Below are 57,005 nucleotides of genomic sequence, written 5' to 3'. Positions count from 1 at the left end.
AAAAGAAAGCAGTGAATACTGCTGTTGCGACTTCGGCAGTTGCCGGTATTGTTGGTGCAAAGTCGGCCGAGGCATCTCCGCCGGCGCCTGTGCAGAAAGTTGCAACGCAATGGAAAGATGAGGTCACCTTTGTGCTCGAACCGGGTCAAGGTGTCGAATACAAGTTACGTATGAAGGAGGCTGCCAAGGCAAATTTTGAATGGACTGCCAAAGGTGGCGTAGTGAATTACGATACCCACGGCGATGCTTCAGGTAAAAGCATCAGTTACGAGAAGGGGCGCGCTGTGGGTGCCGATACAGGCGAATTGAAAGCCGCGTTTACAGGCAACCATGGTTGGTTCTGGCGCAACCGTGGCCAAAGTGATGTGACGATGACATTGAGAGTCTCTGGCGATTACGAAAAATTGTCTCGCCAGTAATCAAACTGCATTGCTGATAATACACCGCGCCATGCAAGTGCTTGGCGCGGTCTTTTTCATCGTGAACTATTAACGCCAATGTTGATTCAGATTATCGCAGGCACTTTTCTAGCTGGCGTAGTTAGTGTGTGGCTTGCCTGGATGCTGTGCAGGAGCTTTTTTACTCGACATCCACAGCACATGCTTAGCTTAGCTGCAGGAGCTTTGCTCGCCACCGCATTTATCAACTTATTGCCTGAAGCATTCGATAGTGATTACTCTGCCAAATCTCTGTTCCTGATTTTTTTCTTGGGGCTGCTAACTGTCATCGTCTTGGACAATGCAGAAGTTTTGCATCGCGCTCATGTTCTCGGTCTGCCTAGCGGTCATCAACGCACACCTCATGAGCACATTTCAAGTGCTCCAACGGGACGCTGGGCGGTGCTTTTTGGAGGCGGCGTACACGCATTTGCCGATGGAATTCTGATTGCATCGGCATTTTTAGCCAATGAAAAATTGGGTTGGGGCGCGGCGTTTGCCGTACTACTGCACGAAGTGCCGCACCATTTGAGTGATTTAGCTGTGGTCGGCAATGGAGGCAGCAAACCAAGAAAAGCTGTACTTAAGGTCACTTTGGCAGGCTCGTTCACTATGGCAGGAGGGTTGGCAGGCTACCTCATTGTGGGTCAACTTGCAGGTTGGCTTCCTATGCTTCTTGTGCTTGCGGCCAGTAGTTTTGCCTATGTGGCGCTGTCAGACATCATTCCGCAGCTCAATAGACCCAAGGGATTGAGGCAAACCATCGTCCAATTGTCTTGCCTGCTATTTGGCTCTTTGCTAGTGTCGGCTGCTGTCATGGTTGCTGGTGGTCACGGCCATTGAGTGGACAGCTTATGGGATCGTCAACTAGAGCAAAAATGAACGTCAACGAGGTCAGTTTAGGCATTGGATCCGCAAGAAAGCTAGCCATTGGTTAATCGCCGGTTTGTAGGTCTATGCTCTAGCTATTGGAATTTCATTGAGCTTGGTGGTGTAACGCGGCGTGCGAAGCTCTTGACGCATACGCCAACCGCTCGCATCTTGCTCAGGTACTCCAGTGCAGGCTACGTGCACAGTGCCTTTGCCGAAGCGCTTGTTGACCTTGTCGATGGCTTCCATCAGCTTGCTTTGATCGCGGGCAGGTCCCTCGAAAAGCAGGTCGCCTTGTTGAACGGTTGTAGGGCACAGATCCTGCAGCATCACCCCGGCCTTGGAGAGCTGGTAGCCGGGCTCATAAATCATGCGCAAGCCGCGCACCGCTGCGTTCACGAGGGCCTTGGTGTCGGAGGACGGGGGCTGGAGCTGCATCACGGCCATGTTGTAGAACTTGGGGCCAGGCCTAAATGGCGAGGTGTGCGCGAAAACATGCAGGGCGCCAGCCCGCAATCCTCCTGCTCGCAGTTTCTCGGCGGCCCTGGTTGCAAATTCGCTCACGGCTTCAATCAGTGGTGGCAGGGTGGTGATGGCGTGGCCGAAGCTGCGAGTGCATGCAATCTGCTTTTTTGCGGCAGGGGTCGTTTCTAAGCTCATGCAGCTGAGGCCTTGCAGCTCGCGCACTGTGCGCTCCAGCACTACGCTCCAGCCCTCTCGCGCAGCATGGGCAGGCAGCTTGGCCAAGTCCAGCGCAGTCAGCACGCCTTGCTCGGCCAGCTGGACCGAGATGCGGCGGCCCACCCCCCAGATCTCGCCGGCAGGCGTACGGCCGAGGATGTCGGTGCGCTGGTGATCGGATAGCTCCGCCCAGTTGCAGACCCGCTGCAGCTCTGCAGGGTAGCTGCCCGGCTTGCGTTCCGAGTCCTTGGCGACATGGTTGCAGAGCTTGGCCAGGGTCTTGGTGGGGGCCAGGCCCACGCAGGTGGGAATCCCCGTCCATTTCAGGATGCGTGCGCGAATGGCAAAGGCGCGACGCGTCAGATCCCGAATGCCGTCCAGGTCCCCGATGAATGATTCATCGATGCTGTAGATCTCCTGAGTGGGCCCCAGGCCGGCAGCCAACGACATCATGCGGTCGCTCATGTCGCCGTACAGTTCAAAATTTGGAGAGAGGCAGACGAGCCCCTTGTGCTCGACCAGATCGCGCAATTGAAAAAACGGCTGTCCCATCTTCACGCCCAAGGCCTTGGCCTCGTCAGAACGTGAGATAGCACAGCCGTCGTTATTGCTCAGGACAACAACAGGAATGCCCTGCAAGGAAGGCCGGAACGCTCGCTCGCAGCTGACGTAGAAGTTGTTGCCATCGATGAGCGCAAACATACATCCTCATGCAAAGCGCTTGATGCAGGACTTGACCACACCCCAGATTTCCAGCTCTTGGTTCTCTTTTGGAACGATGTCGGGGTATGTGGGATTGCCGGCCCTGAGCTTGAATACGCCACCTGCGTTGTGCAGAACCTTAACGGTGAAGTCGTTGTCGATTACGGCCACCACGATGCTGCCGTGGCGGGCGCGTAGCGCCCGGTCCACAACAATCATGTCGCCGTCATCGATGCCGTATTCGCGCATGGATGGACCGGCTACGCGAAGCAAGAATGTGGCCTGCGGGTGTTCGACCAGCAGCTCAGCTATGTCCAGCCGTTTGCCTGAAAAGTCCTCGGCCGGAGAGGGGAAGCCTGCACGCACGCTGCAATCTGCCAGAGGCAAAGCAACTGGCGAGGCAGTGAGTTGGACGGGCATGCCGCTCAAGAGTCGATGACTGTACATGCATACAGTATAGCGATTGATGGAGATCAATCACTAAGAATCCACTTCGATACCGATTGCTTTCCACTTGTAGGGTGAGTGACTGATCGCGTTCGTGCGTTGACATGAGCGTCTTGAGGGAGCAACGTGGATTGATCGCTGCCGGCCAAACAAGTTGCTCAATCGCGCATCGATCTCTACAGAGCCAAGCAGCATAGTGAGCAATAAAAAAGTGGCCTCGAAGGCCACTTTTTTGCTGTCGCGAAGTCATTAGATTTCAAACAGCGATCGATCCTTGTCCTTGATCCATGTTGGAGGCTTACCTCGGCCAGTCCACGTTTGGCCTGTGTTGGGGTCACGATACTTTGGCGCAACCGAAGATCCAGCGTTTGTGCGCTTTTGCTTCCCTGAAGAAAAGATGTCGTTTTCGGTAAGCCCAAACGCCTCAATGAGCTTTCGGATTTCCTGCACTGCCCCAGCGAGTTCTGCTTTTCTAGCAGCAGCAATCTGCTGCTCAAGTGCCGCACGCTGTGCAAGTAAATCCTTGTAGGAGTTGGTGGGAGTGGTCATGTTGGTTTCGACACGTGGTCATTGGTGTGGATGCTGATGGTGATCCACTTCAACCTTATTCTGATCTAGATGAGGCGTCTTGTGAATGTAAAGCTACGCGAAGTTGCTATTGCTGACCAGTCATTTTGGTGAGTTGCTCAGACGGACCAACGCCGAGGCCGCAGAAACGGTTGGAGGCCATGCCTTGTGACATCACCCATGACCTTTTGTCTTGATTTATACATGCACTGTTTGCTCCGGCTTATGCGGACACATTGTCTTGACACAGCGGTCGAATAAGTGCTTTCTCAAAGGGAGAAGTACCGTGGATTTCGCTGGCTCGGCGTGTTGCCAGTGCCTCGAGAGCAGTATCTAGATTTTCTGGATCACCCAAAATTGGCATAAGGCGCTCGCCGAGCTGAATCGGAACACCATACTCCTCAAGAGCAGTAACAACTGGGTTCATAAACATTGCTTCGAGTTGCCCGCAGAAGAATGTGTAATCTCCAGGGGGGTAAGCGTGTCTTGAAAGAGCCTCAGCCTGAATTCGATTTACGGCATTCATCAAACGTGGAGCTCTGAAGTTCACCCACTGCCGGGTGAACTCTAAAAAAGTCTCGAGAGCTTCATCTGCGTCATCCCCTGACTTTCCTTTGACGGCTTCTCGAATCTGTGCGGTATAGCTCGGCTGAATGCGGTATTGGTTGATTAGGTATGTGAGTTGGGATGCTGATTTCACACCTGCACCACCGCGCACATTGAAGTGACGCCAGGCAAGGTCGAAAACTATCTTCAAGTTGTCGTAGCTCGGCATTCCGCGCCAAGACAACACTGCTGCTAGGTCATCAATATTTTCTTCTATTTCACGTGCCAGACTAATTTGACCCCAGGGTTCAAGCCCTGCGTTCTCCTTGATGGTTTCTAGCGTCACATAATCCTGTTCCCAAATTTGCCGCATTCGCTTTACTGCTAGGTCAGAAAGGTCCTTCTCATCTAGCTGGATTAGTAGCGAATCCGGGGCATTGTCATTTTGGGTGAAAACTGGGATATCGACGAACGCTAATTCCGGCTGAGGTGGGTCATTGAATAAATAAACCTGTCCAACAAAATGTTGCCACATTCTGCCGGAGCGACCGCGAATATTGTTGAAGGTGAAAAAATCGTACTTTTTATTGTTAATTTTGTTGTCAGCGACCACCACATTCCGTGCTGCAGTATTGACACCTTCAATTAGTGTCGATGTGCAAACTAGATATTCCAAATGGCCACGATTGAACAATCGCACAAGCATCTGTGCTACTGATCGAGGAAGCCTGCCGTGATGTGTGCCAACCCCTTTCTTCAGTGACTGGACTAAACCCCATTGAGGACTAAAATTATTGCTGAGCCAATTAATTGCGTGCTTCAGCAGGTCACTTGGCTCGAATTCTCTCGGTGCTTCAGCGATGACTTTGGAAAAATCTCTTGCCCCCTTGACAGATCCACTAAACACCAAGGTTGGTCCGGATAATTGAGGTATCAAATTTTTAAGTCGGGTACTTGGATCGCCACCAGAAGGTACCTCATGAGTATCAGATGCAACTGTGCTGAATTCTGTGCGAATGAAGGTACAACTGTAGTTCGCGCCGAATCCATCTGGCAATTCATTGATATTAGGCCCGAGCATGTAAAACTGTTTTGCCTGCTTTGCTAACCGATAGAAAGCTTGATTAAGTAATACGGCTCGTTCGTCAACCTTGCTGTCGTCAATTTGTAGCTTGTAAAACTCATCGATGACGAAGAAGTCAATGTTTTTTATGTGTGGGTTCTCGACTACACGCTCCTGCGTATGTACGAAGATATTTCTCTCGGTTGGCTCTTGGCTGAGGTGAGTTATCACCTTAAATTGGTCGCGAAACCTCATTAATCGTCGACGAGTCTCATCCACCAGGGCCAACGTAGGGACTACTACGACGATGTTATTGTAGCGGCCGCTAGCGATCATCGCATCGATAATGAGGCTCTTTCCAAAGCTGGTGGGCGCGCTTAAGACAACGTTACGTCCTGCAAGTAGTAGTCGATATACCTCAGCTTGTTTGGTCGTGAACACAATGTCCTTAGGCATTGCATCCGGCCTATGAGTTTCAGTTGCTATAAGTGTCGCAATGCCAGACTCAGCATCATCCAAGTATGGGAAAAGCCCAACTTCCCGTAGTAATGCCTGGACGATAGATGCGTAAGGCGCGAACAGAGCTTCATGTTCGAGAACACGGATGAGCAACTCGCGAGCTAGTTGCAGTTGTTCATCGTCAGGTGCCAGAGACGTGAATGTTGACAACTGTGCAAGGAAGGTGAATGCATCAAACGATTTATCGTTGTCAATTTCGTTCAGCGCTGTGCGTAACTCTCTATAGCTCATAGGTCTCTAGCCGCCTGTAGTCGCTTATTCATAAGTTTCAGAAGGTCGAGCTTGCTAGCCATAGGAAATAAGAAAAGCTCGATGCGAACCTTTTTCACGCTGTTCTTCGTCACGAACTTTTTGTGGTGAGCTTGAAGCTCCGCTTCGAGAGCGGCTTTGTATGCCATGGATGCTTCGGTATAGCCTTTCGTTGTGGCGCTGTCGTAGGTCAACAGCACAGGCACGACGATGGAGCTCACGATGTCATCGAGGGAGCGGTTACGATGCAACAGGCTTGCCAATGCATTTGTGGACGACCATTCTGGATCCAGCTTGCCAGTGATGAGCACGAACTCTTTACGCAAGTAGTCATCGTTGAAATGAGCTTCTAGTTCTGGAACGACATCGGCAATCGCTTTGGAAATGCTCTGGTAGAACTTGACCTCACCAATCCAAAGCTCGAGGCCCGTAGGAGTGTTGAGTACGTGCACGGCGTCAAATCCCTTGACCGTGGCGTTGACTGCATCTTTGAAAAAGATCTTGCTGATTGCCGGCTCGGTTCCAATAACCTCACGCATAAGAGCATGAAGTAAGAGTTCGCCAAACTCTCCCCGTTTTTCGTACTTATCTGTGTCGTAAACAACCTGTGCCGCCTTGCGGATTTGGGCAACTGAGTTTGTGTCGTTGATTGACTTACGCTCGGTATACGAGAGAGAAAATTCGGGTAACCACTCCATCAGGTACCGTGACAGCTGATCTACACGCCACTTCCCAGACTCGAATCCCGCACAGATGCCGTGAAGCCGGGGGAGTAGTGGAAGTTGGTGACAGTGGACGCTGAAGAATTGAACCATTTTTCCGCATGCCAGCTCTGCTGGAACGTATAAGTGATGATAAGTGAAAACTATAGAGCTGCGATTCTTATCGTGCAGGATGCACTTGGTTACAGGATATCTTAACCGAGCAAGCTACTGAACTCACTTCAAGTCGGTCACCCATGCAACTCAGCTGGAATTGTGCTGTTGTTGACAATGCGAATTCGGAGCGCGTGAATGCAATCGTTGAATGCGAAGACCCAACATTTCTCGTGATTGTGGAAATCGAATTTCGAAGTAGATGAAGATTCCAAACACTGTCGATTTAAGGGGCGGGACTCAACTGGTAAACCATTACCACTGGTACTAGAGGCGGTCATTGCGCTTCATTGACAAGTTGAAACCGCAGTCGAAGCAGTATTTTTCTTCGCAACTGGTGAAGCTTTGCACAGCTGTTGGGCTGCTATCGTAAGGTTGGTAAGAGCGGACTTCTACTAGCGAGTGGTTCCACTGGTCGGCGAGGCGCTCAGGTGTTTTTAGGTTCCATTAGACGTGAAGCCCAATGCTGTGCGGGAAGGTAGTTATATGAGTAGTAGTTACCTCCGTAGATACCTTGGCCATTTGGAGATCATAGAGTTGTTACCTATGCTTCTTGCCCGTATCTCCTCTAGCTGGAGAGGTAGTAACAGTTACCATGTCGTCAGAGAAACTGCGGTATACGCCTGCTGAGCACGGGCCTGACGCAGGCGCAGGCCGAGCTGCACAAAAGCACCATCGTGCAGCGGCTGACCCGCGTCATCTTGCAGAACGGGCGCGATGTACCCGTGCGCAGCGCAGGCTTCAAGGCGCTGTTTGATGAGGGGCCCCAGGCCTTTATTGAACAGTTGCCTGACGTGGGTCTATGGCAAGGCGTGAACCGCGACCGCCTGCAGGCCGAACTGGCCGAGTGCGTGGGCCTGCAAGACTTTGCGGGCCAGAGTCGCTACGCGCCTGAAGCCCTGTTGCAGGCGCGCGAGCTGCTGCGCCCGCCGTCTGCTGCCGACCTGGGAAGCGGTAACCACTTTCTGGAGTTCTGCGTGGTCGATGAAGTCTACGATCGTCATGCCGCCTATGCCGCAGGGCTCAAGAAGGGCGATGTCACGGTGATGATCCACACAGGCTCGCGCGATGTCGGCTTTTATGTCGGCCGCCGCTGGATGGAACTGGCTAGGCAGCAATGGCCGCAGGGCATCAAGCACCCTCAGCACGGTCTGTATGGTCTGAGCGGCGCGCTGGCGCAGGATTATCTGCAAGCGATGGGCGTGGCTGCGCGCTACGCGTGGTTCAACCGCATGGCGCTGGCGGAGCTGGTGCGCAAAGAGCTGGCAGGCATTGCCGCACCCGATGCATCGCGCCTGATTGTGGATGTGCCCCACAACGTGGTGATGACCGAGGGCGAGTTCAATGTGCACCGCAAGGGCTCCACTCCCGCGCATGACGGCCAGTGGGCGCTGATTCCGGGATCGATGGGTGATTACTCCTTTCTCGTCAAGGGTTTGGGCCATGAAGACTGGCTGCGGTCCTGCAGCCACGGAGCGGGCCGCCAGGTGCGCAGACAGGACACGCGGCGCATGAAACAGCCGCTGGTCGAATCCGTCTGGCAGTGCATTACCTTGCGTGAAGAGCGACTGATCGAAGAAGCGCCCAGCGCCTACAAACCCGTAGGGCCGGTGCTGCAGGCGCAGCAAGAGGCGGGGCTGATTCGTGCGAGTGTGCGGTTGAAGCCCTGGTTGACTTTCAAGGCTTGAGGTTGAAATTGCTGCCAGCGCCTGATGGCCAAGTGCTGGCAGCAAGGCTGTTTGACTATTGGAGCATTCAAGGAAGAGGGAGCGCAATCGGTACGTGGAAGACAATAAGATCAATGCTTCAAACCCGTCACGCCATAGACATGGCTGTCTTGATTTGCCGCAATTTCACATCTTGCAGCTGCATGGCTTGTGCTTGTATCGCATGCACAGCTCTGGTCGCACCCTGTAATGCCCGGTGCGCCAGCTTATAGTGCCTGCAACGTATTCGTTCATGAACCAGAGCCAGCGACCGTGTGAGATGCCGCAGGCACCTTTCGATCAATACTCGCTGCTGCAGGTCGCTCATACCTGTGGCCACATGAGCCAACCATGAACATGACCACCAGCTTTACTCTCGTTCCCGCCGACTTCGTTCGCCTGCAGAAAATGGTTTCGCGGCGCTGGCATCAGAAGGCAGGGATGCTTTCCTGGCCGTTCCTCTTGCAGGTTGTGATGTGGCTCTGCATTGGCCTCGCTGGTGCAGCCTATGCGCAACTGATGCGTGAGTTTCCTGAGATCTCCCACCCACTGGGAGTGGTTGCCTGCCTTCTGGTCGTCGCTTTGATCGCCGTCGTGACGATGCCATACCTGTCACAGGCATCCATGCGCAAGCTCATGCTCCTGCCGGATGGTGCGTTTTTGTCGCCACAAACGGTCACGCTCTCGTCGGACGCCATCAGGGTAGCCTCGGTCCGCGGTGACACGATATTGCCGTGGTCAGGAGTGCTGGCGCTTGCCGAAGATGACGTGAACTGCTATCTGTTTATCGACGCTATGCAGGCTCTGGTACTGCCCAGGGCAGCCATTGCCCCCATGGCTGCAGAGTTTGAGCAGTTCACGCGCCATCTCAGGGCCTCTGCGATTTAAGTCTTTGTTCTTGCGGATGCTTGCGCAGTCATGACGGCAACCCGAGGCCTCGGGGCCAGGCTTGCGTGCGTCCAATACCATCTTGCCCTTGTAACGGCCTGCCGCTAATTTCCTGGTGTCTGTTTCTGCTCTTGAAGCGTCAAGGCCTCGCGTCGCTGGATTTCATCCACCAGTGCCCTGAACTGGCGTTTCAACAACTGGCGCAGCACTGGCTTTCCAACCAGCGGCGGGATGGCGAAAGCCGGGACCAGGCGAGCGCTGTAAGCCAAGCGTACCCGGCCGTCGGCTTGGGCTTCCAGGGTATAGCTGCCGTCCATCTGCTTGAGATTGCCGCCTATCGCATGCGCGGCGATGCGCTGCTGCGGCCATTCGGTCACAGCCAGTCTGACCTCGATTGCCTGGCGAAAAAACAGAAACCCCAGATTGCCTTTTTGCTCCAGCAGCACCTGATTGCCATCGCGTTGCAGCACACGCGAACTTTGCATATCCGGCACAAAGTCGGCCAGATGGTCGTAGTCGGAAATCACGCTCCAGGCCGTAGCCAGCCTGACCTGCATGACGGCCGAGGCGTTCACCGTCATGGCCTCATTGTGCTCGGCAGTTTCTATGCGCAACTCTTGTGCGGAAACCTGCCAGCCGCTGCAGAGCAGGGTCAGAGCTGCGCCGCAGGCAGCAACAGGCGCTGTTCTCATGACCGGGATACCTGCTTCAAAGGTGGAGCGGTGCGGACTTCGAAGTTCAACTCGAGCCTGTCGCGGACCTGGATTGCACCGCCAAGGATGGACAAAGGCGTGATGCCAAAGCTCGATTGATCGATGCTCAGCGAGCCGCTGATATGGAATTCGCCTGGCGTCCTGCTGATTCGGGCCGGTACGCTCAGGCTGCGTGTGACGCCGTGAAGAGTGAGTTCCAGGGCCAACAATACATCGCCGTCCGCTTCGGGGGAGGCATGTGCCTGGATCAGTGCAAACGGATGGAACGAGGTTTGCAGCAGCTTGTTCAGCATATTGGCACGGGTCGCTTCAATATCGGCAGCGCTGGGCTGGGTGTCCAGAGCCGCCTTGGCGCGCAGAGCGGGTTCGTCGACCGATAGCCTATCCAGCGCCACATAGAGATCGGCCCGACCAAGCTGGGGGGCCACATAGCCTTGCAGTTCATGGCTGGCAATCACATGATCGTGCCCCAGTCTGGCCAGAGCGCCAGCGCGTCGAACGGTGATTGAGACCAGGGAATGCGAGGAATCAATCTGAAGCACCGACTGGCCCCGTGCAGCAGCATCGGCATAGAAGGCCGCAGGAAAGCCCGCAGGCCTTGCCGTCGGGCCGGGAGGCAGCTCTGGCTCGATGCTTGGTTGCGAGCAGCCCGTGATCAGAGTCAGCAGGACTGCAATCAGCTGTTGGCGCAATGTCATGGCAACTCGCGCAGCTGGACGCGAAATCTCACGGTCACGGCGTCTCCCACGGCATTGCTGCTCTTCCACTCTCCTGTGCCGATATTAAATATTGAGCGATGGGTGACGAATTCGCCTTCCATGCGGCGCTCCTCGGGCTTCCAGCTGAATGGCAGCACAAGCGGCTGCCTGAGGCCTTTCAGCAGCAGGGTGCCGCGTGCCAGGTAACCGGCTGCGCCGGGGGCGTCGAGAATCTCCCTGGCATCAAAGACTGCCTCGGGATAACGCACAAAGTCAAACCAGTCCTTGCCGGCAATGGCCTGGTTGATATCCGGGTTGGCCATGTCGGCGCTGCTGATGCGAATGCTGACATTCAGCCTGTTGCTGTCTGGCTTTTGAGGGTCGAATTCAAAGCGAACCCGGAATTCTTTGAACACGCCGGTGATCGGCGTTTGCTCAAAAGTGGCGGTGAATTCCAGTCTGTTGTCGCCACCGGGCTTGAGCTCCCACGAGGTGGCATGAGCCGCTGTGGCGCAGAGCGTGGCGAGCAGGGTGGCGAGGCAGCAAACGGCTTTCTGCATCTGGATGACCTCCGGCAAACAGCGTTTTGCCGGGTTGGCCGCTGCTCTGCGAGGGATGATGCGTCATTCCCATGCAAGTTGCATCGATTGCAGGCAGCGAGTTACTGCTTGTTGCTTCAGGCTTTTTTCTCGCGTGGCACCCGGCCCATCAGATAGAACTCGGGATTGGGCTGCATGCCCGCGAAGCTGGCCATCCGGTTGGACAGTCCGAAGAAGGCGGTAATGGCCGCAATGTCCCAGATATCCTCGTCATCAAAACCGTGAGGGTACAAGGCTTCGTAGTCGGCATCGTCAATTTCGGCGCTGTGCAGACAGACCTTCATGGCAAAGTCCAGCATGGCCCGCTCCCGCGGGCTGATGTCGGCCTTGCGGTAATTGACCGCCACCTGGTCGGCAATCAGCGGCTTTTTCTCATAGATGCGCAAGATGGCGCCATGAGCCACCACGCAATACAGGCACTGATTGGCAGCGCTGGTGGCGGTGACGATCATTTCGCGCTCGCCCTTGCTGAGACTGCCGTCCTCCTGGAGCATCAGCGCATCGTGGTAGGCAAAGAAGGCGCGCCACTCGGCCGGCCGACGAGCAAAGGCCAGAAAAACATTGGGAATAAAGCCCGACTTTTGCAGTACCTCGGCGATGCGTTGCTTGATGTCTTCAGGCAGGCTGTTCAGATCGGGAAAGGGGTAGCGGCTTTTCATGGTGCTTGTCTCCTTTGGAGTTTTGCTGATATGTATCAACCATGACAAGCATGGCACGGGTGGGCGCTCCAAAGCTGTCGTTTGTGTTGCAGATGCTGCTATTGCGGCCACTGGGCTTGTCGGGCTTTTCATATCGGATGCTGGCATTCATCAGATTCGACGTAGCCGGTGTGCCGGTGGCGATCAGCAGCAGGCCCAGGACGAGCAGCACGCAGCCCAGACTGCGATCTACCCAGGGACGTATGGCTTGAACCTTGGGCTGCAGCACTGGAGCCGAGAAAAAACAGGCTACCAGCGCAAACCACAGCACGTGGGCCATGGCGACGAAAAAGCCATAGGCCAACTGGGTCGGCATGGGCACGGCAGGACCGACGATTTGCATGAACAGGCTGAGGATGAAGAGCGCTGTCTTGGGGTTGAGTGCATTGGTCAGAAAGCCCAGTACAAAAAGCGAGCGGCCCGGCGCATGGCCTTTGCGTGCATTGCGCTGGCCTGGTCCGGCACTGGACCGGGACTCTGGCCGATCGCCATTTGCACGGCTGGCGCCGCGCCAGAGAGAAATTCCGAGCCATACCAGATAGGCTGCGCCCGCATATTTGAGCAGATTGAAAAGCCAGGGCAGGCGTTGCAGGACCATGCCCAGTCCCAGCAGGGTGTAGGCCACATGGATCAGAACGCCACAGCCGATGCCCAGCGCCACCCAGAGACCCGCACGGCGCGATTCCATCAGGCTGGTACGGGTGACCATGGCGAAGTCGGCGCCGGGGCTGATGACGGCGAGAGAGGTAACGAGAATCACGGTAGGCCAGGCGTTCATGCAGTGTATTGGTTGAGTTCAAATATCTGTTTGTGAGATGGTTCCGTTGCACGAGAATGGCAAGCAGTGCTCTATAGGTATGAACTCTAGGGCGGTCAAGGTTTTTTGAATAACGATGATTTCTCAAGAAAATAGTGATTCAAACTCACATATTTCTGCTGGCAGTCCACAACGGATGCCTTCGCTGGTCGCTTTGCGCTGTTTTGAAGCGGCAGCGCGGCTGGAGAGCTTTAGCCGCGCTGCCGATGAGCTGCACCTGACCCATGGAGCCATCAGCCGCGCGGTGCGCTCGGTGGAGGAAGAGTTGGGGGCGCAGCTGTTTGAGCGCCGCAATCGCCGTGTCTTTCTCAATGCAGCGGGGAGGCTGTTGTTCGACGGGGTGCATGCCGGTCTTGGCCAGATGGCACGTGCGGCCGAAGCGGTGCGGCAGCGGGTGGCAGGCAGGCCGCTGCTGCTGTCCTGCGAGCCCACGCTGCTGATGCGCTGGCTGATTCCGCGTTGGGGTGACTTCCAGGCGCGCTACCCGCAGCACACCGTGCATCTGGTTGCGGGCGGCGGTGCCGTGGAATGGGGGCGCGGCATCGATCTGGCCATTCGGCGCAACGACTTTGACTGGGGAGCCCATGTCCAAATCCGGCCCTTGTGCGCAGAGCGCATGGGGCCGGTCTGCCATCCGGACAGTCTGGCGCAGTTCTTTGCGTTGCAGTCCGATGGCGGCCTTGCGCTTCGTGGCGATGCCACGCTCTTGCACAGCAAGACGCGTCCCAAGGCCTGGGGGGATTGGTGGAAAACGCGGCCAGATCAGCCTCCCACCCAGATCCGGCAGGCGCAAGCAGGAGGTGATCTGGTGCTTGAGCATTTCTACCTGAGCTTGCAGGCCGCAGCAGCGGGTCTGGGTGTAGCCATGGGACCGCAACTGCTGGTGGAGGACGATATTGCCGCCGGCCGGTTGGTGGCGCCGCTGGGCTTTGTACCCGATGGCTCGCAATACTGCCTGCTGGCCGTCCAGAGTTGGGGGGCGGGCTCGGTGCAGCAGCTTCTGGTCGACTGGATTCAGCAGCAGATGCAAGGCTGAACGCAGACGGATACCCCACGCGGTTCAGCGGAGGCCGAGCGTCTCTTGTTTTGCAACACAGTTGCCAGCAATCTTTTCCCCATTGAACAGCTTGCGTGCAAACAGGCGCGAGTTGGGGAAGGAGCTGTTGACGGTCTGCGAATGGTCCATGCCCGGGTAGGTGTGGGCTTCAACCACTGTGCCGGCTTCGCAGCTCTGCTCGGCCAGGTCCTGCTGAAATTTGGTCGGTGCGTCCCTGTCCGCGCCTCCTATGCCAAAGAACACGGGCGTGGCGATCTTCAGTGTGGGAAACTGGCCTTTGCTGAAAGGTTGAGCGTAGTAGCTCATGAAGTCTGACTTGAAGGTGTTGCTCCAGCTTAGCTGCTCTTTTTTCACCACATCGAACATTTGCTGCACACAGGTGGTTTCGGCGGCTTTCATGGCGCCAAGGCCTTTTTCGCTCAGTACCTGTTCGGCTGGCAAGCGGGGCTTGGACTGGTTGGCTACCGCCGCGATGTAAAGAATGTAGGCAATGGACGGGTCCGTGCTCTTCTGCTCGGCAGGGCTTGAGCGATAGGCGATCTTGCCGTCCTTGCTGGGTCTGCCGGAGTGGGGCGTGCCGGTGGCGATCGTACCCAGAATCTTCAACTCTGGGGCATAGTCTGGGGCAAAGCCAGCAGTTGCAAATGCGGCAGCCGCTCCTTGGGACTGGCCCACGATGACTATCTTGTTGCCGAGTGGGAGCTCTTTGGTGTTGAGCGTCGCGCGCAGGGAGTCCAGCGTGGCATAGGCCGCAGCTCGGCTGTGCAGATAGGCATGAGGGCCGGGCGTTCCCAGACCCTGGTAGTCGGTTGCGACAATGGCATAGCCCTCCTTGAGCCAGTTGTTGAGATATTGCGCATCGCGCTCCGAGCGTGGGTTGCGGGAGGGGGCGCAGCTGTCGCCGATGCCTACGGTGCCGTGCGCCCAGGCTATTACCGGCCAGCCACCGGCAGGCGGAAGCCCCCTGGGCAGAAAGATGGCTCCCGAGGTCGTGAGCTGAACCGCCTGGTCGTTGCCTGCCGCCGTTCCGTCGGTTGATGAGTACCAGATGGCATAGGCCTTGTCGGCATTTGCCAGGCTGAAGGCTGGGGCTAGTGGCTCAATGGCCAGCATTTGTCCCGCAGAGCCTGTCGTCATGTTGGAAGAAGCCTGGGTCTGCGCGAAGCCAGTCGGCCAGTTGGACAGAGTCAGCGTGCTCAGAGTGGCGATGGCTGCTGCGCGTCGCAGTCCTGTGGGTACGAGGGGCATAGTAGTCTCCATTGGTTGTGCGGCGGCCTCCAAGGGAGTGCCTGGACCAGTTTGCAGCTGGACTCTCGCCGGTTGAATCGTCCGAATGGAGTGGGTGTAAACACAGTGGCAGTCTGCTTATTGGCTGACAATGCGGTCTGTTGAAAAGCAATGGAACGCGATGAGCAACGACGCACATACCACCGACTGGACCGCCTGGAGCCGTGAGGCCGTTGAAATGATGCAGGCCCGCAATGCAGCATGGCCCCTGGAATTTGGCTTGCAGGGCAGCCCCAGCTACCGCTGGGATCTGGACCGCGCCCTGCTGGCGCTGGAAACTCCGCTGCATGAAGTGATCGCTACGGTCTGCCTTGTGGGAACCAGCAGCGAGCGGGAGGGCAGCTTTGTCTGGAGCTGGGCCAACGAAGCCATTCCCAAGCAGCATGGCGAAGCGCTGGAAGTCGTGCATGAGTTCGGCCGACAGAATCAGCTGGCATTGCTGACCACGGCCCGGATTCCCGGCGGCCGTCCCGAGGCCATGGAGTGCATGTGCATTGCCGCTCGCCTGCAGCGCGCCGTAGGTACCTTCATCGACCAGCAGGGCGATGTAACCCTGTATTTCACTTTGCTGCACCTGCAGGTGGCGGTTGAGCAGCAGCAGCCGGCCAATTGAAAGCTGCTACAGGATTGTTGACAGAATGCGGGCGGGGCCGCCTATAGACTGACGCCCTCAAAAATCTGAAAAGGTCACCCCATGAAAACGATGTTTGCTTTGGCAGCAGCCATGTTTGTGCTGAGCGGCTGTGCTGTCTATGACAGCCGTGGCGGATACTACGACGATGGCTACAAAAAGCCTCACCCCCACGGCTGCCCACCGGGCCAGGCCAAGAAGGGCAATTGCTGAAATTGCCAGCTCGGAAACCCGCCAAAGGCGGGTTTTTCTTTGTGATCTACAGCTCGTCCGGCTTGAGCCACCCAATGCGGCCCTGACCGTTTTCATTGAGAGCACTGACAAATTCGGCAGCGTCGGGCTCAGGCATCTGTAGCTTGAAGCTCACCAGACTGCCGTGATCGACTTCCAGCAATACAGCGCCTGCAGCGTCGGCCATGCGCCGCACCAGGCCCTCCAGCGGATAGGGAGCCGTGCATTGCAGGATCTGCATGCGCTGAATGGCGACTTTTTCGGCCTGCAGCAGTGCCTGTGCCACGGCGTCGGTATAGGCGCGTACCAAACCGCCGGCACCGAGCTTGACGCCGCCAAAATAGCGCACCACGGTGGCCAGCACACCCTCCAGGTCCTGATGGCGCAGCACATCCAGCATGGGACGGCCGGCCGTGCCACTGGGCTCGCCATCGTCCACGGCCGCAGATTGCCCACCCGCCAGCAAGGCCCAGCAGACATGGGCGGCGCCCGGGTGTTCGCGCCAGAGTGCGTCCACCACGGCCTGAGCGCTGGCCCTGTCCGTCATCGGCTGCACGCAGCCGATGAAGCGGCTTTTCTTGATGATCAGTTCACTGGAGACGGGAGCACGAATAGTCTGAGGCATAGCCGCGGCAGCATAACCGCAAAGTCAGGGCCGGGCAGCCTGGGCCGGGGGCAGCAGTTGTGACCCATCCATGACATGACGACGTGGCTTGTGGGGATTGCTCGACAGTGTCCTTAAGCCAATTCCTACAGTTTTGGCAAGCCTCGAGCCTTAAGCTTTGAGCAAAGGAGGCCGTCATGAACAATCCGCATCCACAGTCCCTGAGCGAACATACTTTTGGCCGTGAGCATTTCACGCCGCCTCCGCTGGCCCAGGAACTGGCAGAGCCCCAGGCTCTGCAGGCTGCGGCTCCCGAAGACGAATGGGAGCTGCTGCAGCGCATACGCAATGTGGGCGAGTGGTAGGGCGCCAGGGGACTGACCGCAATTTCTGCTTCAAGCCAAACCGGCCAGACCGGCCGCTCCTGAAAGGGACAGCCGGTTTTTCCTGCCCGCAGCCGCGCTGCAGCGGCGAGAATCGCAGCCCATGACTGCTAGCTCTGCGCCGTTTCCCGATTCTTCGCACTGGATGCTGTTGCCGGCTGCCGCGCAGGCAGCGCAGCTGCCCGTGGCTCTGGCCGATGTGACGGCCATGATGGAAAGAGTGGGGCGTAGCAGCAGCGACGCCGTGGCCGAGCAGATCCTGCAACTGCTGGGACGCCATGTGCCGCTGGCGCAGTGCACGATCTTCTCCTTCCAGGGCATGGCCAGGCCGCGTGTGGTGGGCATGGGCGACAGGGCGCGCACGGGGGCGCTGCCCATGATCTCCCAGGATTACAGCGAGCGCTTCTATCCGCTCGACGGTTCGCAGCGCGTGATGCAGGCCGAGTTGGCGCGCCTTGCCAGGGACCCGCATGCCAGGCCGCGCGTCTGGCTGCATCGCCAGGGGCCGCACGATGTGCAGCACCTCGAGTACCGCCATGTCTGCTATGAACTGCCGCGCATCGCCGAGCGGCTGTCGCTGCTGATGCTGCAGGAAAACGCGCGCTGGCTTTCCGTGAACCTGTATCGAGGCGAGGAGCATGGCTGCTTCGACGCTGCAGCCATTGCCCGGATCGAGGCCTTTGCACCCCTGGTCATGCAGGCCATGCGTCTGCATTACGCGGGGCAGACGCTGCAGGATGACCTGGTCGGGCTGGTGCTGGCGCGTCTGGCGCGGCGCTTTGAGCAACTGACGCCGCGCGATCTCGATGTGGTGCGGGCACTGGCCCAGGGCCTGGATGCCGATGCGCTGGCGCAGCGTCTGGGCATTACCGTCAGCAGCGCGCGCACCTATGTCAAACGTGTCTGCGCCAAGCTGGGCGTGCAGGGGCAGCGCGAGCTGTTTGCGCTGCTGATGGAGCCCGCTGAAGCTGTCGATGGTCAACTTTGATAGCTGCTTGTGACTGATCTGTAAAGGCTGGAGGCTGATTCGACTTGAATATCGGTTGCTGCTTGGTATTGTCTCCATCTGGTGACATCGGTCACTAGCTGCTTTTCTACACTGCACCTCAAGCCAGACCGCAAGGGGATGAAAGCGCACCGGTTTGACCACGACAGCGCCCCCAGGAGACAAGAATATGCATCAGCCATTTGCCGAGCCACGCCGCTCTATCTATTACCAGTACCAGGTGCATCAGCCCTGGCTTGCCTCTCGGCATCCGGGCGAGCAAAACCACCCCATCGTCATCGTCGGTACCGGCCCGGTGGGCCTGACCATGGCGCTGGAAATTGCCCGCCACGGCCAGCGCTGCGTGGTGCTGGAGTCCGAGCTGCAGGTGTCCGAAGGCAGCCGTGCCATCGTGTTCACGCGCCGCTCCATGGAAATCCTGCAGCAGGTGGGCGTGGCCCAGCGCGTGACGGAGACCGGACTGCCCTGGTGCTACGGCAACAGCATCTACCGCGGCCAGCGCGTGTTTCGCATGGAGAACGCACGTGCCGACGACGACCGCTTCTTTCCCATGATCAATCTGCAGCAGCAGTACCTGGAGGAATACCTGGTCGATGCAGTGCAGGCCAACCCGCTGATCGAGCTGCGCTGGGGCAACCGCGTGAACAAGGTCGAGCAGAAGGGCGAGCAGGTTTTGGTGGAAGTGGATACCCCAGAAGGCAGCTACGAGATGCGGGCCGACTGGCTGGTGGCCTGCGACGGCGCGCGCTCCGGGATTCGCACGGCCATGAATCTGCTGATGGAAGGCGCCTCCTACGAAGGCCGCTTCGTGATTGCCGATATCCGCATCGACCTGCCTCTGCCCACCGAGCGTCTCGCATTCTTCGATCCCACATGGAACCCGGGCAACACCATCCTCATGCACCGCGAGCCGCACGGCATCTGGCGTGTGGACTACCAGCTGCCTGCCGGCGAAGATCCCGAGGATGCGCTCAGGCCCGAGTCGCTGAAGGCGCGCATCGATGCGCAGCTGGAGATGATCGGCTTTGGCGGCACGCCCTGGGAGATGGACTGGAGTTCCGTCTACTCGGCCCGCGCGCTGACCCTGCCCGACTATGTGCATGGCCGTGTGATCTTTGCGGGCGATGCAGCCCATATGCTGCCCATCTTCGGCGTGCGCGGCGCCAACACCGGTTTTCAGGATGCCCAGGGCCTAGGCTGGCGTCTGGCACTCGTCGCCAAGGGGGCGGCCAGCGCCGCGCTGCTGCAAAGCTACAGCAGCGAGCGCGTGGGCGCGGCCCGCGAGATTGTGGAGGAGGCCGGCAAGAGCACGCGTTTCATGGCACCGCCCAGCAGAGGCTTCAGGCTGCTGCGCGATGCCGTGCTGTCCCTGTCGCTGAGCCAACCCTTTGTCGGCCCGCTCTACCACTGGCGCACCTCGCGCCCGCATGAGTACGGCAACTCGCCGCTCAATAGCATGGGCGACGACAATCTGCTGTTCAAGGCCGGCCCAGCCCATGGCGCGCCGCCCCTCAACGTGCGCTTTGCGCCGGACAGCTATCTGCTCGACCATCTGGGCGGCGGCTTCGATCTGCTGTATTTCACGAGCGACAAGGCGATTCCTGCCGAACTGCAAGCGGTCGTGGCCGTTATCAGAGCCCGCGGCATCGGCGTGCGCCTGATTGCCGTCAGCAGCCAGGCCGCAAGCGCGATACAGGGTGCCGATCTGGTGCTCGACGACAGCGAAGGCCGCTGCCGCGCCCGCTATGGCGTGATGGCCGATGGCGCCGCCTATCTGCTGCGCCCCGATCAACATGTCTGTGCGCGCTGGATGGCGCTGGACGCCAATCGCCTGCAAGCGGCATTCAAGGCGGCCCTGCCTGTCTGAGGAGAGATTCAAATGAACCCAACCACTCTTGATATCGCTGGTCTGGAAACCGTGTACGACCAGCTGGCTGTCGCCATCGATGCCGTGGGCGCGGACAAGTCCGAGCTGCTGCTGGTCAAGCTGGTGCTGCTGGCCGCCAATCAGCTCGGTGATGCCCGCCTGTTTGGCGAAATGATTGCGGCTGCCCAGCAAGATCTGTAGGCAAAAGGCTTGTCCGTGACAGTCAGCCCGCCCCGCCCAGGCTCGTTCCTGGCGGGTTTTCAGCGTACTGACTCTCGGATTTCATAGCGAATAATCATTGCCTATCAATAGTTTGAGATGAATTCTCCACAAGTCGATATGGCTTGATATCCGACAAGGCCGTGCCACGGAATCGAGGCAGACTGGAGCCATTGCCACTGTAGGAGGATTGGTCCATGAGATTGCGTCCCAGCACCTTGCTGCTATCTGCAGCCCTGAGCCTGAGTGGATTGAGTGCGGCTCCGGCCCTGGCCAAGTCGGCTGCCGAATGGCTGGCCTTGACAGGCGCCGTGCAGATCGGCTTGAACCAGGCCGTCGAAAAAGCCCAGGCCGTTGCTCCCGGAAAAGCGATCGATGTCGAGCTGGAAGAGGGTAAAAAAGGCGCTGTGCCTTATTACTCGGTCACCCTGATCTCACCCGTGAATGAGGAAATCAAGCTGCGCGTGAATGCCAGCACGGGCGATGCCGCAGTGGAGGAGAACAAGGGCCGGGCCGAGGGCAAGCATGCCAAGCGCCTGGCCGATGCCCGGATCACGTTGGTCCAGGCCGTCGATGCCGCTATTGCCGCCTTGCCTGGCAAGCCGCTGGAGGCCCAGCTGGATTCGGACTGGGGCAAGACCAGCTACAAGGTCAAGATGCTGCGCGCCGATCAGACGGTCATGAAGCTCAGGCTTGATCCTGCCACCGGCGCTGTGACGAGGCAGGAAAAGGACTGAGTCGGCGCGTTATCTGGATTTTGGTGCTATGAAGAAGTGAGTGTCTGGCGCTTGTATTTCAATGATTTAAGGTGTGTTATGCATCGAATTTCAATGAATTAAAGCGCTGGATGCTATGAAGTTCAGAGTTCAACCCTGTTTCTGCAAGACCTTGCTCGTGCAAGGCTGAGGGCGGAAAAGTACACTGACGGGTTGTTTCTCCGAATAGGCCATGAGGCCATATAAAGCCCATCCACATGAACGCCCCGGTTGATGTTTCCTTTTTCCACCGCGATGCCAAGCCGCTGACCAGCTACAAGCCGTACTGGGCCAAGCGCTTCGGCCCGGCACCGTTCCTGCCCATGAGCCGTGCGGAGATGGATCAGCTCGGCTGGGACAGCTGCGACATCATTCTGGTCACGGGCGATGCCTATGTGGATCACCCCAGCTTCGGCATGGCGGTCATCGGCCGCGTGCTGGAGGCGCAGGGCTTTCGCGTGGGCATCATCGCCCAGCCCGACTGGACCAGCGCCGAGGCCTTCAAGGCCCTGGGCAAGCCCAATCTGTTCTGGGGCGTGACGGCTGGCAACATGGACTCGATGATCAACCGTTACACGGCTGATCGCAAGATTCGCAGCGACGATGCCTATACCCCCGGCGATGTGGCCGGCAAGCGCCCCGATCGCGCGGCCATCGTCTACTGCCAGCGCTGCCGCGAGGCCTACAAGGATGTGCCCATCGTGCTGGGCGGCATCGAGGGCTCGCTGCGTCGCATTGCCCACTACGACTACTGGAGCGACAAGGTGCGCCGCTCCATCGTGGTGGACAGCAAGTGCGACATCCTGCTCTACGGCAATGCAGAACGTGCCCTGGTCGAAGTGGCACACCGCATCGCGGCACGCGAGCCGGTGGAGCAGATCACCGATGTGCGTGGCACTTCGTTCTTCCGCCGAGCTTCGGAGCAGGGCTGGTTCGAGGTCGATTCCACCACGGTGGACGAGCCCGGCGAAGTCGAGCCCCATATCAACCCCTATATGACGACCAGCGAGCAGGCCGAGGCCCAGGGCCAGAGCTGCTCCAAGGAAGAGGCCGCGAAATCGGAAGCGGACGGCACCAGTGACGGCGCATCGGTAGCCAAGGTCCAGCCTATCCAGTTCGTGCCCAATCTCTCGCTGCGCAGCAAGTCCAAGCTGCCTGCGCGCGAGCGCACCGTGTTGCGCTTGCCCAGCTACGAAGAGGTCAAGAGCGATCCGATTCTGTACGCCCACGCCAATCGCGTTCTGCATCTGGAGACCAACCCCGGCAACGCCCGTGCGCTGGTCCAGGCCCATGGCGAGGGGACCACGGCCCGCGATGTGTGGATGAACCCGCCGCCCATTCCTCTCACAACGGCCGAAATGGACTGGGTTTTCGGTCTGCCGTACGCGCGCAGCCCGCATCCCGCCTATGCCGACGAAAGCGGCAGCCATGAGGGCGCCACCAAGATTCCGGCCTGGGAGATGATTCGCACCTCGGTGAACATCATGCGCGGCTGCTTCGGCGGCTGTACTTTCTGCTCCATCACCGAGCACGAAGGCCGCATCATCCAGAGCCGTTCCGAAGACTCCATCATCCAGGAGCTCGAAGAGATCCGCGACAAGGTCAAGGGCTTTACCGGCACCATCTCCGACTTGGGCGGGCCCACGGCCAATATGTACCGCCTGGGCTGCAAGAGCCCGCAGATCGAGGCTGCCTGCCGCAAGCCCAGCTGCGTCTTCCCCGGCATCTGCCAGAACCTGCACACCGATCACGGTCCGCTGATCAAGATCTACCGCCGCGCGCGCAAGCTGCCCGGCATCAAGAAGATTCTGATCGGCTCGGGTCTGCGCTACGACCTGGCCGTGAAGTCGCCCGAGTACGTCAAGGAACTGGTCCAGCACCATGTGGGCGGCTACCTCAAGATCGCCCCCGAGCACACCGAGCAAGGTCCGCTGACCAAGATGATGAAGCCAGGCATCGGCAGCTATGACAAGTTCAAGCAGCTGTTCGAGAAGTTCAGCGAAGAGGCCGGCAAGAAACAGTTTTTGATTCCCTACTTCATCGCCGCCCACCCCGGCACCAGCGATGAGGACATGATGAATCTGGCCATCTGGCTCAAGAAGAACGGCTTCCGTGCCGATCAGGTGCAGACCTTCTACCCGAGCCCCATGGCCACGGCCACCGCCATGTACCACAGCGGTCGCAATACGCTGACCAAGGTGCGCCGCCAGATGCGCGACGAGGCCGAGGAGCGCGTGGACATCGTGCGCGGTGAAAAGCGCCGCCGTCTGCACAAGGCTTTCCTGCGCTATCACGACCCGAACAACTGGCCGCTGCTGCGCGAGGCGCTCAAGACCATGGGGCGCGCCGATCTGATTGGCAACGGCAAGCAGCACCTGATCCCGACCTTCCAGCCCCTGGTTGACGGGAGCTATCAGAGTGCGCGAAAGAAGAACAGCACCTCGTCCAAGAGCGGTGGAGGCATCGGCTACACCACCAACAAGGAGGGCAAGGCTGTGGCCGTGCGACGCCGTAGCGAAGAGGCGAGCCTGGAGCCCAAGGGCGATGTGCGCTTCCGCAGCAGCCAGCCTCAACCGGGCAAGCTGCTGACCCAGCATACCGGCCTGCCGCCGCGCGCGGGTGTGACTGGCAAGGCCAAGTCCGGTTTCAAAACTGCGGCGAGGCCCGCCAAGCCGGCAGGCCAGGGTTCGCGCAAGCCGCGCTGATGGTTGCAGCCTGACTGCCGCCGACAAAAAACGACGCTTAAGGCGTCGTTTTTTGTATTGGCGTGCGCTGCTGTCAGCCCATGGCCAGAGCCCCGCACCACTGCGGCAATTGGTTTTCCTGCGTGGGGGTAAAGTATTCGGCGGTCATGGGTTTGGGGCGGGCGATGGCGTAGCCCTGCACATAATCCACGCCCATGGTCATGAGTTCTTCGGCGATCTCGCGGCTCTCGACGAACTCGGCAATGGTCTTTTTGCCCAGTGTCTGGCCGATGCGATTGATCATCTCCACCATGGCGTGGTCTCCCTTGTCCTTGAGCATGTCACGTACAAAGCCGCCGTCGATCTTGAGGTAGTCGACGGGCAACTGCTTCAGATAGGTCAGCGACGACATGCCGACACCGAAGTCGTCCAGGGCAAAACGGCAACCCAGGGCGCGCAGCGACTGAATCAGCCGTGTGGCGTTGCTGAGGTTGCCAATGGCGCTGGTTTCGGTGATTTCGAAGCATAGCTTTTGCGGTGCAATTCCGTGCTGCTGCAACTGCTCCTTCACAAATTCCAGCAGGCCGTCGTCGTCCAGGCTGGGACCGGAGAGATTGATGGCGCAGGTTTCCACCAGCTTGGCGTGTCCGGGCTGCTGCGCCAGTGTCTGCAGGGCCCTAGTGATCACCCAGCGGTCAAGCGATGGCATCAGGCCGTAGCGCTCGGCGGCGGGTATGTAATGGCCGGGGGCCAGGATCTGGCCGTTTTCATCGCGCAGGCGCAGCAGGACTTCGAAGTGCATGCCGCTGTGCCGGCTGTGCTTGCGGGCCTGCAGCGGTGCAATGCTCTGGGCATAGAGGCAGAAGCGGTCTTCGTCCAGTGCGGTACGAATGCGTGTGGCCCATTCCATCTCGCTGACATAGCGGCTGTAGATTCCGTCCTCGGCCTTGTAGAAAAAGACCTTGTTGCGCCCGCGCTCCTTGGCCTGATAGCAGGCCATATCGACCATGCGCAGCAGGTCGGAGGCATTGACCGCATCACCGGGAACATGCACGGCACCGATCGAAAAACCGGTGCGCAATATCTTCTCTCCCCAGGTGGTTTGCAGTTGCTGGGCTGCTAGGCGCAGCTTCTCGGCAATGCTCGCGACGTTGGAAGGAGGGCAGTTCTCCAGCAGCACGGCAAATTCGTCACCGCCCATGCGCGCCAGGCAATCGGTTTCGCGCAGATTGGCCTGCAACATGCGAGAGACTTCACACAGCACCTCATCACCAGCGGCATGGCCGCTGGTTTCGTTGATGAGCTTGAACTGGTCCAGGTCGATGTAGAGAAGAGCGTAGGGCTTGACCTGGTGCAGACCCTGGGTCAGCATTTTTTGCAGCCGCCGCTCGAATTCCCCGCGATTTTCCAGACCCGTCAGCGTGTCATGGCGTGCATTCCAGGAAATTTGGTCCATGTACTGCTGCTCGCGCGACACATCGCGCAGCACGAACACCGCCCCCGATGCCTGGGCATCGCGCTGCATGGCGGAGCCCAGCACCTTGACCGGCACGATGCTGTGGTCGGTGCGGCGAACCCAGTGCGTTTGCTCGTCGCGCACGACGGTGGTTTCTTTGGTGTCATTGACAAGCTGTGCGAGCAGGCCTTCGCTGGTGATGGAGGCGTCCATGGTGTAGAACTGCAGCACCTGCTTGATGGGCTTGTCCAGATAGCTTTGCTTTTGCAGACCCAGCAGGCCTATGGCGGCGGGGTTGACATAGTTGACCATGCCCTTGGCATTGGTGGTGATGACCGCATCGCTGAGCGCTGCCAGCGTGGTCTCCGCGCGCTCTTTTTCGCTGTTGAGGCCGTCTTGAACCTGCTCTCGCAGCAGGATCAGGCGCCAGGTATTCCAGACCCACAGGCCCACCAGGCCAATGGCCAGGGCGCCGTTGAGGGCGAGCAGCAGCCAGACGATGTTGCGCGAGCTTTCGCCCAGAGAGTCGCTGAAGGCCCTGGTCAGGGCCGTCACGCCCTGGTTGATCAGGTCGATCTCGCGCTTCCAGGTGGCAATGTTTTCGCGGCTGATGTTGCCGACCTCGTATCCATGCCGGATTTCCTGGGCCAGCGTATCGAGCTGATTCAGGTATTCGTCACCCATCTTCCAGTACGCGACGGGCTCCTGCACCCAGCTGAAATAGCGGAATGTGCGCAGCAGCCAGATGAGGGAGCTGACATCATCAGGGTGGTTTTGGCCTTGCTCTATGCCTTTGCGCGCCAGGTCCAGGCGCAGGGGCTTGTCGTAGAGGGCAATGCGTGCCTCGGCATCGCCACGCGGCACTTGCAAGGCCCGCTGGTAATGGGCGAAGTCGATCGGGTTGCCTTCATCCGCGTAGCGGGAAAGCGAGTAAATCGCATCTTTCTGGGCCTTGGACCAGAGACTTTCTCCGTTGACGAAAGCTCGCACGGCGGAGAGCAGATAGAGGCTGCAGCTGGCGCTGAGCATCAGGATCAGTGCCAGGAGCGCAAAAGCCCAGACGCGCTGCAGCAACTGTTGAGACTTCAGTGTGGGGCTCAAAGATGCCTTCATGACGCCTCATCCAGTAAATTGACTGTAAATGCATGAGTCAGGGCATCAACAAGGCAGACTGGTATGAAACAGCCAGAAGGCAATGTGCCTGCTGACGATCAGAATACCGTCACGATGCCCGCTCTCATGGCTTGACCTTTCACGGTATTGCGTAGGAGGTATGTCAGATCACACGCAATTTGTATTTATTGGTAATTTTTAGCCTGTAGAAGTGAGTCTGGCGTCGGACAACTTCCTCTGTCCCCCCAAGACAGAGCGGTGTTTTCTGTGAGAAAGTGGGTAACCAATCTGGCAGATTCAGAGCAGGTCTATGCAGTGCACCTGCGGCTGCTCCAGCACGCCGGCCCTGCGGTCGGCAAAGAAGCGCTCCAGGGTGAGCTTGACGGTGCGAAACGCGATTTCTTCCCAGGGAATGTCTGCCTCGGCGAACAACTGGGCCTCCATGGTCTCGGGGCCGGGGTAGAACTGTGTGCTTCTGAGGCGGGCCAGATAGAAGAGATGGACCTGTCCTACCTGGGGCACGTTGATGAGACTGAACAGCCTGCCCAGCTCGATGTCGGCTCCGGCTTCCTCGTCGGTTTCGCGCTGGGCTCCGCGGCTGGTGGTTTCTGCCAGCTCCATGAAGCCTGCAGGTAGCGTCCATTTGCCGCGGCGCGGCTCGATATTGCGCTTGCACAGCAGCACGCGCCCGTCGTCCATCACGGGCAGGGTGCCGACCACATTGAGCGGGTTTTCATAGTGGATGGTGTGGCAGGCCGGACAAACGGCACGCTCGCGCGTATCCCCATCGTCAGGAACGCGGTAGGTGACTGCGGCGCCGCAATTGCGACAGAACTTGATGGGGCTGCGAAAAATCATTCCGCAACTATAAGCAAATCAGGCCGCTAGCGCGTGTACAACATGCGCAAACAGCTATGAAAAAGGGAGTCGCACCTTGCGGTGTGACTCCCCGAGTACCTGGCCGGCGCCAACGGCCTGTGCGCCAGGGATTCTTAGGCGATCTGGATCTTGATGGATTCAAGTCCGGTGACTGCGCCTTCCAGCACATCGCCCTTGACCACGGCGGCCACGCCCTCGGGGGTGCCGGTCATGATCAGGTCGCCGGGCTGCAGTTCCCAGGCGCTGGAGAGATGCTCAATGGTTTCGGCGATATTCCAGATCAGCTTGTGGATGTGGCTGCGCTGGCGATAGTCACCATTGACCTGCAGCGAAATCTCGGCGTTGACGATGTCTCCTGCCTGATCGACCGGCGTGATGGGGCCTATGGGGGCTGATTGCTCGAAAGCCTTGCCGATACACCAGGGGCGGCCTTGCTTCTTCATGTCGTTCTGCAGGTCGCGACGTGTCATGTCCAGACCCACGGCATAGCCGTAGATGTACTGCAGTGCATCGGCTGCCTTGATGTTCTTGCCTGCCTTGCCGATGGCAACGACCAGCTCGATCTCATGGTGCAGATTCTGGGTGAGCGTGGGATAGGCCACGGTGGTGGTGCTGGCGGCTTCCACTGCCACGGTCGCGTCCGCAGGCTTCATGAAGAAGAACGGCGGCTCGCGGCCGGTAAAGCCCATTTCCTTGGCGTGATCCTCATAGTTGCGGCCCACGCAGTAGATGCGGTGAATGGGAAAGCGCTCGCCGCGGCCCACAACAGGCAGGCTGGCAACGGCAGGGGGATTGAACACGTAACTCATGAAGTCCTCGGCAGGAACACGCGCTGAAATCAGCAATGGTTGATGTGGCAAGCAGTGTGCCACGATGCAGGCCCGGAGACGGCGTGGCAGATGACGGCTTTTACGTATTCCGGCCCTAGGGAAAATGCCAGTCCGTGCGGCTCGCGCTATGCTGCTCGCATCATGAAGCTGCATACCTATTTCCGTTCTTCCGCCTCTTATCGTGTGCGCATTGCGCTGCAACTCAAGGGGCTGTCCTATGACTCTGTGCCCGTGCATCTGGTGCGCGGCGAACAAAAGGCTGCGGCCTATGCCTCCCATGTGGGCGACACGCTGGTGCCTGCACTGGTGACGGACGAGGGGCACTGGCTCACGCAGTCCATGGCCATCATCGAATATCTCGATGAGACGCATGCTGAAACACCATTGCTGCCCAGAGATGCACTGGGCCGTGCCCATGTGCGCGCATTGGCGCAGATGGTGGCTTGTGAGATCCATCCGCTCAACAATCTGCGCGTGCTCAAGTATCTGGTGCATGAAATGGGTGCAAGCGATGAAGCCAAGACGGGCTGGTATGCGCACTGGGTGCGCTCCGGCCTGGAAGCTTTCGAGCGTCAACTGGCGCTGCTGGATGCCGAACGCATGGCTGATGGTTTGCCGCCCTCGGAGTTATGCTGGGGCGATGCGCCGACCCTGGCCGAATGCTGTCTGATTCCGCAGATCTTCAATGCCCAGCGCTTCAATGTGAATCTGGACGGACTTCCGCGTCTGATGGGCGTGGCGGAGCGCTGCAATGCGCTGCCGGCTTTCCAGCAGGCTCACCCTTCGGCCTGTCCGGATGCGGAGTGAAGAGGGCGCCATGAGCAAGACCTATAGGCCGGGCCCTCCGGACCTCTGGCCCGACTCCTGGTTGGTCCCTGACTGGCCGGCTCTGCCCGGCGTGCATGCCATCTGCACCTCGCGCGAGGGCGGCGTCAGTCAGGCACCCTGGGGCAGTATGAACCTGGGCGACCACGTGAGCGACAACCCCGCTCACGTGCGCCGCAACCGTGAACTGTTCAACGCGGTGCTGCAGACCCGTACCCCCGGTGCCTGCACGGCGTTCTTGCAGCAGGTGCATGGCGTGGATGTGCTGACGCTGGACGCAGGCAATGTGGCCGAGTCCAATGGTGCGGCCTTCGATGCCTGTGTGACCGATGATGCAGGCGTGGTCTGCACCGTCATGGTGGCGGACTGTCTGCCCGTGTTGCTGGCCCATGATTCGGGGCTGGTCGTGGGCGCGGCCCATGCGGGCTGGCGTGGCCTGGCCGGCATGCCTCCCGGCAGACAGCAGTCTGAGGGGCCGTTGCCGGGCGGTGTGCTGGAGATGCTTTTCGAGTCTTTTTCCCGGAAAGTGCAGGCGCAGCCATCGCTTTCAGCGGCCGATACGGAGCCGTTCCGGATTGCCGCCCGCACCCAGGCCTGGCTAGGCCCATGCATAGGTTCCGAGTCTTTCGAAGTGGGGGGCGAAGTGCGCGATATCTTCGTGGCGCATGACGCCGAGGCGGCACGACACTTTGTGCCGGTACCGGGCAGCAGCACCAAATATCTGGCCGATCTGGCGCAGCTGGCACGCCAGCGGCTTGCTGCATTGGGCATTGCTGCGATCTTCGGCAACGATGGCAGTCTGCCCTGGTGCACGGTCAGCAATGCATCACGTTTCTTCTCGCACCGGCGCGACGCCGCCCGTCTGGGCGGCAGCGGGCGGCTGGCTGCCAGTATCTGGCGCGACGCCTGAGCCTGGGCTGGGGGGCGCGTGTTCTGCAGCTAGCGCTTCCTGTTCCTGCCGGGCCTTGAGACGGCGCTTCCTGGCCGGCGTGCCCAGTATGTAGAGCACGATGGAAAGTGGCAGCAGACCATAGAGCACAAAGGTGAAAAATGCACCCAGCAGGGTGCCGCCGGGGCTGGCGGCCTCGGCGATCGTCATCATCACGACAACGTACATCCAGGCGATGGCAATGAGGTACATGGTGTTTCTGTAATGAGCCAGAAAGCATGCTGGCTCCGGGTTGCTTTGTGTCAAAACAGCTTCACAACGACAAAATGAGGCCGCTTCTTGTCGGAACTGCCTGGCACATAGGTGACAATGCCGCCGTGTGAGCCGTATTGCAGATTCCGCAAGCGTCCCCAGACCCTGAGATCGTCGGTCGCTTGCCTTGACTAGGATGTAAGCATGAATTTTGACCCGAGCTGGGGCCAGGCTGGCCAATCCATTCAACAATTCTGGCAGGAGCAGTGGAGCAAGAGCCTCCAGACGCTTCAGCAGATGCAGTCCGGTGCTCCCATGGGGCTCAGTGCCGTGCCAGGTCTGGGGGCTGCACCCAACCCTTGGGCTGGAATCATGGATGCCATGCAATCGGCCATGCCCCAGATGGCAACGGGTTCGGCTCAGGCGGTGCAGTTCGATGCGGCCAAACTGCAGGGGCTGCAGCAGGAATACCTGCAGTCGGTGCAGTCGTTGGCAGATGGCAAACAGATTCAGGCCCTGCTGGCCAAGGACAAGCGCTTCGCCAAGCCCGAATGGAGTGCCAATCCCGTTGCATCGATGGCCGCAGCCAATTACCTGCTGGGCAGTCGCATGCTGACCGGTATGGCCGAAGCGGTGCAGGGCGATGAGAAAACGCGCAATCGCGTGCGTTTTGCGGTCGAGCAATGGGTGGCGGCCATGGCCCCCAGCAATTTTCTGGCGCTGAACGCCGATGCGCTCAACAAGGTTGTTGAAACCAAGGGCGAGAGCCTGGCTCAGGGCATTGCCAATCTGCTGGCGGACATGCGCCAGGGTCATGTCTCCATGACCGACGAAAGCCTGTTCACCGTGGGCAAGAACGTGGCGACCACCGAAGGCGCAGTGGTTTTCGAGAACGAGCTGTTCCAGCTCATCGAATACAAGCCGCTGACTGCCAAGGTGTTCGAGAAGCCTTTTCTGATGGTGCCACCCTGTATCAACAAGTTCTACATTCTGGACTTGCAGCCGGACAACTCCGTCATTCGCTATGCCGTCAGTCAGGGGCATCGCACCTTTGTGGTCAGCTGGCGCAATCCCGATGAAAGCCAGGCGCACAAGAGCTGGGATGACTACATTGAAGATGGCGTGCTCAAGGCTGTGAGCACGGTTCAGGATATCTGCGAGGCGCCGCAGATCAATGTGCTGGGTTTCTGCGTGGGCGGCACCATGCTTTCCACTGCCATGGCAGTGCTGGCTGCACGCCATGCCCGTGAGCATGGACAGCCGCAAGCTGCCAAGGCCCGCAGCAGCCGCGCTGCGGCTGCAAAGACAGGCAACAAGACTGCTGCGGCCAAGGTGGAGGCCCATGTTTTTCCCGTCGCCAGCATGACACTGCTGACCACATTGATCGACTTTCGCGACACAGGCATTCTGGACATCTTCATCGATGAAAACATGGTGCGCCTGCGCGAGATGCAAATGGGCAAGGGCGGGCTGATGAAGGGCCAGGACATGGCATCCACCTTCAGCTTTCTGCGCCCGAACGATCTGGTCTGGAACTATGTGGTGGGCAACTACCTCAAGGGCGAGACGCCGCCGCCATTCGATCTGCTTTACTGGAACAGCGACTCCACCAATCTGCCCGGCCCGTTCTACGCCTGGTATCTGCGCAATCTCTACCTCGAGAACAATCTGATCAAGCCCGGCGTGCTGACCGTGTGCGGCGAGAAGATCGACATGAGCCAGCTCAAGATGCCGGTCTATATCTACGGCTCGCGCGAGGATCACATTGTTCCTGTCGCGGCGGCCTATGCCTCGTCGCAGGTACTGGGCGGTGAGCGTCGTTTCGTGATGGGGGCCTCCGGCCATATCGCCGGCGTCATCAACCCGCCGGCCAAGAACAAGCGCAGCCACTGGCTGCGCGAGGATGGCGAATTTCCTGAGGCGTTCAACGATTGGCTGGCCGAGGCCACGGAGTATCCGGGCAGTTGGTGGACGGACTGGAGTGCCTGGCTGGGCAGCCATGCAGGCAAGCAGCTCGCGGCTCCCAAGAGCTATGGTCGTGCACGTGCCTATGAAGCCATCGAAGATGCTCCGGGTCGCTACGTTCTGTCAAAAGCCTGAGCGAGGCCTGAGGCACAATCAGTTCCATATTGCGGTGCAGCAACCAAGGCTCGCACCGTGATAGGAAGCGGCGGGTGGCACGATGAACAGGATGCAACCCGCACGCATGCATCACTTGTAAGAAACCTAGAAAGGTTCGTCAGCAATGGAAGACATCGTTATCGTTTCCGCCGTGCGTACGGCGGTCGGCAAGTTCGGCGGCTCTCTGGCCAAGATTCCTGCAACCCAGCTGGGTGCGACCGTGATTTCCGAGGCTCTGGCTCGTGCCAAGGTGGGCAAGGATCAGGTCGGTGAAGTCATCATGGGTCAGGTGTTGACGGCGGCGGCCGGGCAGAATCCTGCGCGTCAGGCCATGATGGCAGCCGGCATTGCCAAGGAGACACCTGCGCTGACGATCAATGCCGTCTGCGGCTCCGGCCTTAAGGCCGTGATGCTGGCAGCTCAGGCCGTGGCAACGGGAGACAGCGAAATCGTGGTTGCCGGAGGCCAGGAAAACATGAGCCTGTCGCCCCATGCCGTGCCCAATTCGCGCGACGGCCAGCGCATGGGTGACTGGAAGATGGTGGACACCATGATCGTGGACGGTCTGTGGGATGTCTACAACCAATACCACATGGGCATCACTGCCGAGAACGTGGCCAAGGAAAAGAACGTCAGCCGCGCGCAGCAGGATGCGCTGGCGCTGGCCAGCCAGCAAAAGGCTGCGGCCGCGCAGGATGCGGGCAAGTTCAAGGACGAAATCGTTCCCGTGAGCATTCCCCAGCGCAAGGGTGACCCCATCGTGTTCGACAGTGACGAATACGTCAACCGCAAGACCAATGCCGATGTTCTGGCCACCCTCAAGCCCGCTTTCGACAAGGCGGGTTCGGTCACCGCCGGCAATGCCTCGGGTCTGAACGATGGCGCCGCTGCCGTGGTGGTGATGACGGCGGCCAAGGCCAAGGCGCTGGGTCTCAAGCCACTGGCCAAGATCGTCTCTTACGCCACCAGCGGCCTGGCCCCCGAAGTCATGGGTCTGGGTCCTGTCTACGCCACGCGCAAGGCCCTGGATCGCGCGGGCTGGAAGGCTGCCGATGTGGATCTGTTCGAACTCAACGAAGCCTTTGCCGCACAGGCCTGTGCGGTGAACCAGGATCTGGGCATCGATGCCGCCAAGGTCAACGTCAACGGCGGTGCCATCGCCATCGGTCACCCCATTGGTGCATCTGGCTGCCGCATTCTGGTGACGCTGCTGCATGAAATGCAGCGCAGCGGTGCCAAGAAGGGCCTGGCCGGCCTGTGCATCGGCGGTGGCATGGGTGTTGCTATGGCTGTGGAAGCCTGCTGAGGCTTCAGGATTGCAGACTGCTCCGGTGCTCCTGAAGACCGGCGCAGTCTGGGAAGCCCGCTGATGCCAGCCTCCCATCGACCCTAGGGAAGATCACGAGGTAAACCACGGCGAAAGCGGGTTCATTCGGACCTACTCGATTGCATACTGGCATGGCCAGCGTGCAAGGTGTGTGGCGTTCAGAACGATAAGCAAAACCTAAGAATGTTTATCGTTGATAGTGTGATCGTGAAATAACCATTGATTGACAGGAGAGATGAATGGGTCAGAAAGTAGCGTACGTCACGGGGGGCATGGGCGGTATCGGTACCGCAATCTGCCAGCGTTTGCATAAGGATGGCTTCAAGGTGATCGCGGGTTGCGGACCATCGCGCGACTACCGCAAGTGGCTGGACGAGCAGGCGCAATTGGGTTACACGTTTTATGCCTCGGTTGGCAATGTGGGGGATTGGGAATCCACCGTTGAAGCCTTCAACCAGACCAAGGCAGAGCACGGCAACATTGATGTGCTGGTGAACAACGCGGGCATCACTCGCGACCGAATGTTCGTCAAGATGACGCCGGATGACTGGAAGTCTGTCATCGAAACCAACCTCAACTCCATGTTCAACGTCACCAAGCAGGTGGTGGCAGACATGGTGGAAAAGGGCTGGGGCCGAATCATCAACATCAGCTCGGTCAACGGCGCCAAGGGCCAGGCCGGACAGACCAACTACTCGGCCGCCAAGGCCGGCATGCATGGCTTCACCATGGCGCTGGCTCAAGAGCTGGCTGCCAAGGGTGTGACCGTGAATACCGTCAGCCCCGGTTACATCGGCACCGATATGGTCAAGGCAATTCGTCCCGATGTGCTCGAAAAGATTGTGGCGGGCGTACCCGTCAAGCGTCTGGGCGAGCCTGCGGAGATCGCCTCCATCATCTCCTGGCTGGCTTCGGAAGAGGGCAGCTATTCCACAGGTGCGGACTTTGCGGTCAACGGCGGCCTGCATATGCACTAAGCCTTTTCAGGCATTCGGCAAAAAGGAGCTTAGGCTCCTTTTTTCATGTCGGTGCTGCTTTTCCCTGCAAGCCTGTGGGCAAAGAGCGGGACGATGCCCAAATGACAAAACCCGCAGAGATCATTCATGCGGGTCTTGAGTTTCTGTGCCGCTTCGCAAAGCGGCTGGTTGAGCGCAGGGCAGTAAGGCTGATGCTTCTTTGGCCTATCAGTGCCGACTGCCCGGGCACCTGGCTACAACACACTGCGCTTTGGTCTGCACAGTGTTGCGCGGCGAGCGCTTAGCGCTTGCGATCGCGCTCGTCTTCGGGCCAGATGGACATGATGTTCGTGGTTTGCATTGGAATCTCTCCTGTATGTCTGTTTAACGTCTGACGGATTCAGCTCGTTGACAGCTTTTTGGAAATTTTTACCTGTTCTTTTATCCAGTGATAATCAGGCTGCAAATGCGGGGACACGCTTGCGATCACGTTCGTCCCAGGGCCAAGCCATCAGAGACATAGCTGCTGCGGCCCGTGCGGGCTGGGCTTTGGCGGTGTCGGTAACAGTGGTGGTCATTGCAGTTCACTCCTTTGAGTGTTTCAACGTCTGGACTGAACTGCAGGTTGACAAGAAGCTGAATCAACAGCGCAAGAAAATGCAACGCGCGTTTGCTGATGTTTTCAGCAGCCGGCATGCATGTTCAAAATGAATAGCGCCCTGCCAAAGCTGGTCAATGGCAGGGCTTTTTCTAGGCTTAGCAGGTTTCGGTGGCCAGGGCTTCGATCTGCTCCGAAAGCTCCAGCCAGCGCTCTTCCAGTTGATCGATTTCAGCGTTGACGGCACTCAGCTGCTTGCCCGCTTCCACGATATCGCCGCCGGACAGGCCAGGCGTGGCCAGCTTTTCTTCCAGCGCGCCGCGCTGGGCATTGAGCTTGGGCAGCGTCTTGTCGATCTGTTCCAGCTCTTTCTTGAAAGGCTTGGTCTTTTCGGCCAGTTGCTGACGTGCCGCAGCAGCCAGGCGTCGAGCCTCCTTGGGGTCGGCTATGGTGTCGCTGAATGCTTCCATTTTAGGAGCATCTGGCGCTTTTTGTTCAAGGGCTTCAGGCAGATTTGTCTTGATTTCTTCCGGAGCTTGCACCTTTGGAGTGCTGGCGGCCTGCTGTTCGGCATTGCGTGCTTCTTCACGCAGGCGCTTGGACTCTTCGAGCAGATAGCGCTGGTAGTCGTCCAGGTCGCCATCGAAGGGGCCGACAACGCCGCGGCCCACCATCCAGAAGTCTTCACATACGGCGCGCAGCAGGTGACGGTCGTGGGAGACCAGCATCACGGTGCCGTCAAAGTCGTTGAGTGCCATGGCCAGCGCTTCGCGGGTTGCCAGGTCCAGGTGGTTGGTTGGTTCGTCCAGCAGCAGCAGATTGGGGCGTTGCCAGACGATCATGGCCAGCACCAGACGGGCTTTTTCACCGCCGCTCATGCTGCCCACAGACTGTTTGACCATGTCGCCGCTGAAGTTGAACGTGCCCAGCCAGTTGCGCAAGTCCTGTTCACGGCTGGCGGCGGGTGCGGCAGCGCCGAGTTCCTTGGCCAGCCGGATCATGTGCTCCAGCGGGTTCTCGCTGGGGCGCAGCACGTCCAGCTCCTGCTGGGCAAAGTAGCCGATATTGAGGCCCTTGCCTTCGGTGACGGTACCGGCCAGCACCTTCATTTCGCGCGCAATGGTCTTGACCAGGGTCGATTTGCCCTGGCCGTTGGCTCCCAGAATGCCGATGCGCTGGCCTGCCAGCACCGAGCGGTTGACGCCGCGCAGAATGGTGGTCTGGTTGCCGTCCTCGTCCTCGTAGCCAAAGGCTGCGTCGGAAATCGCCAGCATCGGGTTGGGCAGGTTGGCAGGTTCCTTGAATTCGAAGGTGAACTCGGCTTCGGCCAGGACCGGCCCGATCTTTTCCATGCGCTCCAGCTGCTTGACCCGGCTTTGGGCCTGCTTGGCCTTGCTGGCCTTGGCCTTGAAACGGTCAATGAACTTCTGCAGGTGAGCCATTTTTTCCTGCTGCTTGGCAAAGCTGGCCGCTTGCAGCTCCAGCTGCTGGGCACGCAGTTCTTCAAAGCGCGAGTAATTGCCGCCGTAGCGGTTGATCTGTCCGCCCTGAATCTGCAGTGTGACGTTGGTGATGGCGTCCAGGAACTCGCGGTCATGGCTGATGACGATCATCGTGCCGCTATAGCGCTTGAGCCAGGCCTCCAGCCAGACCAGGGCATCCAGGTCCAAGTGGTTGGTGGGCTCGTCCAGAAGCAGCAGATCGCTGGGAGCCATCAGTGCACGGGCCAGCTGCAGGCGCATGCGCCAGCCGCCCGAGAAGCTGTTGACGGGATGATCCAGCTCGGAGACCTTGAAGCCCAGACCTAGAATCAGGGCTTGTGCGCGCGATTCAGCATCATGTGCACCGGCATCGGCGAGATCCACATAGGCCTGGGCAATCTCCATACCATCGCCGGAAGCTTCGGCGGCAGCCAACTGGGCATTCAGCTCGGCCAGGCGCGTGTCGCCATCGAGGACGAAGCGGGTCGCGGATTCATCGGTTTCCGGCATGTGCTGGGCCACCTGTGCCATGCGCCACTGGGGAGGGATGAAGAAATCACCGCCGTCTTCGCTGATGCTGCCATTGAGCAGGGCGAACAGGCTGGACTTGCCGGCCCCGTTGCGGCCGACAAGGCCGACGGACTCTCCCGGGTTGATGGTGGTGCTGACTTGGTCGAGCAGGACTTTGGTGCCGCGGCGCAGCGTGATGTTCTTGAGACTGATCATGACTGGGGCTGATTATCCGCGAATGCCCGCAGGCTCAGGAGCATGAGGGAATGAGCGGGCGGCAGCGGCGCCCGGTAATGCCCGCTGTGTGCACGACTTCAGACAGTCTGAAGACCTATGCGCCGCATCATGGTTTCGGTGAATTTCAGCTCCTGCTCGAAGGCACGGGTGTAGGCGGCGGAGTCCAGAATCTGCACCTTGCTGCCATCCATCTCCAACGCCTGGCATCTCCAACGCCTGGCGCACCTTGGGCTGGTTCAGCACCGCATTACAGCCGCGTGTAGCCGTTTGCGGCAGAGTGGGCGACCTGGCGCGCACCGATGTTGTCGCCCGCACGGGGGCGGTTTTCGATCACCGGAGGTTGGCCTGGTTGCAGACTCCACGCCTCGCAGACAATGTCGATCCGGTCTCCAGCACGGCGATGAAATAGCGAAGCCCGCGAAGATCCATGGTTGCAACTCAAAATATTAGCTTGAAGGCCGGTGTGAAAGCCTGTAGAAGGCTGTTTGAAGAATTGTTAGTCTCCTGTAATGTCGGTGTAATCTGACATGGCGCAGTGGCCAAATGTCGACAAGATGGCATATCTCTAAGTCTGAAGTCCGACAGATCAAGTATGTCGGTCCTACAACTGATGCAGCAAAACCTCTCCCTCTCTTCACATTCAACCATCCCGAGCAGAAGCGGCTCTGCCCACTGGCGCATTGAAGACATTGACTTCTCTGCCATCGATCGCAGTGCCATAGAGCACAACCAGGACCTGTTCTTCTTGCTGATGAGCGCCTCGTTCATCGAAACCGGCTCGGATACCTACGCGGCCAACCTGGCCGAGCATTACGCTGCCTGGCCCGAGATCGCGGTCTGGCTCAAGGATCAATGGGAGTCCGAAGAATTGCAGCATGGACGCGCGCTAAGGGCCTATGTGGAAGCCGTGTGGCCGGAGTTTCCCTGGCAGCAAGCCTACGACAGCTTTTTCGCCGAATATTCGCAGCTGTGCACCATGGAGGAGCTCTACCCCGACCCGCGCCTGGAAATGGTGGCGCGCTGCGTGGTGGAAACCGGCACCACGGCCTATTACCACACCTTGCGCGAACTCAGCGACGAGCCGGTTCTGAGCGAGTTGCTGGGCAATATCCGCAACGACGAGGTCAACCACTTCAAGCATTTCCTCAAGTACTTCAAGGAGCTGCAGCAGCAGTCGCCTGTGGGCCGCACGCGCATTGCCAAGGCACTGTACGGCCGCCTCAAGGAGTTGCGAGAGAGCGATTCGGATATCGCGCTGCGTCATGTCTGGGCGCACAAGAGCCCTTATTTCGCCGATAGTAGTACGCGCTTCGAAGACATGGCTCAGCGCATTTACGAGTTGGTCAGCCGTCGCCTGCCTGCCGACCTGGCCGTGCGCATGCTGCTCAAGCCCATGCTGCTGCCAGCACGCGTGGAGGGCATGGTGCGCACACCCATCTCCAAGCTGGCGACCCGCATGATGTCGTACTGAGTTTTGTAGCTGCAAACAAGCCCGGCCGGCTCCAGTCTGCTGGGCGCGGCGGGCTTCGAGGTGGAAGAGGCTCTGGGGCCAGCGCAACTCAATGCCCGGCTCTTTGCAGCCAGGCGCGATGGTCTGCAGGTTGCGGGCGGCGGTTTTCGCTATCTGGGTGCAGTCAAACGGGCTTGAGCGCTTGTTCAAAGACCTGCATAAAGAAAAAGGCACAGGGCTTTGAACAGCCTGCACCTTGGATGCGGGATAAAGAACTTACAGCTGCAAGGCTGCGGTATTGCCCTCGGACCAGTGGCGCAGTGCCTCTTCGGTAATCAGCAGCACCTGCTCGTCACCCGAGCTGGTGTCCAGCCAGAACACGGGCAGATCTGGGAAGGCGGCCTCGAAGTACGGCTTTTCATTGCCGATCTCCAGCACCACCACGGCGTCCTTGTTCAGGCGTGCAGGCAAGTCCTGAAGCAGCTGGCGGATGAAGTCCATGCCGTCTGCGCCGCCGGCCAGGGCCAGCTCGGGCTCGGCCTGGTACTCGGCAGGCAGCTTGCCCATGCTGTCCGAGTTCACATAGGGCGGGTTGCAAAGTACCAGATCCCAGGGGCCGGGCACCTGGCTCATGCCGTTGCTTTCCAGCAGCGTCACGCGATCCTGCAGCCCGTGCTTGTCCACATTGATGCGGGCGACGGCCAGGGCATCGGTCGAGATATCGGCACCGGTCACCCGGACTTCGGGATAGGCCATGGCGGCCAGGCAGGCCAGAGAGCCGTTGCCGGTGCATAGGTCGAGCACCTGCACGGTCTTGTCGGACAGCCAGCCGTCGATGCTGCCATCGGCCAGCAGTTCGGCGATGAAGCTGCGCGGCACGATGGAGCGTTCGTCGATATAGAAGGGCACTCCTACCAGCCAGGCTTCATTCGTCAGATAGGCTGCGGGCTTGCGGCTGCGGATACGCTCATCAAAAAGTGTAGCTGTCTGCGCTTGTATATCAAGGGGTACAGGTTGATTAGCGACAGATTCTGGAGCGCCAGGAATGAGCTCGCTGTCCAGGGGCAGGCCCAGCTTCCAGAGCACCAGCCAGGCCGCTTCGTCTTCGGCCGTGGCCGTGCCATGGCCAAAAGCCACGCCGGCAGCTGTGAGCGCCTGAGCGCCGCTGGCAATCAGTTCGGCAACGGTGTTGCCCGAGATCAGGAGGATGCTGGTGTTGCTCATGCGGTCTGCTGGCGCTGGAGTTGTTCCAGAGTCTTGCGGTAGATGTTTTTCAGTGGCTCGATATCGGCCACGGCGATGTGTTCGTCGATCTTGTGGATGCTGGCATTGGGCGGGCCCATCTCGATGACCTGAGGGCAGATCTGGGCGATGAAGCGGCCATCGCTGGTGCCACCGGTGGTGGATAGCTCGGTATCCAGTCCGGTTTCATCCTTGATGGCGGCCTGCACGGCCTGCACCAGGGTGCCCGGCGTGGTCAGAAAAGGCTGTCCGCCCACGGTCCAGACCAGCGAGTATTCGACGCCATGGCGGTCCAGGATTTCATGCACGCGCTTTTGCAGGGAGTCGGAACTGGACTCGGTGCAGAAACGGAAATTGAAGTCGATCACCACATGGCCGGGAATGACGTTGCTGGCGCCCGTACCGCCATGGATATTGCTGATCTGCCAGCTTGTGGGCGGGAAGAACGCATTGCCGCGGTCCCAGACCGTGGCCGCGAGTTCTGCGAGTGCGGGCAAGGCCTCGTGAATGGGGTTGCGTGCCAGTTGCGGGTAGGCGATATGACCTTGCACACCGTTGACGGTGAGCTTGCCGCTCATGGTGCCGCGGCGGCCGTTCTTGATCATGTCGCCGGTCTGCTTGACCGAGGTGGGCTCGCCCACGATGCACCAGTCCAGGCGCTCGCCGCGTTGGCGCAGTTCTTCGACCACGACCTTGGTGCCGTCGATCGAAGGGCCTTCCTCGTCGCTGGTCAGCAGCAGGGCGATGTCGAAGGCGGGCTCGGGCGTGGTCTGCAGAAACTCCTCCAGCGCCACGACAAAGGCGGCGATGGAGGTCTTCATATCGCTGGCACCACGGCCGTAGAGCTTGCCGTCGCGGTGCATGGGCACGAAAGGCGGGCTGGTCCACTCCTTGAGCGGGCCCGGTGGCACCACATCGGTATGCCCGGCAAAGACCAGCACAGGCCTATCTGAATTGATAGCACCTTGCGTAGACTGAGAAATCGCAGGAGCGCGCTTTGCCCACAGGTTTTGTACGCGGAATTCTGCAGGGCCGCTGTCCAGCCGCTCGCAGGTAAATCCCATGGGTGTCAGGGCATCGGCGAGCAGCTCAAGGCAGCCAGCATCTTCGGGGGTGACGGAGGGCAGGCTGATGAGCTGCTCGGTCAGTTGCAGTGTCCGGGACATGGAAGGGGCTTCAAACTAAAACAATGCCTATGCCGCCTTGGCTGGCGGCTTCAGGCGGTTTTGACATCCAGGGTGATTTCCGTGAAAGACGGCATATCGTCATCGCCGGGCAGAATCACATCGGTGACGGCCGGGGCGTTGGCAGCAGTGGCCGCGTGGCTGACGTCATTATCCATGCGCCACATCAGATTGGTGGGCGAGTCGGCATAGGCCAGCGCTTCACTGCGCTCAATTGTGCCACTGCGCACAAGGGCCGCCAGTGCATCCTCGAAGGTCTGCGAGCCTTCGGCCATGGATTTTTCCATGGCCTCCTTCACGCCACCGAAGTCGCCCTTGACGATCATGTCGCTGATGAGCTTGGTGTTGAGCATGACTTCCACGGCCGGCACGCGCGTGCCGGTAACGGTACGGACCAGGCGCTGAGAGATCACGGCCTTGAGCGAGGCGGCCAGCTCGCCCAACATGCTGGGGCGTACCTCCTCAGGGAAGAAGGACAGGATGCGATTGAGCGTGTGATAGCTGTTGTTGGCATGCAGGGTTGCGAGGCATAGATGGCCGGACTGGGCATAGGCCAGTGCGGCCGACATGGTCTCGCGGTCGCGGATTTCGCCGATCAGAATCACATCGGGTGCCTGACGCAGCGCATTCTTGAGTGCGGTTGCGAGGGTGCTGGTATCGGTGCCGACCTCACGCTGGTTGACGATGGATTTCTTGTTGCGAAACTGGTATTCGATGGGGTCTTCCACCGTCAGGATGTGGCCGGTGAGTTTTTCGTTGCGTTCTTCGACCATGGTCGCCAGCGTCGTGCTCTTGCCCGAGCCCGTTGCGCCCACAACCAGCACCAGGCCGCGCTTTTCCATGACCAGTTCGCTGATGATGGAGGGCAGATTCAGTTCGTTGCGCGACGGAATCTGATACGAGATAAAGCGCACGACGACCGCATAGGAGCCGCGCTGGCGCATGGCGCTGATACGGAAGCGGCCTATGCCGCTCATTGGAATCGCCATGTTCAGCTCGCCCGTCTGCTTGAGCTCTTCGATGGCTTGCGGACTGACGACTTCGGAAAGCAAGGCCAGTGGAGCTTCGACCGGCAGCTCCTGATTGTTGATGGGGATGCAGATGCCGTTGATCTTGATCAGCGCCGGCGCACGGGCGGAGAGATAGACGTCCGAGGCCTTTTTTTCGGACATCAGACGCAGAATTTTTTCCATGGTGCTCATTTTTTCTTCATCCTTTTTCGCTCAGCCTCTCTATGCGCGCATGTTAGCGTGTGTCAACTCGGTGCAGGTCGCGCTTGATGCGCAAAGCTGATTTCCAGCATGAAAAAAGCCTGCGCGCTCGGGAGCGGGCAGGCTTGTGAGCAGGGCTGGCCGGTGCAGCTTCCGCTCCAGGGCGGAGCGAGCATGGCCAGGTGACAATCAGTCGCGCAGCAGGTCGTTGATGCTGGTCTTGGAGCGGGTCTGTGCATCCACACGCTTGACGATGATGGCGGCATACATGGAGTAGTCCTTGCCATCCTTGGTCTGCTTGGGAATGTTGCCGCTGACCACCACCGAGCCGCTGGGTACGCGGCCGTAGGTGATTTCGCCGGTTTCGCGGTTGAACAGAGGGGTGGACTGGCCGATGTAGACGCCCATGCCCAGAACCGAGTTCTCTTCCACGATCACGCCTTCGACCACTTCGGAGCGAGCGCCGATGAAGCAGTTGTCTTCAATGATGGTAGGGTTGGCTTGCAGGGGCTCGAGCACGCCGCCCAGGCCCACGCCACCGGACAGGTGCACGTTCTTGCCCACTTGAGCGCAGGAGCCCACGGTGGCCCAGGTGTCGACCATGGTGCCTTCGTCCACATAGGCGCCGATGTTCACATAGGAAGGCATCAGGATGGCGCCCTTGGCGATGAAGGAGCCGCGGCGGGCCACGGCCGGAGGCACCACGCGCACGCCGGTGGCGGCGATCTCGGCTTCGCTCATGCCTTCGAACTTGGTGGGCACCTTGTCGAAGAAGTTCAGGGCGCCGCCGTTGATCAGCGCATTGTCCTTGAGACGGAAGGACAGCAGCACGGCCTTCTTGATCCACTGGTGCACGGTCCACTGACCCACGCCTTCGCGGGTGGCCACGCGCAGCTTGCCGTCGTTGAGTTCGGCAATCACGTGCTCCACGGCATCCACCACTTCCTTGGGGGCGGCGGAAGGCGAGATATTGGCACGGTTGTCCCAGGCGTTGTCGATGATGGATTGCAGTTGTTGCGTCATGATGTTTTCGGTCAAGGATCGAAAGTTGAGGTGAATCGTTGCGTCATAAAGGCCTGCACCGGGCAGGCCCTGGGGTGGAAATCAGCGTATGCGCGACTCGATGAACCGGGCAATGCGCTGAGCTGCTTCAAGGCATTCTGCTGTCTCGGCCACCAGAGCCATGCGAATGCGGTTGGCTCCGGGGTTGAAGCCATGGGCCTCGCGTGCCAGATAGCTTCCCGGTAAAACCGTTACGCCTGTATGAATATACAGCTCTTTGGCGAATTGCGCATCATCCATGCCCAATTGCGGCGGAATGCCGGCCCAGAGGTAGAAGCTGGCATCAGGCAGCTTCACGTCCATGACCCTGGACAGCACGGGTGTGACCTGGGCAAACTTCTCGCGGTAGAGACGACGATTTTCCTGCACATGGGCCTCGTCGCCCCAGGCAGCAATCGATGCCGTCTGCACCACGGGGCTCATGGCGCCGCCGTGATAGGTGCGGTAGAGCAGGAAGGACTTGAGCAGTGCCGCATCGCCTGCCACAAAGCCGCTGCGCAGTCCGGGCACATTGCTGCGCTTGGACAGGCTGGTGAACATCACCAGATTCTTGAAATCATGGCGCCCCAGCTTCTGAGCGGCTTCCAGGCCGCCCAGCGGAGCTTCTTCCTGGAAGTAGATCTCGCTGTAGCACTCGTCGCTGGCAATCACAAAGCCGTGCTTGTCGGACAGGGCGAACAGCTTTTCCCATTCGCCAAGCGGCATCACCGCGCCCGTGGGGTTGCCGGGAGAGCAGACAAAAATCATCTGCGTGTTCTGCCACACCTCCTCGGGCACGGCATCCCAGTTCACGGCGAAGTTGCGCGCGGCATCGCTGGCGGCGTAATAGGGGGTGGCCCCGGCCAGCAGCGTCGCACCTTCGTAGATTTGATAGAAGGGATTGGGACAGATGACGCGCGCACCGGCTCGGGTGCTGTCCACCACCACCTGGGTAAAGGCAAACAGGGCTTCACGTGAGCCATTGACGGGCAGAACCTGGGTCGCCGCATCGAGCTCTATGCCGTAGCGTCGGTTGGCCCATTGCGCACAGGCCTGGCGCAGCGCCGGCAGGCCGGCGGTGGCGGGGTAAACGGACAGGCCCTGGAGTTCGCTGCTCAGTGCTTTTTCAATGAACGCCGGCGTGGCGTGGCGCGGCTCTCCGATGCCCAGGCTGATGGGGCGCAGGCCCTCGGGCGGCTGGGCAGCGGCAAACAGTTGGCGAAGGCGTTCAAACGGATAAGGCTGTAAGCGCGAGAGCAGGGGATTCATAGTGACACATTATGGGCTGATGCCATTTTCGCATGAGAAAACAGTGCTCATGGTTTCGATTTTGCGGGTTTGCAGGCACCGTAAATTGCAATTTGTTACGTAAGCTGGATGACAGAGCAAAGGGCTACCGTGAGCAGGCTGCAAGCTCAGCAAACGAAGTCGACTACAAAAAACGAATGGAGACAGGCAATGCAAAAGCGCATCTTGCCCGACAAAAAAAACCGCGTACGAATGAGGAATTCCGGATGGCTGTGCTTGGGGCTGCCATGGCTGCTGGCCGGCCCTGTTCTGCCCCTGCTGGGACTGGGTGCAGCCCTGCAGCTGGGCGGCTTGCTGCTATGGGGGCTGGGCGTGCTGTTCTGGGTCGGCGTTCTGCACAGGAGCTGGCAGCAGCAATGGCAGGACATGCAGCTGGCGCTGGAAAAAGTCGCCCATGGCGACCTGAGTGTGAGCGCTGCCAAAGGGGCGCCAGCGAGTCCGGCGACATCAAGCCTGACCGAGTCCATGGTGCATGCGTTGTCGGCCATGGTGGCCGATGTGCGCAGTAACGCGGCCCTGGTGGCCCAGGCCGGCCAGAGTATGGTCAAGGATCATCAGGCCTTGTCCGAGCGCACCGAGGCCCAGGCGAGCAGCTTGGCGCAGACCGTGGTCAGTGTCGAGCAACTCAGCGCAGCGGTTCAGCACAACGCCGAGGTGAGCAAGGCGGCCCATGGTCGCGCCGACGGCGTGCGCTCGGCCGCCGACCAGGGCGCGCAGGCCATGCAGCATGCTGTGCAGTCGGTGGAACTGATCGAGCGCAATGCCGGGCGTATGCGGGAAATCATCGGGGTGATAGACGGCATCGCCTTTCAGACCAATATTCTGGCCCTCAATGCGGCGGTGGAGGCCGCCAGGGCCGGTGAGCAGGGGCGCGGCTTTGCCGTCGTGGCCAGTGAGGTACGCACGCTGGCGCAGCGCAGCGCCGAAGCCGCCAAGGAGATACGCCAGCTGATCGGCGAGACCGTGCAGCAAGTGAGCCAGAGCACGCATCTGCTGCGCAACGCTGTCGAGCAGACTCAAGGGGTGACGCGGGCCATCCATGATGTGGTGAGTCATATGGGGACGCTCTCGGACTCGGCCAGCAGCCAGAGCATGGGGCTTCAGGAGATCAGCAATGCCGTGCACCAGATCGATGAAATCACCCAGCACAATGCCCAGATGGTCGGTCAGGCGCTGCAGCAGGCCCGGGAGTTGCAGCTGCGTGCCCAGCACCTGTCGGACGCCGTGTCGCGCTTCAGATTGCAGCAGGGCACGGCCGAGGAGGCCGTGGCCCTGGTGAATGCGACCATGCGGCAAGCCAGAAGTTCGTCCAGTGTCGCCGACCTGCTGCAGACCGTGACCGATCCTGCGCAGCCATTCCACGACCGCGACATGTATGTGTTCGCCCTGTCTTCGGAAGGGGAGTACCGGGCCTTCGGCGGCAATCCCGCCAAGGTGGGGCTGCGCGTGCAGGATGTGCCCGGCATTGACGGCGACAGCCTGATGGCCGACATCATGGCCCAGGCCGAGCTGCGCCCGGGGTGGGTCGAGTATGACTACATCAACCCCAGCAACCAGCAGGTGCAGACCAAGATGTCCTATGTCTGCAAGCATGCAGGCCTGTACTGGGGCTGCGGCGTCTACAAGAGCCTGGTCAGCGTCTAGTGACCCCCAGAGAGAGCTTTGCAGTCGCGGGGGCTACTGAATCAGGAGCTGATGGCGCTTTGTGTATAAGCGATAGAGGCTGATTCGGTATCAATTCTGGGCGCGTTGAGCCTTGGCCTTGGCCAGAATGGCGGCAATCGCAGCCTTTTTGTCGGGTGCTGGCGCTGCCGTCGTGACGGCTTGAGCACCGGCTTCTATTGCGGCGGGCTGTGCCGTGGTGCGCACCGGCGCATTGGCCTTGCGGCCCGTGCGCTGCAGATGTCCGTCATAGCGGTTGCGGGCATGTTCGGCCTGGGCAGCGCTCCAGGCTGACCAGCCCGTGGCCTCGCCGCTGGCATTGACCAGCTCTATGCAATCGACCGGACAGACGGGAATGCACAGTTCGCAGCCCGTGCAATGCTCGGCAATCACGGTGTGCATGCGCTTGTTGGCGCCCAGAATCGCGTCGGTGGGACAGGCCTTGATGCACAGCGTGCAGCCTATGCACCAGGCTTCGTCGATCAGGGCCAGGGTACGCGGGGTTTCGATGCCGTTTGCGGCGTTGAGCGGCAACTCCGGCCTGCCGGTGATGGACGCCAGACGGCGTACGCCGTCCTGGCCACCGGGCGGGCATTGATTGATGGCGGCTTCTCCGCTGGCAATGGCCTCGGCATAGGACGCGCAGTCAGGGTAACCGCAGCGCGTGCACTGTGTCTGGGGCAGGGCTGCATCGATGTTCGCAGCCAGTGCTTGAAGCGAAGAGGCTGCGGACAGGGATGAGTTCATTCTGGTCTGGCGAGCCTTTACGCCCTGGCGCGGTGGGGGCCGCGTCCTTTCTGGGCAGGGGCGCTATTTTGACCTGTTTTCAGGGCCTTGGCAGGCTTGTCGGCATGGGCCTCGTTGCTTTCCAGCTCGGCTCCGTCGTCACTGACGCTGCTCAGATGGCCTGCAGCGCTGGCGGCTGTCGCGCTCGCGGGCTGGTGGGACAGGATGAAGTCGCGCACCTGCGGGTAGACGGTCTTGCGCCAGCGGCTGCCGCTGAAGATGCCGTAATGGCCTGCACCTTGGACTTCGATATGCTGGCGGGCCTCGGCAGCGATGCCGGCACACAGATCATGGGCGGCGCGGGTCTGGCCTGCGCCCGAGATATCGTCGAGCTCGCCTTCCACGGTCAGCAAGGCTGTATGTTGGATGTCCTGAGGACGCACCAGCTCGGGCTGGCCCTGCTCGTTCCTGACTTCCCAGGTGCCCTTGACCAGCTTGTACTCCTGAAACACGGTGGCGATAGTCTCAAGATAGTAGTCGGCATCCATGTCCAGCACGGCGTTGTACTCGTCATAGAACTTGCGGTGGTGCTCGGCGCTGGCCTCGTCACCCTTGATCAGGTCCTTGAAATAGTCGTAATGGCTGTTGGCATGACGGTCGGGATTCATGGCCACAAAGCCCGAGTACTGCAAAAAGCCGGGGTAGACGCGGCGGCCGGCACCGGGGTAATTGTTCGGCACCTCATAGATGACGTTGTTCTCGAACCATTCGTAGCTGCGGGTTTCGGCCAGGTTGTTGACGGCCGTCGGTGAGCGGCGCGCATCGATGGGGCCGCCCATCATGGTCATGGACAGCGGCGTCACCTCGCCACGGCTGGCCATCAGGGAGACGGCCGCCAGCACGGGCACAGTGGGCTGGCAGACGCTGACCACATGACACTGACCATAGCGCCCTTGCAGATAGCGAATAAATTCCTGCACATAGTTCACATAGTCGTCCAGATGGAACTCGCCCTCGGACAGCGGCACGGTGCGGGCATTCTTCCAGTCGGTGATATAGACCTTGTGGCCTCCGAGCATGCTTTGCACAGTGTCGCGCAGCAAGGTGGCATAGTGGCCCGAGAGAGGTGCAACGATCAGCACCACGGGCTGGCTGAGCATGAGATCCAGTGTTTCTGGATCGTCGGAAAAGCGCTTGAAGCGACGCAGCTCACAAAACGGCTTGTCGACCTCCACCCGCTCGCGGATGGTGACATCCACGCCGTTGACTTCGACGTTATGCAGATCGAATTCGGGCTTTTCGTAGTCCTTGCCCAAGCGGTACATGAGGTTGAAGCCCGCTGCCATGCGCTGGGCCAGGGGCACCTGGCTGAAGACCGAGTGGGGGTTGTTGTAGAACTTGGAGGCGGCCTGGGCAAAGTCTGCAAAGGGCTCAACCATTGCGCGCTGCATTTCGTAGATCTGATAGAGCATGGGACGCACTTCTGCGGGTTATGTTGCAGTGCAATATAACAGCAGAGTTTGACATGCGAAGTAGTGAATTCCCTTCAAACCGCGCAACTGCGGGGATTGCGCAACGCATGCCGGACTTGGCCGCGCTTGAAAGTAAAAAAGCTGACCGAAGCCAGCTTTTCATGCAGGGTCAAAGCATCTGCTCTGCGGGTTCCGGCTGGATCTCGTTCGGCTTGGTGCGGGCCAGCTTCATGACCTCGTGCGCAGGCAGGCTCTTGAGACGGTGATCGCTCCAGACCTGGCGCCAGCGGCGCGCACCGGCGAGGCCGTTGCGCAGCCCAAGCATATGCCGGGCAATCGAATACCAGTGCGTGCCATGCTCGCGCGCTTCGCGCTCCATATATAGCACCATCTGCTCTTCGATCTGTTCGCGCGTACGCTCTCTGCTCTCATCCTGATAGTAAAGAGCATCCCAGGACGCCATCCACCAGGGGTTGTGGTAGGCCTCGCGGCCCACCATGACGCCATCGACCTGCTGCAATTGCTGCTGCACCACGTCATCGGTCTTGATGCCTCCGTTGACAGCGATGGTCAAGCCCGGAAAGTCACGCTTGAGTTGTGCCACGACTTCGTAGCGCAGCGGCGGGACTTCACGGTTTTCCTTGGGGGAGAGGCCTTTGAGCCAGGCATTGCGGGCATGAACCACAAACACCTGGCAGCCTGCATCGGCAACGGTGCCGACGAAGTCGCGCACAAAATCGTAGCTTTCGATCTTGTCGATGCCGATTCGGTGCTTGACAGTGACGGGCACGGACACCACATCGGCCATGGCCTTGACGCAATCGGCCACCAGTTGGGCCTCGTTCATCAGGCAGGCACCGAAAGCCCCGCGCTGAACGCGTTCACTAGGGCAGCCGCAGTTGAGATTGATCTCGTCATAGCCCCATTGCTCGCCCAGGCGTGCGCTGTGCGCCAGATCGGCCGGCTCCGAGCCACCCAACTGCAATGCCACAGGGTGTTCTTCGGCCTCAAACCGCAGATGGCGAGCCACGTCGCCATGCACCAGAGCTCCGGTTGTCACCATTTCGGTGTAGAGCAGGGCGTGCTGACTGAGCAGCCGGTGGAAGTAGCGGCAATGCTTGTCTGTCCAGTCCATCATAGGGGCCACCGACATACGCCACATGCTGCTATCTATTTGTTTTTTAATGGTTCGTTCGGTGCTCATACTATGAAAAGTGCCGTGTGGTGCACTGAAAATTGACCCTGTGGTACCCCGTTTTTCCGGGTTTTTGATGCTGAATGCTCCATTGGTGCACCACGAATTTCATGGAGCACTGATGGGAACCATCACCCAACGAAAGAGTGCCAAGGGTGTCGTATCGTTCCGGCTCAGATCCGTCTGAAAGAAGGCGGAGAGCTGACTCTTTTCGAGTCCAAGACATTCACCCAGCGTGCTCTTGCCCAGAGATGGTTGCGGAGACGTGAAGCAGAAATCGAGGAGGCCCAAGCGACAGGCCTGCCTGTTCAAGGTCTCGTCACCCTCAAGCAGATACAGCAGGATTATGTCAGCGATGCAAAAGGCATCGTGGCATGGGGGCGGTCCAAGACGGCCGACATCACCCGCTTGCAGAAGGGCGGCCTGGGGGCGTGGCGCGCTATGGCATGCACAAGCTGGTGCAGGAACTGCAGAGGCTGTAGATCATTTGCCGTTTGAGAGGTGATCTTGCAAGGTGAGACGACGAATTGGAGCTGCTTAGCCCACAGGTGCAGATCAACCAGTCTATGAATATCGATTGATTTCTCAAGGGCTGCTCAGTTCAAGAGCTGTAGAAGACTCCTGGCGGTCATGTAAGCTGGCTTTTGGAGGACAGTAGTGAGCCTCTATTGATGACTTCCAAGAGTATGCGTAGCGAGTTCAATTCTCTCAAGTTAGCGCTATTGAAGCGCAAGTCCGTCATTCCAGAGCTAGCTCTTACCAAGGGGGTACCTGTGATGTCAGTGCTCAAATCACTCATATGGGTTTTCAGCTGCGTCTTGACGACGTCAGTTGCGGCGCAGATGCCTCAAGGTGAGTATCTTGACGGAAAGGACTCCAAGGTGGGAGTTGTCCTGGCTCACGGCAGAGGGAACTCTCCAGACGGTAACGTAGTCGGGCCATTGAGGCGTGCCATTCACAAAGACTTAGGCTTCCACACCTTCTCTTTGCGGATGCCAGATCCTGGCGCAGACTCGCCTGATTCGCCCGAGCTTGCCGCCTCGTTTCCTGAGGCCTATCAGCGAATTCAATCTGCAATTGAATATCTGAAAATGCAGAAAGGAGTGGAGCGCGTCTACTTGATGGGGCACAGTATGGGTGGGCGTATGACAACTGGCTTCCTAGCAAACAATCCCACTGCGCCGGTTGTAGGTTTCATCGGGGTCGGATTGACTGCGGGAGGCAAGGAGCCTGTTAACACCAATCTAAATCTGCGAAAAGTGAAGCTTCCAGTTGTCGATGTGTATGGTGACAACGAAATGGATGTGAGAGCAGCATCTTTTCGCAAGTCCCTCGTTTCCGAGAACTTTATCCAAGTGGAGGTTCCTGGAGCAAAGCATGATTACCGTGGCTATGAGAAGCCAGTGTCAGACATCGTTATCGAATGGCTGAAGAAGAGAGAAGGTCGGTGAGTATGAAGTTAGCAACCGAATTTTAAATTCGGTTATTTATATTTAATGTAACTTACATGAATTTTTCAAGGGCTCCCTAAACCCTGTATCAATCGTTACTGAGCCTTCGTCTTCCAACTATCAATGGGCTTGCCGTACATCTCCTCGATAGCGTCTTCGTAGTGGGCCATCAGGTTCTTTCGTTTGAGTTTGAGGGTAGGGGTCATCAGGCCGTTGTCAATAGTCCAGCTATCCCTGACCAGGTGGATGGCTCTGGGCACCGCATAACGGGCGAAGCTGCGTGTCTGCTTTTCTATTCGAGCAAGCGCTTCTCTCTCTGCCGCCGCATGCTGCAGACTGGCTCCGTCATTCGGGTTCAGTCCAACACTCCTGGCGAGCATTTCCCATTCCGCTTGGCCAACAACCGCAATACAGGCGATGAACGGACGATCCTCGCCAACCACAAACACTTGCTCAAACAGGGGATCAACGAGGATGGCTTGTTCTACATCATTGGGAGGCACTTTCTCACCCGTTGACGTAACAATGATTTCTTTGATGCGACCCTTGATTCGAATGCGACCGTTTTCGATGGCTGCCTGATCCCCGGTTCTGAGCCAACCGTCGGCAGTAAAGGCTTTGGCTGTGTCTTCCGGACGGTTCCAGTAACCAAGCATCACCACAGGGCCGGAGACCTGCAGTTCCTGATCATCGCCAATGCGGACTTCGATCCCTGGAAGCACCCGGCCAACGGTATCGGGCCAGTTGTCGTCGAGGCCGTTAGCACTGACCACAGGGGCGGTTTCGGTCATTCCATAGCCTTGCAACATAGGAAGACCCAGGCCCAGAAAACTGCGTGCAATGGTTGGAGACAATGGGGCTCCACCGCTCACGGCCACGCGTAGCCGGCCTCCAAACTGTGCGAGCAGGGGCTGTGCGACAAGCCTGCGCAACAGCCAGGCTGGCAAGGCAGAAGCCCAGCTTGCTTGGGTATCGAACTGCTCGTCCAAGGGAATGCCTTGATGAGTGCAGAAGCTCTTCCAGCCCTTGTTGACTGCCGCCTCGAACAGCTTGCGCTTGAAGCTGCTGGAGGCAAGCGATTCCTGAACCTTGGCATAAACACGTTCATAGATGCGAGGCACGGATATCAGCACGGTCGGCTTGACCTGCTTCATATCCTGTGCGAGTTGTGCAACAGAACGCGCGTAGGCCACGCAGGAGCCGGTGGCAATGGCCAGGTAGTAGCCTGCAGTGCGCTCGAAAGTGTGTGAAAGCGGCAGAAACGAGAGAAAGACGTCCTCGGGAAAAGCCTTCACACGCTGCATCACAGCATGCAAGTCGCTGACCACGTTGTCATGCGTGAGCATGACCCCCTTGGGCTTTCCCGTCGTACCCGAGGTATAGACAATGCCCGCCAGCTCCGTTTTCTTTGGTGGCAGGGGGAGGGCAGAGGTATGCCGCTGACCAGCCTGAAGCCAGGCGGACAAGACGATGAGCGGCTTTCGCTGCAGGGTCTTGACAGACTCCTGCTCTGCTTGTTCGGCAGATATGGGAGAGGCGCTCGGTGACTCGTTGGTACGGCCTTGCTGTGCGTGAATAACGGCCTGGAGTCCCGGCAGGTCCTGACCTGTAGCACAAATTCTCTGCCAGGCCTTGGCATCGGCCACCACAAGCAAGGATGCTCCCGAATCGGCCAGGATGTAGGCAATGCTGCCGGCATTGTCGATGGCATGCAGAGGAACTGGTACGTAACCACAGCGCAGACAGGCCTGGTCGATGGTCATTGCATCAAAGCCATTGGGCAGCAAGATTGCAACCCTTGCGCCGGCAGGAAGATTCGAGGCACATAAGGCGCGGCTCCACAGAGCGACACGTTCGGCTGTTTCGGCCCAGCTCAGGCTTTTCCAGGCACCTGAGCTTTCATCGAACTCTCGGTAAGCCTCGCCTAATGGTGTGCGGCGAACCCGCATGGCCAGAAGCTCTGGCAAGGTTTGCACTTGCTCGATAGTCAAATGCTGTTTCTCTGCTTGGAGACCCAGTACATCGGTTTCACTTGCTTGGTTCATGCGCTTGCCTTCAGAAAGCGGGTAATTTCCCGCTACGTGAATGATAGCGCCAGCCGATATAGGACTCAGATTGTGGCTCCAAGCGGGATATCGATGCTTTGATAGCAGACGGCGATGTAATGGTGCAAGCGTTGCTGCTCGTCGCGCACTGCGGTCAGAGAAATCTGATGGCAGTTCCTGTCGTGGTGCATGACGCGAAGGCCTTGCCAGTGCCCTTTTTTACCGATTTCCGTCCAGATCTGCGACCACTGGACAGCCGTGTTGTCATCGCCATGGATGAAAAGACTGGAAAACTCCTTGTTCTTCGCTGCCTGGCGGTTCAAGCCGCTGATACGTGCAAAGGCTGGGTTGATGTCTACAATTTTCCGGTTCGCATCAAGGACCACCATGCCTTCAAAGGAATGATTGAATACCGTGGCAGCTATATGTAGTTGCCGCTCGGTTCGCTTGCGGTCTGAGAGATCGGTCAAAAGGCCTACATACATGCGCTGACCCCGGGCCTCGGCTTGGCTCAAGGCCAGGCGCATGGGAATCAGCGTACCGTCCTTGTGCTGGCCAAGGACCTCTGAAATCTTGTTCTTCAGAGGTGGCGCGTTGTTTCGCTGGCCGGCTTCATGCTGCTCCAGATAATGATCATGCTGGTTGAACAGCGCTGCGGGCATGAGCATTTTCACGTTCTGGCCCAATACTTCATCCGGGCTCCAGCCGAATATGACCTCAGCTGCAGGGTTGTAATCTGTTACGCATCCTCGATTATCGATGCAGATAATTGCATCTGCTGCCATATTCACCAAAGCTTGCAGTCGAGCTTCATTCATATCCACTTTCTGCCAGCGACTGCGGTACTGAATCAAGGCATTGGCTTGTGCAATCAGTGCGCCAAATAGCAGAGTAATCACGGCAATGGTCAGCGCCAGAATCAAACGATCGTTCGATGATGCCGCATCATGCGTTTCATGCTCGGCCGTGACTCGCAGCGCCAGCATGGCTGTGTAATGCATGCCCGAGATCGCGGCGCCCATGATGATGGCCGCCAGTGTTTTGCGCCAGTGGTCTTGTTTGAGGTTGAAACGTGCCAGCCCGAAACGAATCCAGAGCGCCAAGGTGGCCAGCGCTACGCCAACAATGAGAGAAATGGCAAACCAGAGTGGTGAATACTGGTGCGTGGCAGGCATGCGCATTGCTGCCATGCCGCTGTAATGCATGGCAGCAATGCCGATACCAACCGTCAAGCCACCTAATGCTAATTGCCTGAGATTGAGTTCATTGTGAGCCAGCAAGGCAAGGGCCACTGCTGATGCTGCGATACCTGGAATGATGGAGAAGACGGTGACCGGCAAATCATACTGAACTGCAGCATGCATCGAATAAGCGAGCATGCCGATGAAATGCATGGCCCAGATGCCTATGCCCAGTGCCAGCGACCCGCTCACAATGGACCAGTTGCGCAACTGCCTTGATGTGGCCAATCTGGCAAAAGCAGCATGGCGCAAAGCTTGGCCAGAGGCAATCCAGCAAACTGCCAGCGATAAGGTCACAAGGAAGGGGTCATATTCACCCTTGAGCACGTGAGCGTCGGCAGACGGGCTCCAGAAAAATTGCGCCAGCATGAATCATGATCCTGTAACACTGAAAGCACATTCAGTTACACAGCAAGCATCTCATGAATTGGGTAATCCAATATTTCAAATATGTAGGATAAATACTAGAGCGGATCAGAAGTGGATCTTTTAGATCGCTGCGTCAAGTCCATTCGCGAAATGCTGCTGCACTGCGCTCATGGCAATTTTCGGATCGCGCTTCAGCAGTGCTTGCATGATGGCTTCGTGCTCTGCGAGGGAGTCTTCAATACGGCCTTGTTTGAACAGCGATTTGTGGCGGTTCAGCTTCATGACCTTGCGCAAATCGGCCACCAGCTGATTACGCCAGCGGTTATCTGCGATATCGAGAATCTGCATGTGAAAGCTTTCGTTGAGCGCGAAGAACCGCTCGGCGTCGGCTGTGTTCTGCTTCAACTCCTCGTGGGTCTGCTGCAGACGCTGCAATTGCTCGTCCGTGGCCTTGCCTGCAACCTCGGCCGCTGCATCTGCCTCCAGCAGGCTCAGCAATCGATAGACATCGGAGATGTCCTTGCGCGACACCTCGGTCACGTAAGCGCCTCGACGCAGTTTCATGGTCACCAGGCCTTCGGCGGCCAGTACCTTCAGCGCCTCGCGCAGGGGAGTGCGGCTGATGCCGTATTCCTCGGCAATCTTGAGTTCGTCAATCCAGGCTCCGGGCTCAAGCTCTCGCCGGAAGATGCGTTGACGCAGCTGCTCGGCGACCTGCTCATATAGCGCAAGAGGAGTAAGTGTTTTGCTTGTCATTACGCGGGATTATATGCTGCAAGTATTTTGAATTCATAATTATGAATCATGTACACTAGGCGCATCTAGGTAGTTCACCGCAATTCCAAACTTCACTGCGCGCACCGCATACGAGAGACAACATGAGCCAAGAGAATCCGGCACAGGACCCACAAGAATTTGCACCCGCTGATCTGCAAGCCTGGAACAAGGCCGCCAACAAGGCGGCCCCCGGTGGCGACATCAACAACCTGAACTGGGTCACGCCGGACGGCATCACCGTCAAGCCGCTGTATACGGCCGAAGACACTGCCGATCTGCCCTTTACCAACACGCTGCCGGGATTCGCACCTTATATCCGCGGCCCCCAGGCCACCATGTATGCAGGGCGGCCCTGGACGATCCGCCAGTACGCCGGCTTCTCGACTGCAGAAGAATCCAACGCCTTCTATCGCAAGGCGCTGGCTGCCGGCGGCCAAGGCGTTTCCGTCGCCTTTGATCTGGCCACCCACCGCGGCTATGACTCCGATCATCCACGTGTGACGGGTGATGTGGGCAAGGCCGGCGTGGCGATCGACTCCGTCGAGGACATGAAGATTCTCTTCAACGAGATCCCCCTGGACAAGGTCTCCGTCTCCATGACCATGAATGGCGCCGTGCTGCCCGTGCTGGCCGGTTATGTGGTGGCTGCCGAAGAGCAGGGTGTCTCGCAGGACCAACTCGCCGGAACGATTCAGAACGACATTCTGAAAGAGTTCATGGTGCGCAACACCTATATCTACCCGCCCAAGCCATCGATGAAGATCATTGGCGACATCATCGAGTACACGAGCCAGAACATGCCCAAGTTCAACTCGATCTCGATCTCGGGCTATCACATGCAGGAAGCCGGTGCCAATCAGGCACTGGAGATGGCTTTCACGCTGGCCGACGGCAAGGAATATGTGAAGACTGCCATTGCCAAGGGCATGGACGTGGACGCTTTTGCGGGCCGTCTGTCCTTCTTCTGGGCCGTGGGCATGAATTTCTACCTGGAAGTGGCCAAGATGCGTGCCGCGCGTCTGCTGTGGTGCCGCATCATGAAGGGCTTTGACGCCAAGAACCCCAAGAGTCTGATGCTGCGCACGCACAGTCAGACGTCGGGCTGGTCGCTGACCGAGCAGGACCCCTACAACAACGTGGTCCGCACTACGATCGAAGCCATGGCTGCCGTGTTTGGCGGCACCCAGTCCCTGCACACCAATGCGCTGGACGAGGCCATTGCCCTGCCCACGGAATTCTCGGCCCGCATTGCCCGCAACACACAGCTGATCATTCAGGAAGAGACCCATATCACCAATGTGATCGACCCCTGGGCTGGCTCCTACATGATGGAAAAGCTGACTCAGGAAATGGCCGAC

Annotated in this window: 49 protein-coding genes and 2 pseudogenes (2 of these 51 running past the window's edge); 23 read left to right on the top strand and 28 right to left on the bottom strand. The window is 58.9% G+C overall.

The annotated features are described in order from the left end of the window. Positions 1–419 carry the 3' portion of a hypothetical protein gene (locus tag CTR2_RS14150; protein WP_034399422.1) on the top strand. 259 nt of this gene lie to the left of the window's left edge, so 419 of the gene's 678 nt are visible here — the last part of the coding sequence; its start codon lies beyond the left edge, outside the window; it ends in the stop codon at positions 417–419. Positions 420–497: 78 nt separating this feature from the next. After that, complete coding sequence (locus tag CTR2_RS14145; RefSeq protein ID WP_087083245.1) at positions 498–1,280, top strand: ZIP family metal transporter; 783 nt, start codon at positions 498–500, stop codon at positions 1,278–1,280. Positions 1,281–1,391: 111 nt separating this feature from the next. Here the strand turns inward: CTR2_RS14145 and CTR2_RS14140 are convergent, their stop codons facing one another. The 5 genes from CTR2_RS14140 to CTR2_RS14120 form a co-directional block, all read right to left on the bottom strand. Beyond that, positions 1,392–2,690, bottom strand: coding sequence for a Y-family DNA polymerase (locus CTR2_RS14140; RefSeq protein WP_087083246.1), 1,299 nt, complete (start codon positions 2,688–2,690; stop codon positions 1,392–1,394). 6 nt (positions 2,691–2,696) lie between these two features. Next, positions 2,697–3,110 (bottom strand): LexA family protein, encoded by a 414-nt coding sequence (locus tag CTR2_RS14135; protein WP_029158419.1) that lies wholly within the window; start codon positions 3,108–3,110, stop codon positions 2,697–2,699. 276 nt (positions 3,111–3,386) lie between these two features. After that, complete coding sequence (locus tag CTR2_RS14130) at positions 3,387–3,686, bottom strand: H-NS histone family protein (protein ID WP_087083247.1); 300 nt, start codon at positions 3,684–3,686, stop codon at positions 3,387–3,389. Positions 3,687–3,927: 241 nt separating this feature from the next. Next, positions 3,928–6,063, bottom strand: coding sequence for a DEAD/DEAH box helicase (locus CTR2_RS14125; protein WP_087083248.1), 2,136 nt, complete (start codon positions 6,061–6,063; stop codon positions 3,928–3,930). Next, entirely contained in the window at positions 6,060–6,896 is an 837-nt protein-coding gene (locus tag CTR2_RS14120) for a HamA C-terminal domain-containing protein (RefSeq protein WP_019042619.1), read from the bottom strand. Before CTR2_RS14120 ends, CTR2_RS14125 begins: the two co-directional genes overlap by 4 nt. Positions 6,897–7,564: 668 nt before the next feature. Here CTR2_RS14120 and CTR2_RS14115 point away from each other — a divergent pair. Then, positions 7,565–8,644 (top strand): annotated as a pseudogene (locus CTR2_RS14115) (RtcB family protein); the annotation flags it as partial. A gap of 369 nt (positions 8,645–9,013) precedes the next feature. Further along, positions 9,014–9,550 carry a YcxB family protein gene (locus CTR2_RS14110; protein ID WP_087083249.1) on the top strand — a complete coding sequence of 179 codons (537 nt, stop codon included), beginning with the start codon at positions 9,014–9,016 and terminating at the stop codon, positions 9,548–9,550. 104 nt (positions 9,551–9,654) lie between these two features. On the opposite strand, the gene CTR2_RS14105 is transcribed toward CTR2_RS14110, so the two are convergent. The 5 genes and pseudogenes from CTR2_RS14105 to CTR2_RS14085 form a co-directional block, all read right to left on the bottom strand. Continuing rightward, entirely contained in the window at positions 9,655–10,242 is a 588-nt protein-coding gene (locus CTR2_RS14105) for an SRPBCC family protein (protein ID WP_087083250.1), read from the bottom strand. Beyond that, a complete protein-coding gene (locus CTR2_RS14100; RefSeq protein WP_087083251.1) occupies positions 10,239–10,961 on the bottom strand; it encodes a YceI family protein in 723 nt (240 codons plus the stop codon). The genes CTR2_RS14105 and CTR2_RS14100 overlap by 4 nt, the downstream gene beginning before the upstream one ends. Further along, positions 10,958–11,521 (bottom strand): YceI family protein, encoded by a 564-nt coding sequence (locus CTR2_RS14095; protein WP_087084588.1) that lies wholly within the window; start codon positions 11,519–11,521, stop codon positions 10,958–10,960. The genes CTR2_RS14100 and CTR2_RS14095 overlap by 4 nt, the downstream gene beginning before the upstream one ends. Before the next feature lie 116 nt (positions 11,522–11,637). Then, positions 11,638–12,219 carry a peroxidase-related enzyme gene (locus CTR2_RS14090; RefSeq protein WP_087083252.1) on the bottom strand — a complete coding sequence of 194 codons (582 nt, stop codon included), beginning with the start codon at positions 12,217–12,219 and terminating at the stop codon, positions 11,638–11,640. 136 nt (positions 12,220–12,355) lie between these two features. Beyond that, positions 12,356–13,036: pseudogene (locus tag CTR2_RS14085) on the bottom strand (LysE family translocator); the annotation flags it as partial. A 175-nt stretch (positions 13,037–13,211) separates the two neighbouring features. Between CTR2_RS14085 and CTR2_RS14080 the strand changes: the two are divergent. Next, positions 13,212–14,111 (top strand): LysR substrate-binding domain-containing protein, encoded by a 900-nt coding sequence (locus CTR2_RS14080; RefSeq protein WP_087083253.1) that lies wholly within the window; start codon positions 13,212–13,214, stop codon positions 14,109–14,111. A gap of 24 nt (positions 14,112–14,135) precedes the next feature. Here the strand turns inward: CTR2_RS14080 and CTR2_RS14075 are convergent, their stop codons facing one another. Beyond that, positions 14,136–15,380 (bottom strand): alpha/beta fold hydrolase, encoded by a 1,245-nt coding sequence (locus CTR2_RS14075; protein ID WP_176391642.1) that lies wholly within the window; start codon positions 15,378–15,380, stop codon positions 14,136–14,138. Between the two features lie 160 nt (positions 15,381–15,540). Here CTR2_RS14075 and CTR2_RS14070 point away from each other — a divergent pair, with 160 nt between their 5' ends. Both CTR2_RS14070 and CTR2_RS14065 read left to right on the top strand, forming a co-directional pair. Continuing rightward, the gene (locus CTR2_RS14070; protein WP_087083256.1) at positions 15,541–16,032 is read left to right on the top strand and encodes a DUF6882 domain-containing protein; all 492 of its coding nucleotides are present in this window, start codon (positions 15,541–15,543) and stop codon (positions 16,030–16,032) included. A gap of 81 nt (positions 16,033–16,113) precedes the next feature. Next, complete coding sequence (locus CTR2_RS14065) at positions 16,114–16,263, top strand: hypothetical protein (RefSeq protein WP_003064948.1); 150 nt, start codon at positions 16,114–16,116, stop codon at positions 16,261–16,263. Positions 16,264–16,309: 46 nt separating this feature from the next. On the opposite strand, the gene CTR2_RS14060 is transcribed toward CTR2_RS14065, so the two are convergent. Then, a complete protein-coding gene (locus CTR2_RS14060; RefSeq protein WP_087083258.1) occupies positions 16,310–16,906 on the bottom strand; it encodes an IMPACT family protein in 597 nt (198 codons plus the stop codon). Positions 16,907–17,082: 176 nt separating this feature from the next. On the opposite strand from CTR2_RS14060, the gene CTR2_RS14055 reads away from it, so the two are divergent. From CTR2_RS14055 to CTR2_RS14030, 6 genes are all read left to right on the top strand, one after another. Next, a complete protein-coding gene (locus tag CTR2_RS14055) occupies positions 17,083–17,250 on the top strand; it encodes a hypothetical protein (RefSeq protein ID WP_003064951.1) in 168 nt (55 codons plus the stop codon). A gap of 121 nt (positions 17,251–17,371) precedes the next feature. Next, the gene (locus CTR2_RS14050; RefSeq protein ID WP_087083261.1) at positions 17,372–18,256 is read left to right on the top strand and encodes a helix-turn-helix transcriptional regulator; all 885 of its coding nucleotides are present in this window, start codon (positions 17,372–17,374) and stop codon (positions 18,254–18,256) included. 187 nt (positions 18,257–18,443) lie between these two features. After that, a complete protein-coding gene (locus CTR2_RS14045; protein ID WP_087083263.1) occupies positions 18,444–20,141 on the top strand; it encodes an FAD-dependent monooxygenase in 1,698 nt (565 codons plus the stop codon). A 12-nt stretch (positions 20,142–20,153) separates the two neighbouring features. Then, positions 20,154–20,342: a DUF2783 domain-containing protein gene (locus CTR2_RS14040; protein WP_087083265.1), complete on the top strand. Its 189-nt coding sequence runs from the start codon at positions 20,154–20,156 to the stop codon at positions 20,340–20,342. A gap of 215 nt (positions 20,343–20,557) precedes the next feature. Beyond that, positions 20,558–21,097, top strand: coding sequence for a PepSY domain-containing protein (locus CTR2_RS14035; RefSeq protein WP_087083267.1), 540 nt, complete (start codon positions 20,558–20,560; stop codon positions 21,095–21,097). A 236-nt stretch (positions 21,098–21,333) separates the two neighbouring features. Next, positions 21,334–23,820 carry a YgiQ family radical SAM protein gene (locus CTR2_RS14030; protein WP_087083269.1) on the top strand — a complete coding sequence of 829 codons (2,487 nt, stop codon included), beginning with the start codon at positions 21,334–21,336 and terminating at the stop codon, positions 23,818–23,820. A 73-nt stretch (positions 23,821–23,893) separates the two neighbouring features. Here CTR2_RS14030 and CTR2_RS14025 read toward each other — a convergent pair whose 3' ends face one another. The 3 genes from CTR2_RS14025 to CTR2_RS14015 form a co-directional block, all read right to left on the bottom strand. Further along, positions 23,894–26,368 carry a putative bifunctional diguanylate cyclase/phosphodiesterase gene (locus tag CTR2_RS14025; RefSeq protein WP_087083271.1) on the bottom strand — a complete coding sequence of 825 codons (2,475 nt, stop codon included), beginning with the start codon at positions 26,366–26,368 and terminating at the stop codon, positions 23,894–23,896. A 297-nt stretch (positions 26,369–26,665) separates the two neighbouring features. After that, positions 26,666–27,226: an NUDIX hydrolase gene (locus CTR2_RS14020; protein ID WP_087083273.1), complete on the bottom strand. Its 561-nt coding sequence runs from the start codon at positions 27,224–27,226 to the stop codon at positions 26,666–26,668. A gap of 134 nt (positions 27,227–27,360) precedes the next feature. Then, complete coding sequence (locus tag CTR2_RS14015) at positions 27,361–28,056, bottom strand: fumarylacetoacetate hydrolase family protein (RefSeq protein WP_087084589.1); 696 nt, start codon at positions 28,054–28,056, stop codon at positions 27,361–27,363. 162 nt (positions 28,057–28,218) lie between these two features. On the opposite strand from CTR2_RS14015, the gene maiA reads away from it, so the two are divergent. After that, positions 28,219–28,884 (top strand): maleylacetoacetate isomerase, encoded by a 666-nt coding sequence (maiA, locus tag CTR2_RS14010; protein WP_087084590.1) that lies wholly within the window; start codon positions 28,219–28,221, stop codon positions 28,882–28,884. Positions 28,885–28,894: 10 nt separating this feature from the next. Further along, positions 28,895–29,812, top strand: coding sequence for a purine nucleoside phosphorylase YfiH/LACC1 family protein (locus CTR2_RS14005; RefSeq protein WP_087084591.1), 918 nt, complete (start codon positions 28,895–28,897; stop codon positions 29,810–29,812). Here CTR2_RS14005 and CTR2_RS14000 read toward each other — a convergent pair. Next, positions 29,729–30,043: a hypothetical protein gene (locus CTR2_RS14000; protein WP_087083275.1), complete on the bottom strand. Its 315-nt coding sequence runs from the start codon at positions 30,041–30,043 to the stop codon at positions 29,729–29,731. The genes CTR2_RS14005 and CTR2_RS14000 overlap by 84 nt on opposite strands. Before the next feature lie 204 nt (positions 30,044–30,247). On the opposite strand from CTR2_RS14000, the gene CTR2_RS13995 reads away from it, so the two are divergent. From CTR2_RS13995 to CTR2_RS13980, 4 genes are all read left to right on the top strand, one after another. After that, positions 30,248–32,143: a PHA/PHB synthase family protein gene (locus CTR2_RS13995; protein WP_087083277.1), complete on the top strand. Its 1,896-nt coding sequence runs from the start codon at positions 30,248–30,250 to the stop codon at positions 32,141–32,143. A 145-nt stretch (positions 32,144–32,288) separates the two neighbouring features. Beyond that, positions 32,289–33,470 carry an acetyl-CoA C-acetyltransferase gene (locus tag CTR2_RS13990; RefSeq protein ID WP_063661254.1) on the top strand — a complete coding sequence of 394 codons (1,182 nt, stop codon included), beginning with the start codon at positions 32,289–32,291 and terminating at the stop codon, positions 33,468–33,470. Between the two features lie 260 nt (positions 33,471–33,730). After that, the gene (gene phbB / locus CTR2_RS13985; RefSeq protein ID WP_003064980.1) at positions 33,731–34,468 is read left to right on the top strand and encodes an acetoacetyl-CoA reductase; all 738 of its coding nucleotides are present in this window, start codon (positions 33,731–33,733) and stop codon (positions 34,466–34,468) included. Between the two features lie 387 nt (positions 34,469–34,855). Beyond that, on the top strand, positions 34,856–35,158 hold the full coding sequence (locus CTR2_RS13980) for a hypothetical protein (protein WP_176391643.1): 303 nt from the start codon (positions 34,856–34,858) through the stop codon (positions 35,156–35,158). A gap of 45 nt (positions 35,159–35,203) precedes the next feature. On the opposite strand, the gene CTR2_RS13975 is transcribed toward CTR2_RS13980, so the two are convergent. Continuing rightward, on the bottom strand, positions 35,204–37,252 hold the full coding sequence (locus CTR2_RS13975; protein WP_087083279.1) for an ABC-F family ATP-binding cassette domain-containing protein: 2,049 nt from the start codon (positions 37,250–37,252) through the stop codon (positions 35,204–35,206). Positions 37,253–37,883: 631 nt separating this feature from the next. On the opposite strand from CTR2_RS13975, the gene CTR2_RS13965 reads away from it, so the two are divergent. Then, positions 37,884–38,744: a ferritin-like domain-containing protein gene (locus tag CTR2_RS13965; RefSeq protein WP_087083280.1), complete on the top strand. Its 861-nt coding sequence runs from the start codon at positions 37,884–37,886 to the stop codon at positions 38,742–38,744. Between the two features lie 255 nt (positions 38,745–38,999). Here the strand turns inward: CTR2_RS13965 and prmB are convergent, their stop codons facing one another. The 5 genes from prmB to dapC all read right to left on the bottom strand — a co-directional run bounded on the left by prmB (position 39,000) and on the right by dapC (position 44,670). Further along, positions 39,000–39,947 (bottom strand): 50S ribosomal protein L3 N(5)-glutamine methyltransferase, encoded by a 948-nt coding sequence (gene prmB, locus CTR2_RS13960; RefSeq protein WP_087083282.1) that lies wholly within the window; start codon positions 39,945–39,947, stop codon positions 39,000–39,002. Beyond that, positions 39,944–41,131 (bottom strand): succinyl-diaminopimelate desuccinylase, encoded by a 1,188-nt coding sequence (dapE, locus tag CTR2_RS13955; RefSeq protein ID WP_087083283.1) that lies wholly within the window; start codon positions 41,129–41,131, stop codon positions 39,944–39,946. Before dapE ends, prmB begins: the two co-directional genes overlap by 4 nt. Before the next feature lie 50 nt (positions 41,132–41,181). Then, on the bottom strand, positions 41,182–42,351 hold the full coding sequence (locus CTR2_RS13950) for a PilT/PilU family type 4a pilus ATPase (RefSeq protein WP_087083285.1): 1,170 nt from the start codon (positions 42,349–42,351) through the stop codon (positions 41,182–41,184). A 198-nt stretch (positions 42,352–42,549) separates the two neighbouring features. After that, a complete protein-coding gene (gene dapD, locus CTR2_RS13945) occupies positions 42,550–43,383 on the bottom strand; it encodes a 2,3,4,5-tetrahydropyridine-2,6-dicarboxylate N-succinyltransferase (protein ID WP_003054847.1) in 834 nt (277 codons plus the stop codon). Between the two features lie 81 nt (positions 43,384–43,464). Next, on the bottom strand, positions 43,465–44,670 hold the full coding sequence (dapC, locus tag CTR2_RS13940; RefSeq protein ID WP_087083287.1) for a succinyldiaminopimelate transaminase: 1,206 nt from the start codon (positions 44,668–44,670) through the stop codon (positions 43,465–43,467). 189 nt (positions 44,671–44,859) lie between these two features. On the opposite strand from dapC, the gene CTR2_RS13935 reads away from it, so the two are divergent. After that, positions 44,860–46,353, top strand: a complete 1,494-nt coding sequence (locus CTR2_RS13935; RefSeq protein WP_310220517.1) for a methyl-accepting chemotaxis protein — start codon at positions 44,860–44,862, stop codon at positions 46,351–46,353. A 90-nt stretch (positions 46,354–46,443) separates the two neighbouring features. Here the strand turns inward: CTR2_RS13935 and rsxB are convergent, their stop codons facing one another. The 3 genes from rsxB to dusA form a co-directional block, all read right to left on the bottom strand. Continuing rightward, a complete protein-coding gene (gene rsxB, locus CTR2_RS13930; RefSeq protein WP_087083292.1) occupies positions 46,444–47,118 on the bottom strand; it encodes an electron transport complex subunit RsxB in 675 nt (224 codons plus the stop codon). 17 nt (positions 47,119–47,135) lie between these two features. Next, positions 47,136–48,569, bottom strand: coding sequence for a polyhydroxyalkanoate depolymerase (locus CTR2_RS13925; RefSeq protein ID WP_087083295.1), 1,434 nt, complete (start codon positions 48,567–48,569; stop codon positions 47,136–47,138). 169 nt (positions 48,570–48,738) lie between these two features. Then, positions 48,739–49,773, bottom strand: coding sequence for a tRNA dihydrouridine(20/20a) synthase DusA (gene dusA, locus CTR2_RS13920; RefSeq protein WP_087083297.1), 1,035 nt, complete (start codon positions 49,771–49,773; stop codon positions 48,739–48,741). A gap of 662 nt (positions 49,774–50,435) precedes the next feature. Here dusA and CTR2_RS13915 point away from each other — a divergent pair. Next, a complete protein-coding gene (locus CTR2_RS13915; protein ID WP_254913335.1) occupies positions 50,436–51,215 on the top strand; it encodes an alpha/beta fold hydrolase in 780 nt (259 codons plus the stop codon). A gap of 95 nt (positions 51,216–51,310) precedes the next feature. Here CTR2_RS13915 and CTR2_RS13910 read toward each other — a convergent pair whose 3' ends face one another. From CTR2_RS13910 to CTR2_RS13900, 3 genes are all read right to left on the bottom strand, one after another. Next, on the bottom strand, positions 51,311–53,260 hold the full coding sequence (locus CTR2_RS13910) for an AMP-dependent synthetase/ligase (RefSeq protein WP_087083299.1): 1,950 nt from the start codon (positions 53,258–53,260) through the stop codon (positions 51,311–51,313). A 65-nt stretch (positions 53,261–53,325) separates the two neighbouring features. Further along, complete coding sequence (locus CTR2_RS13905; RefSeq protein ID WP_087083301.1) at positions 53,326–54,870, bottom strand: MHYT domain-containing protein; 1,545 nt, start codon at positions 54,868–54,870, stop codon at positions 53,326–53,328. A gap of 120 nt (positions 54,871–54,990) precedes the next feature. Further along, a complete protein-coding gene (locus CTR2_RS13900; protein WP_034366764.1) occupies positions 54,991–55,626 on the bottom strand; it encodes a GntR family transcriptional regulator in 636 nt (211 codons plus the stop codon). A gap of 122 nt (positions 55,627–55,748) precedes the next feature. Here CTR2_RS13900 and scpA point away from each other — a divergent pair, with 122 nt between their 5' ends. Next, on the top strand, positions 55,749–57,005 hold the 5' portion of the coding sequence (scpA, locus tag CTR2_RS13895; protein ID WP_087083303.1) for a methylmalonyl-CoA mutase. Its footprint extends 918 nt past the window's final position; 1,257 of the gene's 2,175 nt are visible here — the first part of the coding sequence; its start codon is at positions 55,749–55,751; its stop codon lies off the right edge, out of view.

Origin of the sequence: Comamonas thiooxydans, from assembly GCF_002157685.2 — a bacterium.
GTDB classification, from domain to species: domain Bacteria; phylum Pseudomonadota; class Gammaproteobacteria; order Burkholderiales; family Burkholderiaceae_C; genus Comamonas; species Comamonas testosteroni_H.
This window is presented reverse-complemented; position numbering and strand designations above follow the sequence as displayed.

What these genes read in the sequence shown, in the direction of transcription:
- CTR2_RS13910 (WP_087083299.1), bottom strand. Translation starts at nt 53,260, where the DNA reads ATGAACCAAGCAAGTGAAACCGATGTACTGGGTCTCCAAGCAGAGAAA.
- CTR2_RS14080 (WP_087083253.1), top strand. Translation starts at nt 13,212, where the DNA reads ATGCCTTCGCTGGTCGCTTTGCGCTGTTTTGAAGCGGCAGCGCGGCTG.
- CTR2_RS14060 (WP_087083258.1), bottom strand. Translation starts at nt 16,906, where the DNA reads ATGCCTCAGACTATTCGTGCTCCCGTCTCCAGTGAACTGATCATCAAG.
- CTR2_RS14095 (WP_087084588.1), bottom strand. Translation starts at nt 11,521, where the DNA reads ATGCAGAAAGCCGTTTGCTGCCTCGCCACCCTGCTCGCCACGCTCTGC.
- phbB (WP_003064980.1), top strand. Translation starts at nt 33,731, where the DNA reads ATGGGTCAGAAAGTAGCGTACGTCACGGGGGGCATGGGCGGTATCGGT.
- CTR2_RS14050 (WP_087083261.1), top strand. Translation starts at nt 17,372, where the DNA reads ATGACTGCTAGCTCTGCGCCGTTTCCCGATTCTTCGCACTGGATGCTG.
- CTR2_RS14065 (WP_003064948.1), top strand. Translation starts at nt 16,114, where the DNA reads ATGAAAACGATGTTTGCTTTGGCAGCAGCCATGTTTGTGCTGAGCGGC.
- dapD (WP_003054847.1), bottom strand. Translation starts at nt 43,383, where the DNA reads ATGACGCAACAACTGCAATCCATCATCGACAACGCCTGGGACAACCGT.
- CTR2_RS14130 (WP_087083247.1), bottom strand. Translation starts at nt 3,686, where the DNA reads ATGACCACTCCCACCAACTCCTACAAGGATTTACTTGCACAGCGTGCG.
- CTR2_RS14055 (WP_003064951.1), top strand. Translation starts at nt 17,083, where the DNA reads ATGAACAATCCGCATCCACAGTCCCTGAGCGAACATACTTTTGGCCGT.
- CTR2_RS14140 (WP_087083246.1), bottom strand. Translation starts at nt 2,690, where the DNA reads ATGTTTGCGCTCATCGATGGCAACAACTTCTACGTCAGCTGCGAGCGA.
- CTR2_RS14135 (WP_029158419.1), bottom strand. Translation starts at nt 3,110, where the DNA reads ATGCCCGTCCAACTCACTGCCTCGCCAGTTGCTTTGCCTCTGGCAGAT.
- prmB (WP_087083282.1), bottom strand. Translation starts at nt 39,947, where the DNA reads ATGAGCAACACCAGCATCCTCCTGATCTCGGGCAACACCGTTGCCGAA.
- CTR2_RS13900 (WP_034366764.1), bottom strand. Translation starts at nt 55,626, where the DNA reads ATGACAAGCAAAACACTTACTCCTCTTGCGCTATATGAGCAGGTCGCC.
- CTR2_RS14040 (WP_087083265.1), top strand. Translation starts at nt 20,154, where the DNA reads ATGAACCCAACCACTCTTGATATCGCTGGTCTGGAAACCGTGTACGAC.
- CTR2_RS13935 (WP_310220517.1), top strand. Translation starts at nt 44,860, where the DNA reads ATGCAAAAGCGCATCTTGCCCGACAAAAAAAACCGCGTACGAATGAGG.
- CTR2_RS13905 (WP_087083301.1), bottom strand. Translation starts at nt 54,870, where the DNA reads ATGCTGGCGCAATTTTTCTGGAGCCCGTCTGCCGACGCTCACGTGCTC.
- dapC (WP_087083287.1), bottom strand. Translation starts at nt 44,670, where the DNA reads ATGAATCCCCTGCTCTCGCGCTTACAGCCTTATCCGTTTGAACGCCTT.
- maiA (WP_087084590.1), top strand. Translation starts at nt 28,219, where the DNA reads ATGAAGCTGCATACCTATTTCCGTTCTTCCGCCTCTTATCGTGTGCGC.
- CTR2_RS13990 (WP_063661254.1), top strand. Translation starts at nt 32,289, where the DNA reads ATGGAAGACATCGTTATCGTTTCCGCCGTGCGTACGGCGGTCGGCAAG.
- CTR2_RS14025 (WP_087083271.1), bottom strand. Translation starts at nt 26,368, where the DNA reads ATGAAGGCATCTTTGAGCCCCACACTGAAGTCTCAACAGTTGCTGCAG.
- CTR2_RS14110 (WP_087083249.1), top strand. Translation starts at nt 9,014, where the DNA reads ATGAACATGACCACCAGCTTTACTCTCGTTCCCGCCGACTTCGTTCGC.
- CTR2_RS14045 (WP_087083263.1), top strand. Translation starts at nt 18,444, where the DNA reads ATGCATCAGCCATTTGCCGAGCCACGCCGCTCTATCTATTACCAGTAC.
- CTR2_RS14145 (WP_087083245.1), top strand. Translation starts at nt 498, where the DNA reads ATGTTGATTCAGATTATCGCAGGCACTTTTCTAGCTGGCGTAGTTAGT.
- CTR2_RS14070 (WP_087083256.1), top strand. Translation starts at nt 15,541, where the DNA reads ATGAGCAACGACGCACATACCACCGACTGGACCGCCTGGAGCCGTGAG.
- CTR2_RS14005 (WP_087084591.1), top strand. Translation starts at nt 28,895, where the DNA reads ATGAGCAAGACCTATAGGCCGGGCCCTCCGGACCTCTGGCCCGACTCC.
- dusA (WP_087083297.1), bottom strand. Translation starts at nt 49,773, where the DNA reads ATGAGCACCGAACGAACCATTAAAAAACAAATAGATAGCAGCATGTGG.
- CTR2_RS14020 (WP_087083273.1), bottom strand. Translation starts at nt 27,226, where the DNA reads ATGATTTTTCGCAGCCCCATCAAGTTCTGTCGCAATTGCGGCGCCGCA.
- CTR2_RS14100 (WP_087083251.1), bottom strand. Translation starts at nt 10,961, where the DNA reads ATGACATTGCGCCAACAGCTGATTGCAGTCCTGCTGACTCTGATCACG.
- CTR2_RS13965 (WP_087083280.1), top strand. Translation starts at nt 37,884, where the DNA reads ATGCAGCAAAACCTCTCCCTCTCTTCACATTCAACCATCCCGAGCAGA.
- rsxB (WP_087083292.1), bottom strand. Translation starts at nt 47,118, where the DNA reads ATGAACTCATCCCTGTCCGCAGCCTCTTCGCTTCAAGCACTGGCTGCG.
- CTR2_RS14075 (WP_176391642.1), bottom strand. Translation starts at nt 15,380, where the DNA reads ATGCCCCTCGTACCCACAGGACTGCGACGCGCAGCAGCCATCGCCACT.
- CTR2_RS13995 (WP_087083277.1), top strand. Translation starts at nt 30,248, where the DNA reads ATGAATTTTGACCCGAGCTGGGGCCAGGCTGGCCAATCCATTCAACAA.
- CTR2_RS13950 (WP_087083285.1), bottom strand. Translation starts at nt 42,351, where the DNA reads ATGAGCACCATGGAAAAAATTCTGCGTCTGATGTCCGAAAAAAAGGCC.
- CTR2_RS14090 (WP_087083252.1), bottom strand. Translation starts at nt 12,219, where the DNA reads ATGAAAAGCCGCTACCCCTTTCCCGATCTGAACAGCCTGCCTGAAGAC.
- CTR2_RS14125 (WP_087083248.1), bottom strand. Translation starts at nt 6,063, where the DNA reads ATGAGCTATAGAGAGTTACGCACAGCGCTGAACGAAATTGACAACGAT.
- dapE (WP_087083283.1), bottom strand. Translation starts at nt 41,131, where the DNA reads ATGTCCCGGACACTGCAACTGACCGAGCAGCTCATCAGCCTGCCCTCC.
- CTR2_RS14015 (WP_087084589.1), bottom strand. Translation starts at nt 28,056, where the DNA reads ATGAGTTACGTGTTCAATCCCCCTGCCGTTGCCAGCCTGCCTGTTGTG.
- CTR2_RS14105 (WP_087083250.1), bottom strand. Translation starts at nt 10,242, where the DNA reads ATGAGAACAGCGCCTGTTGCTGCCTGCGGCGCAGCTCTGACCCTGCTC.
- CTR2_RS13925 (WP_087083295.1), bottom strand. Translation starts at nt 48,569, where the DNA reads ATGCTCTATCAGATCTACGAAATGCAGCGCGCAATGGTTGAGCCCTTT.
- CTR2_RS14035 (WP_087083267.1), top strand. Translation starts at nt 20,558, where the DNA reads ATGAGATTGCGTCCCAGCACCTTGCTGCTATCTGCAGCCCTGAGCCTG.
- CTR2_RS14120 (WP_019042619.1), bottom strand. Translation starts at nt 6,896, where the DNA reads ATGGTTCAATTCTTCAGCGTCCACTGTCACCAACTTCCACTACTCCCC.
- CTR2_RS13975 (WP_087083279.1), bottom strand. Translation starts at nt 37,252, where the DNA reads ATGATCAGTCTCAAGAACATCACGCTGCGCCGCGGCACCAAAGTCCTG.
- CTR2_RS14030 (WP_087083269.1), top strand. Translation starts at nt 21,334, where the DNA reads ATGAACGCCCCGGTTGATGTTTCCTTTTTCCACCGCGATGCCAAGCCG.
- CTR2_RS13915 (WP_254913335.1), top strand. Translation starts at nt 50,436, where the DNA reads ATGACTTCCAAGAGTATGCGTAGCGAGTTCAATTCTCTCAAGTTAGCG.
- CTR2_RS14000 (WP_087083275.1), bottom strand. Translation starts at nt 30,043, where the DNA reads ATGTACCTCATTGCCATCGCCTGGATGTACGTTGTCGTGATGATGACG.